This is a genomic window from Massilia litorea (genome assembly GCF_015101885.1).
Lineage (GTDB): Bacteria > Pseudomonadota > Gammaproteobacteria > Burkholderiales > Burkholderiaceae_D > Telluria > Telluria litorea.
On the sequence record NZ_CP062941.1, the window covers coordinates 286749 to 342938 of the forward strand.

A 56190-nucleotide genomic window follows, 5' to 3' on the forward strand; every position below is an offset into this window, starting at 1 on the left:
TCGCCTGCGAACTCGTGCTGCAAGGGGCCGATCCGAACCTGGCGGCGGACTTCGCCAGGGCCGGTCCGCACTGGGCCTCCACCGAGGCGATGGCCGACATCGACGACCACGCGTCGGTCGCCTACCTGGCAGGACCCAGCGGTTCGCGCGAAGCGGCCGAGGCGATGATGCGCGCCGGCGCCGCCCTGATCGATAGCGGCGGCCTTGGCGTGAAGGTCGACAGCACCGGGATCGCCCACGCCCCGGCCTACTGGATCGACATGTGCGAACAGCTCGACCAGCTGACGGCGCACCGGGCGCTGGTGGTCTACGTGGCCGGCGCCGAGGTCTATTCCTGCGGTATGCACAACTTCGGCTTGCCGGAAGCGATCACCAGCGGGGGCGACAAGACGCAGGCGGCCGACATGCTGCGCTTCTTCACCCGCTACCTGCTCGAACGTTCTCCACAACTGGCCGATGGCCACACCTTTTCGGTCAGCGAGGGCAAACCCGTGTACCGGGTCGAAAAGGTGGCGGCGGTCGATTACGGCGAAGGCTCGCTGTTCAATAACCCCTACGGCGCCTGGCGCCTGAGCCCGGTGGCCCCGGAAAAGAAGGGCAACTGGTGGGTCCGCAACCGGCAATAAGTCGACTGGCGGCCGTTCGCTAGCCCGGCAGCAGGGGCTCGAGATCGGCCGGCAGCGGCAAGGGGCCGTCGAACACGCTTTGCTGCTCCGCTGTCGGATGCGTCAGGAACAGCGCGACGAGGGCAATGAACAGCCAGGCGAGCGAGTTGCGCAGCGTGGACCGTTTCATGGGCTTTTCCTCCTGTTCGGTGCTGGTCGAACCCATACTGTAGACCAGCGCGCACGGACACACCCGGGCGCACGATTCGATCGCTCCAGGTCGTCGGCAGGCCTGGGGCCGCATTTCAGAACTGTCGCGTTTGCGCATATCGGCAGCGTTCTGCATTGTCCAATTCGATGGCAATTCGTTGCCGATTCGTCAGTACCTCCCTCTGGTAAAATACGCGCGACCCTTTTCGTCGTGCCGGCGGTTTTGTCCGGCATGTGCATGCACTACCCTCCACCATTCAATCCATGTTTAGTTTCTTTAAAAGAAAAAAAGCCGCCGACACACCGGCGCCGGTCGAGGTTGTGCCGGCGCCGGTTGTGCCCGCCCCTGCGCCCGCCCCGGCGCCTGCTACACCTGCCCTGGCACCTGCCCCGGTAACGCAAGCCGTCCCTGAAGCCGACCTCTTCATCGAAGAAACGGCCGAACGCCCGACCAGCGAAGCGGAAAAGAAACGGTCCTGGATGACGCGCCTGAAGGCGGGCCTGTCCAAGACCTCGAGCAATTTGTCGCTGCTGTTCGTCGGCGCGCGCATCGACGAAGACCTGTACGAGGAACTCGAGTCCGCGCTGCTGATGTCGGATGCCGGCATGGACGCGACCCAGTTTCTTCTCGATAGCCTGCGCCGCAAGGTGAAGGAGGACAAGCTGCTCGACGCCGCCGCCGTGAAGGCCGCGCTGAAAACGCTGATGATCGAGATGCTCGCGCCCCTGCAAAAGCCGCTGGAACTGGGCCGCCATGAGCCGCTCGTGATGATGATTTCCGGCGTCAATGGTGCGGGTAAAACCACCACCATCGGCAAACTCGCCAAGCACATGCAGCGCTCGGATCAGTCCGTGCTGCTGGCCGCCGGCGACACCTTCCGCGCCGCTGCGCGCGAGCAGTTGATGGTCTGGGGCCAGCGCAACAACGTCACCGTGATCTCGCAAGCCTCGGGCGATCCGGCCGCGGTCGCCTTCGACGCGGTGCAGTCTGGCAAGGCACGCGGCGTTGACGTCGTGATGGTCGATACAGCCGGCCGCCTGCCGACCCAGCTGCACCTGATGGAAGAACTGAAAAAGATCAAGCGCGTGATCGGCAAGGGCATGGATGGCGCCCCCCACGAAACCGTGCTCGTCATCGACGGCAATACCGGCCAGAACGCGCTGGCGCAGGTGAAGGCTTTTGATGACGCGCTGCAGCTGACCGGCCTCGTGATCACCAAGCTCGACGGCACGGCCAAGGGCGGCGTGCTGGCCGCGATCGCGCGCACGCGTCCGGTGCCGGTGTACTTCATCGGCGTCGGCGAGAAGCTGGACGACCTGCAGCCTTTCAATGCAGAAGAGTTCGTCGAAGCGCTGCTCGGATAAATGCAGATGATCGAATTCCACTCCGTTTCGAAGCAATATTCCGCCGATGCCACCGCCCTGCGCGAGGTATCCCTGAACATCGACAAGGGCGAACTGGTCTACCTGGCCGGCCCGTCCGGCGCCGGCAAGTCGACCCTGATGAAGATGATCGCCGCCATCGAGCGTCCGAGCAGCGGCCGCGTGATCGTGTTCGGCCAGGACATCGGCAAGCTGGGCAAACCCGGCATCCCCTTCCTGCGCCGTAAACTCGGCCTGATCTTCCAGCACCAGCGCCTGCTGAACGACCGCAACATCCTCGCCAATACGATGCTGCCGCTGCTGGTTACCGGCGCCCCCAAGGCCGGGGCCGAGCAACGGGCCCGGGCCGCGCTCGACAAGGTCGGCCTGCTCGACCGTGCGAAAGCCCATCCGCTGGAACTGTCCGGCGGCGAACAGCAGCGCGTGGCGATTGCCCGTGCGATCGTCAACCGGCCGCAGATCATCCTGGCCGACGAGCCGACGGCCAACCTCGACCGGGTGGCCGCCGACAAGGTGCTCGACGCCCTGCGCGCTTTTCATTCCGTCGGCGTGACCTGCCTGATTTCGACCCACGACGAGCAGGTGCTCGACGGCGCGGCGCGCGTGATTCGCCTGGAACATGGCCAACTCGTCCCGACTGACCGTGTTGGAGGTGCGGCATGAGCCCCTGGATCCGCCAGCACCAGTTCGCGCTCGGCGCGGCGCTGTCCACCCTGCGCAAGGCGCCCGGCAGCTTCCTGTTCAATGTGCTCGTCGTCGCGGTGGCGCTGGCGCTGCCCTTCGCCGGCATCACCCTGCTCGACAACGTGCGTCCGATGTCGGAGCAGTTATCGGTCGATCCGGAAGTAAGCCTGTTCGTGAAACCGGGCGCGACGCGCGAAGAGGCGCAGGCGCTCGCACCCCGGCTGCGCCAGATCCTGCAGGGCAGCAAGGCCAGGATCGTGTTCGTGCCGCGCGAACAGGCGCTCGACGATTTAAAAGACCGCAGCGGCCTGTCCGCCGCCCTCGACACCCTGGGCGAGAATCCGCTGCCCGACAGCTATGTGATGAAACTGGAAGGTTTCAATAGCACCGTCGAGGCCGCGCGCATCGACGGCATCGTCGAGCAGATGGGCGCGCTGCCGCAGGTCGATACCGTGCAAGTCGATTCGGCCTGGGTGAAACGCCTGGCCGCCCTGCTCGGCATCCTGCGCCTGGCGCTACTGTTGCTGGCGGTCACGCTGGGCGTGGTGGTGATTGCGGTCGTGTTCAACACAATCCGCCTGCAGGTCCTGACCCAGCGTGAGGAAATTGCCGTCTCGAAGCTGCTGGGCGCGACCGACAATTTCATCCATCGTCCTTTCTATTACACGGGCGCCCTGCTCGGGCTGTGCGCCGGCGCCGTGGCGCTGGTCGCGGTCGCGCTGGGCCTGCATCCGCTCAACAATGCCATCGCCGAGTTCGCGCGGCTGTATGCGTCGGAATTCCAGCTGGCGCCGCTCGGCGCGTTGGAAGTGGCGGGCTTGCTGGCCATCAGTGCCGGACTCGGCCTGGTCGGGGCCCTGCTGTCGGTGCAGCGCCACCTGGCGCGCATGCGCTGAGGCCGCGCAGGGAGACGAAGGCAGTATGGCCGGGCGATTCTGCCCGGGCCATATCGCCTGCCCATGTTGTGCCGCCCTGCAAATTTTCACGCCCCCATTTGTAGGTATTGACGCCGCCAGCGCGCCAGACATCTTCCCTTCTGAGCGCTGAACTTCTTCCTCGGTGCGCCAACTAACAGAAACCACGTGTCCCGGACCCGTAACCTGAGTCCTGACCGCTGCCGCATGTCCGATACGTTTGAGCTATCTCAACAATAATGCAAGCCTCTGTTCTACAGTAAATTGCTCTATTTTCGATTCCGCAAAGAAATACTTTGATGAAACTTAAACGCTCTTCCGATCCGGGGGCGTTGCTGGCACTCTCCCATGGGGAGTGCTAATATATGTTCTCAAGTGAAGGTAAACAAGATCTGAAACGCATCCGGCACAGGCTTGAAGATAAGCGTGCCATCAGTTTCCGGGATGTCCCGGGAACCTGATCGATGCAGCAAAGATTACTCTACGAGGAAAATGATGATGTCCGCACAATCCGCACTGGTTCCGACCAGCAGTCGTGCCTTGAACCTCGGTTTCACCGGCAATCTCGGCAATATCGACGCGTATATTTCCGCCGTCAACCGCCTGCCGATGCTGACCCACGAGGAAGAGGTTTCGCTGGCAAAGCGGCTGCGGGATGCGAATGATCTCGACGCCGCGCAAAAGCTGGTGCTGTCGCACCTGCGCCTGGTGGTGTCGATCGCGCGCGGCTACCTGGGCTATGGCCTGCCGCACGCGGACCTGATCCAGGAAGGCAATATCGGCCTGATGAAGGCCGTGAAGCGTTTCGACCCGAACCAGGGCGTGCGCCTGGTGTCGTACGCGATGCACTGGATCAAGGCCGAGATGCACGAATACATCCTGAAGAACTGGCGCCTAGTGAAGGTCGCCACGACCAAGGCCCAGCGCAAGCTGTTCTTCAACCTGCGCAGCAACAAGGTGGGCCTGGACGCGATGACCCCGACCCAGGTCGACGACCTGGCGAAGATGCTCGACGTCAAGCGTGAGGAAGTGATCGAGATGGAAACCCGCCTCTCGGGCCGCGACATCGCCCTGGAAGCGCCGACCGACGACGAAGACGACAAGTTCTCGCCGATCGCCTACCTGTCCTCGGACCAGCAGGAACCGACCAAGGTGCTGGAAGCCGAGCAGGTCACGCGCCTGCAGTCCGAAGGCCTGGAAACGGCGCTGGGCAAGCTCGACCCGCGTTCGCGCCGCATCGTCGAAGCGCGCTGGCTGGCGAACGACGACGGCTCGGGTGCGACCCTGCACACGCTGGCCGAAGAGTTCGGCGTGTCGGCCGAGCGGATTCGCCAGATCGAGTCGGCGGCTTTGAAGAAGATGAAAGGTGCGCTGGCGGCGTTTGTGTAAGCAGCCAGGCGTTGAAGGACACGGCGGCCCCGCGCGGGCCGCTTTTTTTTTTGGCAAATTTGTTGGTCAATGTAACGGGCCGCATGGTTTCAAACGGTGAACGCGTGGGCAATGCCCACCCTACGTTACGCCACAGTTGATTGAACTTGCTGCGGACGGTGGTGCACCGTAGGGTGGGCATTGCCCACGCGTTACGGCGTTCGATCAACTGCGCCCTAACTCAGCACATCCGCCCAGATCTGCCGCGCCCAGGCATCGGCATCGACACCTTCCTGCGCAGATGCATGCTCGGACAGCACGCCGGCCCCTTCCGCCTGCATGCTCTTCTTCGCCGCGTCGTACCGGTACAGGGTCGAGATGTGCATTGCCTGCCGGTCGTCGATATAGCTGTAGCAGGTATTGGCAAAGGCCGGTGCCGCGTCTGGCGCCTGGCCCAGCATCAGGTCGACAACGGCACGCGCACAGATCTTCGCCTGGGCGTTGGCCATATGGGCCGACTTGGGCAAGCCCGATTCGATCGCATCGCCAATGACGTGGACCCGGGGCAGTACCGTCGAGGCATAACTGAGAAAGTCGACCTCGCACCAGCGCCCCTCGCTGTTCGCCAGGCCGGCCTCCTGGGCAAGCTTGCCCGCGCGCTGGGGTGGAATGATGTTCAGTACGGTGGACTTGACCGTATCGAACGCGGTCCTGACGGTCTTCGTCGCCACATCCACTCCCTGCAGCTCGCTGCCCGGCAGGTAGTCGATCAGGCCGGGATACAGGTCACGCCATGCCCGCTCGAACAGGGCCCGTTTCGAGGTGATGACGGGATTGGCGTCGAGCACCACGACCTTGGACCGGGGTTTGTGCGTCTTGAGGTAAAAGGCGACCTGGCAGGCGCGCTCATAGGGCGCGGGCGGACAACGATAAGGCTGTGGCGGCACCACGATCGTGAAGACGCCGCCGTTCGGCATGGCGATCAGCTGGCGCTGCAGATTGCGCGTCTGCGGTCCCGCTTTCCAGGCATGGGGAATCTGCTCCTGGGCGCCGGCGAGCGCGGGAAAGGCGTCGTAGATGAAATCGATCCCGGGGGCGAGGATCAGCCGGTCATACGACAGTTTTTTATCTGCCATGACGATGCGCGACTTGTCCGGGTCGATCGCCGTGACGCCGCCGCGCATGAATTTGACGCCATGGTGCTGCTGCAGCGCATCGTAGGCGAAGGTGAGTTGCTCCAGCGTTCGTTGGCCGGCCAGCACGCGGTTGCTGACCGGGCAAGAGACGAACTGCGCGTTCTGGTCCACGAGGATGACCTCGATGCGTCCGCCGCTCAATAGCCTGACGTACTTGGCCGCAGTCGCGCCGCCATAGCCGGCGCCGACCACCACGACACGGCCTGGTGAAGCGCTCCTGCGCTTGCCGGATGCCTGCGCCATGGCTGTCCATGCCGACCCTGCCAATGCCCATTCGAGAAGCTGGCGTCTGCGCATCGCCTCACTCCCATTCCAGAACAGGATAGATCAGGTTGACATTACGCCGGTTGACGACGTCAAAAAGCTGCCAGCGTCCGCGCTCGGAGGCCGCCGCCGTCCCCATCGTCTCGGTCATGCCGGTGCCGTTTTTGATACTGGTACGTACGTCGCGCAGCAAAGTCGTCAGGTAGGCGCGCTGCCTGTCCAGGGCCTGGTACTTGTCGCGTGTGACGGGGCCGTGTCCCGGAATGGTCGCGACGGCCGGCAGCCTTTCCAGTGCATCCATCGCAGAGAGCCAGCCCTTGATGTCGCCATCGACGGCGGGCGTGCGCTCGATGAACAGCAGATCGCCCGTCCACAGGGTGCCGCTCGCGGCATCGAACACGGTCAGGTCGTTGTTGGTATGCGCACCCGGCCAGGCCCGGAGTTCGAGCTTGCGCCGGCCCAGGTCGAGGCTCAGGCGGTCCTGCACCGTCTCGTCCGGGGCGACGAGGGTGCTGTTGTCGGCCGCGCCGCCCAGCTGTTTTTTCAGGTTGCGCACGTACATATCGCCGCGCAGGGCCATCGCCTGGGGCAGCATGGCATGGCCGATGAATCGGGGTTGCGCACCAGGCTTGTCGTCGATGAAAGCGGCGTTGCCGAATACGTGGTCAGGGTGCACATGCGTGTTGATCACGTAGCGAATGGGCAGCCGGGTAATCGCGCGCAGCGCTTCCTTCAGGGCCATGCCGACCGCATACGAGCCGCCGGTATCGATGACCGCGACCGCGTCCAGGCCGACCACGAAGCCGATGTTGGCGATATCGCCGTCGTAACCGTCGTCGACGTCCTTGTGCTGCCCGATGTGCACGTACACGCCCGGCGCAACCTGCTCGAGACGCAGCGGCGCAGCGTCGGCATACGCAGTGTGCGCGGCTGCCAGCACGACCAGCGCGCGGACCAGGCGCCGCACCTAGCCTCCGACGTCCAGCGACTGGCGGAAGGTGGCGCCCCGATTGTCCTGCAGGACGACTTGCAAGGTGCCGGGCTTGTCGGCGAAGAAGCCAAACTGGATCGAAGGATTCTCGCTGATGCCGATATTGGTGTCGGCCATCAGCACCGGCTTGCCGTTGTACGTGACGTCGACCTTGTTGATGAAAAAGGCGGGCCGGAATCCATGCGTGACCAGGTCGCGCTGCAAACCGGTGTACATCGGGTGCCTGATCAGCAGCCTTGCCTGGTTGACCTCGCCTCCCTTGAAAGGCCCGTCCAGCGCCATCTTCATTTGCCCCGCCGCGGCGACCGCTGCCGCATCGCCGCTGGGCGCCGGACCGGCGCAACCGCCCGAGGCTTTCACGGTCACCGCATTCACATAGTAACGGCCATCGCTCGACTCCGCCACGACGTGCACCGGGGAATCGGATTCGAAGCGGATCCTGGTCGCGATTTCTGCTTTTCCACTCTGCGGAAGAAAGTGGAAAACCGCCGTCAGGGGCACCGGGTTTTCGTCGACCAGCACCGTGACCGACTTGATGTACTGCTGTGCCGTCATCGGATGATCGATGCTGAAGGCGAACGGGACCTGGTCGCCGCTGGCCGCGCGCGCCGGCGCAGTCAGACGGATGAAAGGCGCCGCTTCCAGTTTCTTCCCGGGGAAGAGAGACTGTTGCAGCGAGGCCCAGGCGGCATTCGCCTCTTGTGCCGGCGCTGGTAACGGAGACGCCGACCAGGCCAATATCGCCAGGCTGAAGACCCAGGAAGAGCAGCGGCTGCCCTGCAGACGGTTTTTCATCAAATCAACCTTTATCCATGAAGGATGCACGTTTCATTGCCGAACTTGGCGCCCTGTTCTTCCCTGGAGCGATGTAATGACTATAACGCAGGAAGGCCGTAAAGCCCATCGTGTTCCATGCGGCGCGCTGCGGCGTGTTATGAAGCAGTCCTGCGTCGGCTCCGCGGGCACGAGCGTTCGAGCCAAAGCCACTAATGTAAGCAATTGTTAAGTCTGTCAACAAGCTGGTCAGCTGCGTCGTTAATGGTCGGTAGGATGTGACCATGCACTACCAAACAACCAACCGAGGAGCTGCACCATGAAAAAAATTACCGCTACCCTGATCGCGAGCCTGTTTGCCACCGTTGCCGTCGCACAGACGCCAGCGACGCCTGCAACCTCGGCAACCCCAGCCGCGCAAGCGAGCACGGACACCACCACGCCGAAAGCAGCGTTCGTGGATAACAAGGATCTGAAGGCCAGCACGCAAACCAACGGCAAGCTGGTCAAGAAGGTCAGCAAGGCCGATGCCAAGGCGGCGGCAAAAGCCGACAAGGACGCCAAGGCGGCAGCGAAAGCCGAGGGCAAGGGCGCCGTCAAGGCGGACGCCGATACCCACGGCGCGCATGTTTCCGAAACCGCCAAGACCAAGTAATCGTTTTGGACACATGAAAAACACCCGCGAAGATCGCGGGTTTTTTTATGCCCCTTGCGATAGCGGCAGCGGGCGTATCCAGGACCCTAGGGCCGGCCGGTCACGCGCTGCACCATCGCGTAGAGCACGGACATCTGCAAGCCGCTCGTGAGCGCATAGTTCGGATCGTATTGGTTGGCGTAGCCCCACCAGTCAAAGCATGCCTTCGGATTCGTGGGGCCGGGCGCACTCGACGCAATGGTGTCGGGATACAGGACCACGAGTCGGTTCGTATCGGCCCACTCGTTAATGCCGGCCTCGGTGACCCAGCGGTTTCCGATAAGCGACTCCGCTTGCAGGCAGCCATGCATGGCAAGGACGAATCCGCAGGTTTTCCCTTGCGTGCAGGTTTTAGGGACAAAAATCTTCCCGGTCGAGCTCATCGAGACGTTCGGCGACGCCCCGAACTCGGTTTGGTCGAATGTCGACAAGGTCCCCGTCAGCTTTCCGTTATTACGTGGGCTCAAAGGACCGAGGAACATCGTCAGCCAGGTTTTCACCGAATCGTACACGGCGCCATTGACGGTGCAGTTCACCATGTAGGGGCTCCCGAGCGTGCCGCAGGGGAGCTCGCCGTTTGGAGATTCCCAGCCGTGAGCGGCGGGGAAGGCATTATCGAAGCGGACATTCGCACCGTAATGCTGGTATTCGGAATTGAGGTCGGCCATCTCGCGCGGGTTGACGACAGTGTCCTGCGTGCCGGACCAGAGGTAGACAGGCTGGCCTTTGAGATTGGAAGAGGGGTCGATGGTGCCGAGGCTCGACTGCGCATCCAGGTAGGCTATTGAGGCCGCAAGCGTGCTGTTGTACGATGCCTGATTGGTCGGGAGCGTCTGGCCGCCACAATTTGCCAACGCGCCCGCAGCGCCCTCGAGCCCCGCGCACCAGTACACGCCGCCCGCGTAGATGGCTGCGCCCTTGAAAGTCGACGAGTGGGCAACGTGCATCTGCACTGCCGCGAAACCGCCCGACGAAATCCCGGCGACGAAGATTTTCGCTGGGTCAATCTGGTAGCGCGGGAGTTTCACGACGGCAGTCGTGACCGCTGCGGGGTCCGCTGCGACGCTCGTGGACACGGCCAGTGTTGTCGGCCCCGAAGATGCTTGCGGCGCCGTGGCGTCGCCTCCGCATCCAGTCACGGCAAGCGCAAGAACAGCTTGCAAGGCCAGGCGTAACTTCAACGCATTTGCACTCATTGTCGCCTCCTCCACCAATCGGAAAACGGACCAGGCTTCCTCCGCCGCGACCTCGTCTTCACGCATGGGCAATATTGTCGTGTTTGCTCGATTATATCGAGCGTCCACGCAGGGGGCGCGCGTTAGGCCTGGCGCCAGCTCGCCCGGCACGAATAAAAAAGGCGCTGTTCGCGTTAAGCGTGGAATATGCCGATTGCCGCTCGCAGCAAAGCCTCCGGCGTCTTGACACGGGCGCCGTCGAGCGCCCAGCGCCAGCCGAGATAGTTGCCGAGGTAACGGCTGGCAACCCCGCGAAACGGCTGCAGCCAGCCGCGCAGGCGGCTGTGATAGGCATTCACATTCTGGACGTGGATCGCGCCGCGCACCCGGATTCCCGCCTGCAAGTTCACCGCTTCATGGGTGATACCGGCTTCGCGTGCGAAATGCCGGTAGGCCGAATGGGCGTCCGTCACCAGCAACACGTCCGGCTCCAGGCGCACTTTCAAATGTTCGTGCAATTGCGCCCGCGTAACAGGCCCCTTGCCCGGGACCCAGTCGAGCGTCTGGCCGGTCCGGTCGCGTGCGACCAGGATGCACATCTGCTCGTTCGAAATGCCGCGTTTTGTCGCCTTTCCGCCGCGCTTGCGTGGAGGCCGATCGAGCGAGCGGGACCCTTTGTGTGATTCGAGCACATACATCTCGTCGGCCTCGGCGATCCCGGCCAGGCGCTGGGGTCGGTCGTTTTGAGTGAGCGCGAGAAAACGGTGGCGCCAGCGAAAGCTGGTGGCGCGGGCAACGCCGAGCTGGGCGGCGCTGCGCCGGATGCTGTGCGAGTCGAGCATGCCGCCCAGGTAATCGAGCCAGCGCCCTTTGTGGCGCAGGCGCGCCAGCGGCGTGCCGGTGAGCGCATTGCAGGTGCGGCCGCAAGCGCGGCAACGAAAGCGCTGCAGCCCGTTGGCGCGGCCGTGCTTGTGGAAGCGATTCAAGCCGCAACCGGGACAGGCAAGTTGCGGCGCGCTCGCCTGCTCGATGACGTCCACCGTCCGATCGCGCTTGACCGTTGGCAGCAGCAGGCCGAGCAAACGTTCGCGCTGGCGCCGGGTCAGCGCGGCCAGGTTCTTCAGGAAGTGCTCGAACTTGCGTGCTTGCATGCGAACCTCCTCTCAGGTGAAGTCTCATTTGGACCTCAGCCGTTCAAGAAGATTCCACACTCAACGCGAACAGCGCCATAAAAAAAACGGCGGTCCCTGTGAAGACCGCCGCCAACCTACCGGTAACGCTACGCGGGCCTGCGCCCGCTTGCATCAATAAATCGCCGCGCCCGACGCATCCTTCAGCTGCGCCTTCCAGGCGCCCTGCACCAGCTTGACGACCGATGCCGGCATCGGCACGTAGTCCAGCTCGGCTGCGGCGGCGCTGCCGTTCTTGTAGGCGTAGTCGAAGAACTTGACGACCTCTTTACCCTTGGCCGCGTCCGCCTGTGCACGGTGCATCAGGATGTAGGACACGCCGGTGATCGGCCAGCTGCTCTTGCCGGCAGTGTCGGTCAGGACCACGGCGAAGCCCGGGGTCTTGGTCCACTCGGCGCTGGCGGCGGCGGCCTTGAAGTGCTCGTCGTCCGGCTGCAGGAACTGGCCGTCCTTGTTCTTGAGCTGGGTGTGCGACAGCTTGTTCTTCTTGGCGTAGGCCCACTCGACATAGCCGATCGCACCCTTGATGCGCTGCACGTTGGCGGCGACGCCTTCGTTGCCCTTGCCGCCGACGCCGGTGGCCCATTTCACGGCCGTGCCGGCGCCGATTTTCGACTGGAATTCCGGGTTCACCTTCGACAGGTAGTCGGTGAATAGGAAGGAGGTGCCCGAGCTGTCGGCGCGGTGGACGACGGTGATGTCGTCGGCAGGCAGCTTGACGCCCGGGTTCAGCGCGGCGATTTCCTGGGCATTCCACTTGGTGATCTTGCCCAGGTAGATGTCGGCCAGCACCGGACCGGTCAGTTTCAGCTGGCCCGGCGCCACGCCTTCCACATTCACCACGGCAACCACGCCGCCCATGATGGCCGGGAACTGCATCAGGCCCGCTTCGTCCAGTTCAGCCGCTTTCAATGGCATGTCCGAGGCGCCGAAATCGACGGTTTTTGCCTTGATCTGCTTGATGCCCGCGCCCGAGCCGACCGACTGGTAGTTCATGCCGGTGCCGGTGGCCGCCTTGTACATTTCCGCCCACTTTGCGTAGATCGGGTATGGGAAGGTCGCACCTGCGCCCGTCACGTCGGCGGCGAAGGAAGAGGACATCACCATCGCAGCAGCGCTACCTACGATCATCGTTTTGAACATGTGCTTGATTTTCATTTTGTCTTTGGCCCAGGGTGTGGCTCAGTTGGTTGAGTGACGAGCGCAGTCTAGTCCGCGAATATGACCGCTGTATGACGGGTCGAAATGCGCCGATACTGTGGCGTTTTTGCTATGCTGCACTTGTCGACACGACCATTGCTCCGATGCGCCACCTGTTCGCTCTTCCCGTCCTCTGCGCCGCGCTGCTTGGCTGCGCCACCCCGGCGCCGCCCGTGCTCGGCACTTTTACCCTCGAACCCGGCCAGGAGCTGGTGGTCGCGCCGGACACCACCCTGCATTTCGATGCCGTCGACGACAGCCGCTGCCCGCCGAACGTGCACTGCATCTGGGCCGGCAGGCTGAGCTACCGCTTCAGCATCCGGCGCGCCGGCGTGGCGCTCGACACCGTCGAGCTCTCGCCCGCGCAGCGCGAGGCGGCGCCGCCAGCCTTGCATGGGCGCCGCATCCTGCTCGACCCGGCAGCGATCCCGGCCCCACCCGCCCCGGCCATGCCGACTCCTCATCGCGCCACCATCACGCTTGTCCCCGCCTGATCCTTCAACCTTGCCGACCATTCCATGACCCGATCCGCGACCGCCCTCACCTGCACACTGACCCTTTCCATCATCCTCAACGCGCCGCTGGCGCTTGCCAAGACGCCGGTCGCCACCGGCAGCGGCGGCGCCGTCGCCACCATCAGCGAGAAGGCCTCGCAATCGGCGCTCGCCATCCTGAACAAAGGCGGCAACGCGATCGACGCGGCAGTCGCCGCCGCGGCGACGCTGGGCGTGACCGATCCGTTCAGCTGCGGCATCGGCGGCGGCGGCTTCATGGTGATCTATCTCGCCAAGGACAAGCGCGTGATCACGATCGACCACCGCGAAACGGCGCCCGCCTCCTTCACGCCAGCAGTGTTTTTGGAGGGCGGTAAAGAGATCGATTTCGAGAAGGCGGTCGCCAGCGGGGCATCGGTCGGCGTGCCGGGCACGGTGCGCGGCTGGCACGAAGCGCTCGAGCGCTACGGCAGCATGAAGTTCAAGCAGGTGCTGGCGCCGGCCATCGACGTCGCCACCAAAGGTTTTACGGTCAGCGACACTTTCTCGCACCTGACGCGTGAAAATGAGGGCAAATTCCGGCAGTTCGGCACCACGTCGGCGCTGTACCTGCGCGACGGGAAAGCCGTGACGGCCGGGACCACGCTGCGCAATCCCGACATGGCCAAGGCCTACCGCGAAATCGCCGCCAGAGGTCAGCGCGCCTTTTATGAGGGCCCGATGGCGCGCGCCATCGTCGACGCCGTCAACAGGCCGCCGGTGGCGAACGGCGCTCAGGTACGCGCCGGCCGCATGACGCTGGCCGATCTCGCCAACTACGAAGCGCGCATCCGCCAGCCGGTGCTCAGCACCTACCGCGGCTATGAACTCTACGGCATGCCGCTGCCGAGCAGCGGCGGCATCACTGTCGCCGAAGCGCTGAACATCCTCGAAGGCTACGACCTGAAATCGCTGCCGCGTGCGAACGCCGAGCACCTGTACCTGGAAGCGAGCCGCCTTGCCTTTGCCGACCGCAACGCCTATCTCGCCGATCCGGAATACGTCGATGCGCCAGTAAGCGGCCTGCTGTCGAAAGAGTTCGCCGCGCAGCGCCGCGCCCAGATCGACCTCAAGCGCGCCAGCGCGAATGTCAGTGCGGGCGATCCCTACGCCTTCCAGGACGACCAGAGCATTCCGCTGCGCCCGCAAACGCGGCCGCTACAGCGCGAGAGCGCCCACACCACCCACTTCACGGTCTCCGACAAGGAAGGCAACGTCGTCTCCTATACCTTCACCATCGAGTCCTGGGGCGGCAGCGGTATCGTGGTGCCGGGCTACGGCTTCCTGCTGAATAACGAGATGACCGATTTCGATTTTTCCGGTCCGCGCCCGAACGTGCCGGAAGCCGGTAAACGTCCGCGCAGCAGCATGGCGCCGACCATCGCCCTGAAGGACGGCAAGCCCGCCTTCACCATCGGCAGCCCGGGCGGCGCGACCATCATCACCACGGTGCTGCAGACGATCGTCAACTACGTCGACTTCGGCATGCCGATGGACGCGGCGGTCAATGCGCCGCGCCTGTCGGAACGGAATGGCGCAGCCACCTCGGTCGAACCGGGCTTCGGCGGCTCGGCCCAGGCGCAGGCACTGTCGGCCTTCGGTCACAAGTGGGAAGACCCCGCCGAGGAGATCGGCGCGGCGAATGCGATCGTGTTCAATCCGGACGGCACCGTGACGGCGGTCAGCGAAGGCCGGCGTCACGGGGTGGGCAGCGCACTCGTCCAGAAGAGCGCGCACTAGTCAGGCCAGGCGCCCGACCGGAAAAGCGATCGGGGCAGCGACGCTGCGTTTCCAGCGCCAGGGCACGACCACCAGCGCGATCAGGACACTGGCCAGTGCAGCGCCTGCCGTGATGGGCAGGCCCGAGACGGCATGGATCGCGGCGCCGGCGGCGAAGCTGATCGCCGCCGTCACGAGCAGCGCGAACGCCGGGCCGAGTCCGAGCAGGCCGGCATGCCGGGCATGCTGGCGCAGGTTGGTGCCGATCAGCGGCAGCGTCAGGCAGCACAGGCACAGTTGCAGGACGTAGAAGGAGGCCGGCGCGCCGGCGGCGAGCGTCAGCAATCCGACTGCCCCGGCCTGCAGGCACCATCCGAGTACGGCGCTGCGCAGCTGCACGCCGGCCAGCGTGCGGTTGAACGCGGCGGCGCCGGCGGGCATGGCGGGCGCCAGGCGCAGCAGGGTTTGTTCGCCGCGGGTCTCCATCAGGCGGATGTTGCGGCGTTCGTGGTCGAACAGGGGCACCAGCATCAGGCTCGCCGCGACTGCCCAGCCGCCATTGGCCACCATGAGGCGCAGCGCATCGCCGTCGTAGAACCGCAAGGCCAGCAGCGCACCTCCGAGGACCGGCGTGACCACGGCCAGCGCCAGCAGCTGGCCGCTCCAGTGCTCGCGCGCGCCCAGCAGGTGGCCGAGCAGCTTGCCGGCATCGCGGCCGGCACAGTCGCGGCGCAGCGCGGCCAGGTAGACCGCCGTGAAGACCCGGTTCGGCTTGCCTTCCCTGAATTGCCCTTTCGGCGTCAGCCGTTCGGTCTGCAGCTTCTGCCGTTCGCGCAGGGCGTAATGGCGCTCGCCGCCGTTCATGAACATGGTCCTGAGGGTGAAGGCGCCGTAGGCGAGCATCAGCAGGCTGGCCGCCGCCAGGCCGGCCCCATGCGCCAGCCGGTCCAGCGCGCTGGCCGGAATCACCCTCGATAGGGCAACCAGGGGGAACAGGCCGAACTGCGCAGCGACGCCCGCCCAGTGGCCGGTGCGTGCCAGGGCGAAGGTGGCAAGCCCGCCGCCGGCACCCAGCAGGACCAGGCTTGGGGCCAGTCCGGTGCCGACCGCCAGCAGCGCCGCCAGGAGCGTGGCGGCGGCCCAGGCGCCCGCCGTCAGCTGCATCAGCCGGCGGCGCAGGGCCGGCACCAGGCGCGCATTGGCCGGCGTGTTGAGTTTGATGGCGCCCGGCAGGAAGTAGCCCGCCCAGCCGGCGAGCAGGCCGGCCAGCGCGATACGCGCCGCCACGCCGATGCTCAGCATCGGGTCGTCCATTTTCAGCTGGACCAGGAAACCGATGGTGACGGCAGCCACCGCCGCGAAGGACAGCACGATCATCCAGGCGCTCGGCTGGCGCGAACTGAGCGCCATCCGTGCAAGCACGGCATGCGTGCGCAGTGCCGGGCTCATTGCGTCACCTCGATGAACAGGTCTTCCAGGCTGAGCGGCTCGGCGCGCACGCCCGGCGCGCCGACGACGCGGTGCGCGCCTTCGAGCAGTTCGTCGAGCTGGCCCTGGAGCGCGATCCTGCCGTCCTTGAGGAAGGCGACATCGAGCGCGACCCGTTCCAGGTCGGACAGGATATGCGTCGAGAACACGACCGTGGTGCCGCGCTCGATGACGCCGTCGATCAGCTCGCGCAGGAACTCGCGGCGGCCGACCGGGTCGAGCGCGGAGACCGGCTCGTCGAGGACCAGCAGTTCCGGATCGGGTCCGAGCGCGCGGATGATGGCCAGGCGCTGCTGCTCGCCGCCGGACAGCTTGCTGATCGCCCTGCCCAGCTTGGGCAGGTCGAAACCCCAGCGTTCGAGCAACGCATCGACCTTGGCATCGTTCCAGCGCGGATACAGGGCCTTGAAGTAGTCCAGCATCTGGCGCGGCGTGAGCCACTCGAACAGGTCCGATTTCTGCGGCACGTAACCAATCCGGGCACGGGTGGCGTCCGACAGCGCGTTCACATCCTCGCCGTAGATGGTGACCGCTCCCCCATCCGCTTCGCGCAGGCCAAGCAGGCATTCGAGCAGCGTCGACTTGCCGGCGCCGTTGCGCCCCAGCAGGCCGATCACCTGGCCCGGCATCACCTGCCAGTCGAGGCCATTCAGGACGGGAGTACTGCCGAACTGCTTGCGGACCGAGGACAGCCGGACGATCGGGGTGTTCATGCTTGTTCCTTCAGGATATGGGTGAACAGGGAGAGGACGGTGTCGGGATCGAGTTCGAGCTGGCGCGCCTCCATGGCCGCGCGTTCCAGGATTGGACGCAGCAGTTCGGCGCGCTCAAGGGCGCTGTGCCGGGTGCCGGCGCGGTCGGCGATGCTCATGCCCATGCCGCGCTTGCGCGTCAATAGCCCTTCCATCTCGAGCAGGCCGTAGGCCTTGGAGACGGTCATCGGATTGAGCGTCAGCGCCTGGGCGACCTCGCGCACCGAAGGCATGCCGTCGCCGGGGGCCATCTGGCCGGCGGCAATCAGGCGCCGCACCTGCTCGACGAGCTGGCGGTAGATCGGCTCGGAGGAGCCGGTGGTGATCGAGAACAGCTGGGCGGAGTGGGTGGTCATGGCGCTTAGTGTATTAGTTGATTAATACACTAAGCTCATTCTCGGATGATGTCAACAAGAAATATCAAACAAAGTCGGGGCCGGCACGCCCGTACATGCAGTTTTCTCACGACGATTCGGGCTATAGTGGGTCGTCCGTTCGTCCCAGGGGGTGTCATGAACTCGTCTCAAATCTCCGCTTTGCCTTCGGAAGGCGACCCCGATGTCGATCACTTGCGCTTTCATCGTCAGCACGAGCATTTGTTCAAGACCTTCGGCAGCGACGTGTTCGGGTTGAAAGCGGAAGCCTTCGCCCGTTTCTTCGGAACGCCTGTTTTCCTCGGTGCGCAAACCTTGATTGTTGCAGTCTGGATCGCCGCCAACGCACTCGGGTTCATGCATTTCGACCTGTACCCCTTCATCCTGCTCAATCTGGCGTTCAGCCTGCAGGCAGCCTACGCAGCCCCGCTTATCCTGCTCGCGCAAACGCGCCAGGCGGCGCGCGACAAGGCGCACTCCGACGCGGATGCCAAGCACCGCGAAGCCATCGCCGCCGCCTCGACCAGGCAATCCGAGCAGATGTTGGAATTGCTGCGCCGGAATACGGAACTGACGGAAATCACCAGGACGATGGCGGAACGCATCGAAAAGCTGACGGCGGAAATGCACCAGCATCTGCTGCGGGATAGCGAGCAACAACACTGAGGTGCGAAAAAAAACCGGGGACGTATCCCCGGTTTCCTCGACTACGACAAACGACCGATTACAGATGCGGCGTAATGGCCGGCATCAGGTCATCGAAGGTGCGGCCGCTGGCATTTTCGCCGATCGCATGCATCTTCCATTCGCCATTGTGACGGTAGAGCTTGGCCATCACCTGGGCCGTGTGGGCGCCCTGCACCGACAGGTCGTAGCGCGCCACTTCCTTGTTGCCGGATGCGTCGAGCAGGCGGCAGTAGGCGTTTTGCACCTGCGAGAAGTTCTGGCCCGTGAAGCTGTTCACGGTGAAGACCAGGGACTTCACGTTCGGCGGCACGCTGGACAGGTCGACGTTGATCTGCTCGTCGTCGCCGTCGCCCGCGCCGGTGCGGTTGTCGCCGGTGTGGACGATGCTGCCGTCCTTGCTTTTGAGCTGGCGGAACCAGACGGTGTCCACCGGACGGTTCGATTCGTCGAACATCACCACCGAGGCGTCGAGGTCGACGCTTTCGGTCTTCGCGCCGAAGCCGAGGAAGCCCTTGGTCTTGATGGCGTCCCAGCCGAGGCCCATCGTGACGCGGGTGAGTGCGCCGCCGCCCTCTTTCGAGAGCGAGATTTTCTGGCCTTTTTGCAGATTGACTGTCATTGCATTACTCCTTGTGAGCAGACTTATTTGGCGGGCGTTTGCATCCAGGCTTTAAAGGCGGCACGGTTACGCGAACACACGTAGACCTTGCCCTTGCCCGAAAAGCGCAGGACCATGCCCTCGCCGCTGGTTTGGCTGTTGATCAGGTTACCCAGGAAGCCACCGCTGGTGCCGGTCGTGATCGAGATCTCGTAGCGTAGCGTGCTGTCCCAGCACACGACGTGCGAATTGTCGATGATCGCGTCCTTTCCCGGCTCGACGTCCAGCATCGACATCGACCCGAAACCCGACACCACGACCTGCCCCTGGCCGCTCGTCTCGGTGACGAAGAAGCCACCGCTGTTGGCGAAGAGCGCATTGCCGATGCTCTGGGTGCGCACGTTCAGGCCGACGCCGGACGAAGCCGCGACAAAGGCGCCGTCGCTGATGATGTAATTGTTCGGGCCGACGTCGACGATCTGCATCGCACCCGGCAGCGTCGGCGAGAGCAGGCAGTCGCCGGCGCCGCGCGTGGCTTCGATGTGCTGCTGGAAGAAGGACTCGCCGTTGGCGAAGGTGCGCATCAGCGCGCTGCCGAGCCCGCCCCGCATCTTGCCTTTCAGGTCGAGGGTCGATTCCATCATCACCATCGCGTCGGACTCGCAATAGATGGTTTCGCCCTGACGCATCGACACATGCAGGAAGGGATCGACATCCCCGGTCACGGTAAAAGTTGGCATTTGGCTTCCTTTGAAATGCGGCCCTCCGTTCAGGGAGAGACCGCGAACCTGTTAATTAAACGTTGACGCCGTAGTTCTTGGCGAGTGGCCCCAGGCCGCCCTGGAAGCCCTGGCCAATGGCGCGGAATTTCCAGTCGGCGCCGTTACGATACACCTCGCCGAAGATCATCGCCGCTTCCGTCGAGCCGTCTTCCGACAGGTCGTAGCGGGCAATTTCGCTCTCGCCATTGGCGTTGATGCAGCGAATGAAGGCCTTGCCGACCATGCCGAAGTTCTGGCGGCGGGTGTCGGCGTCGTGGATGGTGACTGCCAGCACGATCTTGTCGACGTCGGCCGGAACCTTGGTCAGGTCGACCGAGACGCTCTCGTCGTCGCCCGCGCCTTCGCCGGTCTTGTTGTCGCCCGAGTGGACGACCGAGCCGTCGGCCGACTTCAGGTTGTTGTAGAAGATGAAGTCGGCGTCGGAACGTACCTTGCCCGACGAGTTCAGCAGGAAGACCGCGCCGTCGAGGTCGAAGGCCGCGCCGTCGGTGGCGCGGGTGTCCCAGCCAAGGCCGACCTTGAGGTTGGTCAGGCCTGGAGCTTCTTTCGACAGGTTGACGTTGCCGCCTTTTTGCAGACTGATTGCCATGATGTTGTATCTCCTGAGTGAGTACTACTTTATTGAACACCGGGGTTACCACGCGCAGCGAACTGGTGTCCTGCCATTCGCCGTGCGGTTCGTTGTGCGACAGCGCTGGTGGCGCTGCGCGGAATTCTGTGCTGCTGTTCTTGCTCTGTACCGCGTGGGCACAAGTGCCCACCCTACGGTGCTGCTCTTGCTCTGTACCGCGTGGGCATGCCCACGCGGTACGACATTTCCTTACCGCTTACGCCAGCTCTTTGACACCTTCATGCGCTTCCAGAGCAGCATGCTTCTTCTTGTACTGGATCGACGACCACAGCGAAGCCGCAATGAACGCCACACCCGTCAGGCCCGTCACGATCTCAGGCACGTGGAACTTCATACTTGCCAGCATGATCACGGCCAGGATACCGATCGCGTAGTGCGCGCCGTGCTCCAGGTACACGAACTCGTCCAGCGTGCCCTTCTTGACCAGGTAGACCGTCATCGAACGCACGAACATCGCGCCGATTGCCAGGCCCAGCATGATGATCACGACGTCGGTGGTGATCGCAAAGGCGCCGATCACGCCGTCGAAGGAGAACGATGCGTCCAGCACTTCCAGGTACAGGAAGCCGCCGATACCGCCCTTCTTGACCATGTCGCCGACGTCGCCGCCGCCTTCTTCTTCCTTCTCCAGCAGGCCGCTGATCATGTCGACACCGACATACACCAGGATGCCCCAGATACCGGCAACCAGAACCACCATCTTCTGGCCAGCTTCGACGAAGGTCATCGAGAACAGCAGCGAAGCGAGCGCGATCATCACGGCGATCGAGGAAATCTTGCCCAGCGAACCGAGCTTCTTCTCGAAGTGTCCGAGCCAGTGGGTTTCCTTGTCCGAGTCAAGCAGGAAGTTCAGGAAGACCAGCATCAGGAACATGCCGCCGAAAGCCGCCACTTCAGCGTGGTGGGCCGTCAGGTGCGACGAGAAGCCTTTCGGATCGGACAGTGCCAGGTTCCACACTTCGGTGATCCCCAGGTCGGCCGCAACGGCGACGATGACCAGCGGGAACACGAGGCGCATACCGAACACGGCGATGATCATGCCCAGGCCCAGGAACAGCTTCAGCCAGAACTCGTTCCAGCCTTTCAGGACCGAGGCGTTGACCACGGCGTTATCGAAGGAGAGCGACACCTCCATGATCGACAGGATGGTGGCCACGCCAATGGCCGTCAGCGCGCCGGACAGGCCCGCATGCTCGTAGCCCCACCAGCCCGCTAATCCCAGGCAGACGATAGCGACGAGGAATGATCCCCTGAAGTGCTTCATATTGATTTCCCTTCAATGTTGTTGTTGACGGGATGCAGTGTAAGGGCTGGCGACTTATTGAAAAAGCGAAGATAATCGAAGGAATACTTCGAGAAAACGGAAGAGATCGAGCTGAAGATGAAAAACGCGGGCACCAATTTTCGCCACCTGTACTATTTCTGGGTGGTCGCCAAGGAGGGCAGCATCACGCGCGCGGCCGAGCGTCTCGGCCTGGCCGTGCAGACCGTCAGCAGCCAGATCGCCCTGCTCGAGCAGTCCCTTGGGAAATCGCTGTTCACCCAGCAGGGCCGGCGCCTGGTGCTGAGCGACGCGGGCGAACTGGCGCGCACCTATGCCGACCAGATTTTTCTCCTCGGCGAGCAGATGCAGGATGCGCTCGACCAGTCGTCCACCCTGCGCACCCGTCTCTCGGTTGGCATTTCCGACTCGCTGCCGAAACTGACCGCCTACCGCCTGCTGGAAGCGACCACCCAGCTCGCCACCCCGGTGCGCCTGGTCTGCTACGAGGACCAGTACGAGGCGCTGCTGGCCGACCTGGCCCTCCATAAACTCGACGTGGTGCTGACCGACCGCGCGCTGCCGACCGGCAGCACCCTGCGCGTGTTCAGCCACCTGCTGTTCGAGAGCGAGATGACGGTGGTCGGCACGGCCGCGCTGGCGCAGATCCATTCGCCCGACTTCCCGAAGAACCTGAATGGCGCGCCCTTCCTGCTGCCGACAAGGAATAATGCCCTGCGCCTGAAGATCGACGAATGGTTCGAGCTGCAGGGCGTGCACCCCGACGTGGTGGGCGAGTTCGAGGACAACGCTTTACTGAATACCTTCGGCCGGCGCGGCCTGGGCCTGTTCTTCGCGCCGGCGGCGCTCGCCAGCGACCTGGCCGAACAGTTGCAGGCGGTGCTGGTGGGCCGGGTACCGCAGGTGCGCGAGCAGTTCTATGCGATCTCGAACGAGAGAAAGATCCAGCATCCGGCGGTCGAGGCGATCCTGGCTTCGATGCATCAGGACGGCTAGCGAACCGTTGAGCTCAGTGAACCTTGTACAATGGGCATCGGCTTTGCCTTTTATTAACTCACATCTTGTATGGAAAATATTCTATTTGTCGTTCTGGCCCTCTTCCTGGTTGTCCTGAACGGCTTCTTCGTGGCGGCGGAATTCGGCATCGTCACGTTACGTAAAACGCGCGTGCGCGCCATCGCCAAAACCTCGGGCCTGCGCGGCCGCATCCTGGCCAAGGTCCACGGCCAGCTCGACGAATACCTGTCCGCCTGCCAGCTCGGCATCACCCTCGCCTCCCTCGGCCTGGGCTGGGTCGGCGAACCGGCCTTTGCCAGCCTGCTCGAACCGGTGTTCGGCCTGGTCGGCGTGACCTCCCCCCAGATCATCCACGGCGTCTCCTTTGTCGTTGCCTTCAGCGTCATCTCCTTCCTCCACATCGTGGTCGGCGAACTCGCGCCGAAATCGCTCGCGATCCGGATTCCCGAAGTCGTCGCCATGTGGTGCGCGCTGCCTTTGTACGGTTTTTACTGGGCCATGTACCCGGCGATCTGGCTGCTGAACGCGAGCGCGAACGGCGTGCTGCGCGTGGCGGGCCTGGCCGGCACCGGCAGCCACGAAACCCATTATTCGACCGACGAACTGAAACTCATCCTGCGCACCAACACCAGCACCAGCACCGGCAAGGAGAAATTCACCCATGACGAGCGCCACATCCTGGCGCAGTCGCTGGAGTTTTCCGAAATGGCCGTGTCCGACCTGATGCGTCCGATCAACGAGGTGATCGCCCTGCACGAAGACCTGTCGATCGAGGAAAACCTCGACACGGTGCGCCGCAACCGCTTCTCGCGCTATCCCTACTTCGACGAGGAAGGCGAGGAAGTGCTGGGCGTGATCCACCTGAAAGACCTGTTCTTCGCCCAGCAGTCGGGGAAAGACATCAGCGACCTCTCGCAATTCCTGCGCCCCGTGGAGACGATTTCGGCGCGCACGCCGGCCCAGGACATCTTCCGCCGCTTCCGCACCGGCGCCCCGCACTTCGCCCTGATCGGCGAAAAGGGCAAGCGCCCGGTCGGCTTCATTACGCTCGACAACCTGCTCGGCGCGATGGTCGGCGAGATCCGCGACGAATTCCGGATGAACGAAAACGACTGGCTGCCGCAGTCGGACGGCACCTATATCGGCAAGGCCTCGCTGCCGATCTATTCGCTCGAACGCCTGCTCGGCATCGACATCGACAACGAAGAGATGGGCCTGGACGACGTCGAATCGGTCGGCGGCCTGCTGATGGCGAAGCTGGGCGACATTCCGAAACAGGGGCAGCGCATCGAGTTCCCGAAATTCGACGTGGTCGTGAAAAAGACGAACGGCCCGCGCATCCTGCTGGTGAAAGTAATCCCGCGCCTGGAGCGCGGCGAAGACGAAGACGAACTGAGCTAAGACGTACAAACGCGTTACAAAGCCGCTGCCCTGCGCACCGCTTTGCATGCGTATAATGTTTCGTTGGAAAAATCATCAGTTCACAGTGAGGCCCGTATGAACGTGCGTCTTCGTAACAACGTGACCATCGCGGGCAGCGGCCCCATCACCCTCGTGTTTGCGCATGGCTTCGGCTGCGACCAGGTCGTGTGGCGCTTCATGGCGCCCGCCTTCGCGGACCGCTACCGCGTGGTCACCTTCGACCTGACGGGCAGCGGCAACTCCGACCTGGCGGCCTACGACCGCGAGCGCCACGCGACCCTGCATGGCCATGCCGACGACCTGCTTGAAATTATCGACGACCTGAAAGGCCCGGTCGTGTATGTCGGCCATTCGGTCAGCGCCATGATCGGCATGCTGGCCGGGATCAAGGCGCCGGAGCGTTTCCTGGCCCAGGTCATGATCGCGCCTTCGCCCTGCTATATCGACGACGGCGACTACCGCGGCGGCTTTTCGCGCGGCGACATCGACGAGCTGCTCGATACGATGGAAGCGAACTATCTCGGCTGGTCGAGCGCGATGGCGCCGGTCATCATGGGCGCGCCCAACCTGCCGCACCTGGGCATCGAACTGACCAACAGCTTCTGCCGCAACGATCCCGACATCGCCCGCCATTTCGGCCGCGTCACCTTCCTGTCCGACCACCGCGCCGACCTCGCCGACGCGACCCTGCCGACGCTGATCCTGCAGTGCAGCGACGACCTGATCGCACCACGCGAAGTGGGCGCCTGGCTGCGCGAGCGGCTCGCCGGCAGCCGGCTCGAGCAGGTGCGCAACATTGGCCACTGCCCGCACATGAGCGCGCCGCAGGACTGCGTGCGCCTGACCCAGGCCTTCCTCGACCAACAGGGATTGTCGGCTTGAACGGATTGCCGGACGACGACACGCTCTACCAGCACGCCCCCTGCGGCCTGCTGCTGACCGACGGCGCCGGCCTGATCCTGCGCGCGAACGCGACGCTGTGCCGCTGGCTCGGCTATTCGGCGAGCGCGCTGGTGAACAAGGTGCACATCCAGGACCGCCTGCCGGTGGGCACCCGCCTGTTTCACCAGACCCACTGCCTGCCGCTGCTGCAGGTGCAGGGTTCGGTGGCCCAGTTGCAGGTCGAGCTGCGCGACAGCGCCGGGCAGCGTGTGCCCGTCCTGGTGAACATCGTGCGCCGGATCGTCGACGGCGCGGCCTTCGACGAATGGGCCTTGTTCGCCGTGAACGAGCGGCGTTCCTACGAGCGCGAACTGCTGGCCGCGCGTAAAAGTGCCGAGCAGGCGCTCGAGGCCCGGCTCGAGGCCGAAACCCAGCTGCGCGCCCTGAACCTGGCCCTGTCCGACGCCGACCGCCGCAAGGACGAATTCCTCGCCACCCTGTCGCACGAACTGAGAAATCCGCTGGCGCCGATGCGCAGCGCCCTGGAGGTGCTGAAGCTTGAGCACGGCGCCGGTGCGGAGCGGCGTCCCCTGCTCGACGTGTTCGACCGCCAGCTGCATCATTTGACGCACCTGGTCGACGACCTGATGGAAGTCTCGCGCATCACCCAGGGCCGCATGGAGCTGCGCCGCGAGCCCGTGCTGTTGGCCGATATCGTGCACGGTGCGGTCGAGGACGTGGCGGCCATGATGCGCGCCGCCGGGCATACCCTGAACGTGAGGGTCGACGCACCGGGTGCGGTGGTCGAGGCCGACCCGACGCGGCTGCTCCAGGTGGGGGTCAACCTGCTGACGAACGCCTGCAAGTACACGCCGGACGGCGGCACCATCGACCTCGAACTGCGCAGCGAAGGACAGGAAGCCGTGATCACGGTACGCGACAACGGTATCGGCATCCCCGCGCATGCGCTGGGCACCGTGTTCGACATGTTCTCGCAGCTGAAACCGGCGCTCGACCGCTCGAAGGGCGGCCTCGGCATCGGGCTCGCGCTGGTACGCGGCATCCTGACCCTGCACGGCGGCAGCATCGGCGTCGAGAGCGCAGGCGAAGGCCGCGGCAGCACCTTCACGGTGCGCCTGCCGCTGGCCTCGGTGCAGGCGACGCCGGCCACCATTGCCACCGCCTCCGATGCCGTCGCGCCAACCAGCGTGCTGGTGGTGGACGACAATGTCGACGCGGCCGAGACCCTGCAGATGTTCCTCGAACTGTCGGGCTGCCTGGCGCGCGTCGCGCACAGCGCCGCCGAGGCCCTGGAGGTGCTGGACCGGTTCCAGCCGCAGGTGGCCCTGTTCGATATCGGCCTGCCCGACATGAACGGCTACGAACTGGCGCGCCGCGTGCGCCAGCGCCCGGGCGGAGACAATCTGCTGCTGATCGCCGCCACCGGCTGGGGGCAGGAGGCGGACAAGCAGCTCGCGTTCGCGGCGGGATTTGACCATCACCTGACCAAGCCCATCGATTTCGACAAGCTGCGGGCATTGCTGGCCGCTGCCCTCTAGCGTGCGCTGTCATTTCGAGCAACTGAAAGTGCATAGAAACAACATATAAACCTGGAAAACCAGACAGGCCCGAATGATGGCCCTACAATAGTTTCTCAGCATTTTCAATTGGGAAGTGCACAAGCGGCCTCCCTGAGCCAAGCGGATCAGTGAGCCCGGCAATCGGACGGCAATTCCAGAATGATCACTCCACCCTTACCCGACAATGAGCACGCTCGTCTCGCCCTACTGCGCGCACTGCTCCTGCTCGATACGCCGCCCGAAGAGCGGATGGATAAAATTGTCGAGTTCGCATCGGCCGAATTCGACGTTCCGATTTGCCTGATCAGTCTTGTCGATTCCGACCGACAATGGTTCAAGGCGCGCATCGGCATCGCCGCCTGCGAAACGCCGCGCGACATTTCTTTCTGTGCGCATGCGATTCTGGGAAGCGGCCTGCTTCTGGTGCCGGATGCGCTACTCGATCGGCGTTTTTGCGACAACCCGCTGGTGACGGGTACGCCACGCATCCGGTTCTATGCCGGTGCGCCGCTGGTGTGCGAGAACGGGCTGGCGCTCGGCACCCTGTGCCTGATCGATACGCGTCCACGTACACTGGACCAGGTCGAGCAGGCAATCCTGGAGAGCCTGCGCGACCTGGCTTTGCTGGAGCTCACCGCAGCGCAGGGGAAGCAGGATGTTTAAGCCTCCCGAGCCGTTCAGGGTCCTGCTTGTCGAGCCTGCGAACCTGCTGCGCCAGAGCGTTTCGCTCACGATGCGCAGCCTCGGCACCGCCGAGGTAATCGAAGCTGCGAATTATGCGACGGCGACGCAAGCTTGCCAGCTGCGGCGCTTCGACGGCGCGATCATCACGGTTGCCTGGCCGCCGTCCAGGGAGGCCTGCAAAGGACTGGTCCTGATCCAGGAAATCCGCGCGGGGCAGTATGCTGTCGGACAATCCGTGCCAATCTCGGTCCTGGTCGAAGTATGCGACGCCGAGCTGCTGCACATGCTGAGAACCCAGATGGTCACGCGCATCCTGATCAAACCGTTCCGGGTGCGGGACGTGATCGATACGATCGACACGATGCGGACGAAAGCGCCTTCCCTGGTTGCGGGCTAGCGCCGGACAGAACGCCTTCCAGCGCCCTTGCAATCGAGCTACGGACGAGGAAGGGCGTATGTATAATTCCCCATCCCTTTTCGAGCGCCCTCGTGTCTTCTCCAATCCACCCTACCCACCTCTCGCACTTGCAGGATGTCTGCGATAACGCAACTGTTGCCATGTTCGTCATGGATGAGCGGCAGTGTTGTGTGTACATGAACCCAGCGGCCGAACTCCTGACCGGATACCGGCTAGAGGAGGTGCAAGGTGGGCCTTTGCATGATTTTGTGCACCATACCCGCCCGGATGGACAAGCTTATCCGCTCGCGGAGTGCCCCATCGACCGGGCGGCGCCGGCCAATCTCCAGGAACGGGGCGAAGAAACCTTCGTGCATCGTGACGGAACGTTCTATCCGGTCCAATTCACGGCCAGTCCGGTGCGCCGGGACGGCAAGGTCGTAGGCACCGTCATCGAAGTCCAGGACGCCCGGCCGCGCCGGCAGCAGGATCGCGAACGGGAAGCGCTGCATGCGATTGGCTCCTTGATTCTCCAGGAGCTCAGCCACGAGAAGATCGTCGATGCAGTGACGACCGCCGCTACCGAACTGATCGGCGCGCAGTTCGGCGCGTTCTTCTATAACGTGCGCGACGAGGGCGGTGAAAGCTACACCTTGTATACGATCGCAGGTGTGCCAAAAGAGCACTTCAGCCAGTTCCCGCTGCCGCGCGCGACCCACCTCTTCGGGCCCACTTTCCGGGGAGAGCGGACCATTCGCAGCGGCGACATTCGCTCGGACCCGCGTTACGGCAAAATGGCGCCCCACCATGGCATGCCGCCTGGCCACCTGCCTGTCTGTTCCTACCTGGCGGTACCGGTCTCCCTAGGCGACGGCGAGGTGATCGGCGGTCTGTTCTTTGGTCATGAACGACCCGACCAGTTTACGGAAAGCCATGAGCGTCTGGTCGAGACCTTGGCGGCACAGGCAGCGATCGGCCTGAACAAGGCATCCTTGTACCAGGAGGCCCTCTTTGCGCGGCGGCGGGCGGAAGTGGACGCACTGGAAAAGCAGAGGCTGTACGAGGAAGCCGCACGGGCCAACGAAGCGAAGGACCAGTTCCTCGCCACCGTGTCGCATGAATTACGGACCCCGCTCACGTCGATACTGGGCTGGGCGCAAATGCTCACTGCCGGCAAGCTGGACGAGTCGATGCGTCAACGCGCCATCACGACGATCGAACGCAATGCCCGTAGCCAGGCCCAGATCGTCGAAGACCTGCTCGACATCTCCCGCATCGTAAATGGCAAACTGCGGCTGAACGTCCAGTTGTTTTCGCCGCACGTGTCGATTGAAGCGGCGGTCGAAGCGCTGCGTCCTGCGGCCGCGGCGAAAAACATCGGTTTGCAGCTCATCCTCGATCCCGCGGCCGGTCCGATATCGGGCGATCCCGAACGGTTACAGCAAATCGCCTGGAATCTCCTGGCGAACGCAATCAAGTTCACGCCCAAGGGCGGCCGCGTCCAGCTCACATTGAGAAAGCAGGATTCCAATGTGCAGATCGTGATTACCGATAACGGGGCGGGTATTCCGGCGGAACATTTGCCGACCATATTCGACACGTTCACCCAGGTCGACCCGACGTCCACGCGCAAGCAAGGTGGACTTGGGCTGGGCCTCGCGATCGTCAAGAAGCTGGTCGAGCTGCATGGCGGCGATGTCCAGGTATCCAGTCCCGGGCTGGGCAAAGGGGCTGAATTCACGGTCACGCTACCTCTGGCGGCGATCAAGGAAGCCAGTGCGGCTGCGCACGCCGCCATGGAATCGCTTGCCCATTTCCCGATCATGGACAATACCGAAGAGTTTGGGCTGCAAGGCGCAACCATTCTGTTGGTGGAGGATGACGATGACGCACGCGACATGCTTGCCTCAGTCCTGTCGAGCGCGCACGCTATTGTCGAGACCGCTTCCAATGCCCGCGAGGCCTTGACCCTGTTCGAGGGAATCCGGCCGGATCTCGTCGTCAGCGATATCGGCATGCCTGAAATGGATGGGTATGAATTTATTGCGGAACTACGCAAGCGCGAGCGCGACACCCGACGCCGGAGCGTGCCGGCAGTCGCGCTCACCGCATACGCCAGGGTCCAGGACAGGATGCGCGCACTGACGGCCGGCTTCCAGATGCACGTTGCCAAACCTGTCGAACCAGCCGAACTCTTGACCGTACTTGCGAGCCTGCGTTCGTGGAAGCTTCCGCAATAGCGGACCCGCGCGCCGTTTTATCGGAAGCTGCCGCTCATGCCAGCTTGTCGATTGGCACATTCATTCGACTGATCGTCGCGAGCAGGGGACCTGCCGCCAAGCCGATTCATGCCCCCTGCTCGTCCTTCTGCTTGACGATCGGATCACGCGTCCCCGTCCATTCGCTCATCAGCGAATAACCGACGGCCAGCAGCACCGGCCCGATGAACATCCCCACGAAGCCGAAGGCGATCACCCCGCCCAGCACGCCCAATAAGGTCAAGAGGAACGGCAAACTGGTCCCGCGGCTGATCAGCATCGGCCGCACCACGTTGTCGACGCCGCTGATCAGGACCGTGCCCCAGATCACCATGAAGATGCCCCAGCCCGTCAGGCCCTGGCCGAACAGCCAGATCGACGCGCCGCCCCAGATCAGCGGCGGGCCGAAGGGCACGAGCGAGGTGACGAACACCAGCACCGACAGCAGCGGCACGGCAGGGACGCCGGCAATCGAAAAGCCGATCGCGGCCAACAGGGCCTGCGCCAGCGCGGTGCCGAGCAGGCCGTACATGACGCCGCGCGTGGTCTGGCTGATGATGTCGGACACCGATTGCGCGCCCTCGCCCATCACTTTCGCCATCATGCTCGCCGTCACCGCGATCAGCGCGTGGCCGTCGCGGTACAGGAAGAAGCTGACAAAGGCGGCCAGGCTCATCTGCAGAACGCCGGTGCCGAGCAGCAGGCCGCCCGCCATCAGGTAGTGACGGGCCGGCTCGACCATGCGCTGGGCCAGGGCCAGCATCTGGTCGCGGCTGGCCACCAGCTGGCGCAGGTAGACGTCGAGGGTATCGCCGATGAAGGGTAATTCGCGCACCCAGCCGGGCGGCACGAGGGCGCCGTGCTCGATGCTGTCGCGCAGCTGGCCGAAGGTGGTGGCGACGTCGTCGGCCAGGTTGTAGGCGACGATGGCGAGCGGGATGATGACGAGCAGGGTCAGCGAGAGCGTCATCGTCAGCGCTGCCAGCGTGCGCCGCCCGCGCATCGCGCGCAGCAGGCGCAGGTACAGGGGCCAGGAAGAGATGACGACGGCCGCCGCGAACAGGATCGCGGGCAGGAAAGGTTTGAGAACGAACAGGCAGCCCAGCGTCAGCAGGACAACGGTTGCGATACGGGTGTAGTTTCTGCCAATACGTTGTTCCATGAATCCTCGTTAAAGTATCGGGAGCCCGAGAAACCGTAGCGAGCGGAAGGAGGTTTGGCCGAGAAGCGCAGCTGTACGACTGTACAGCGAGCATCGCAGACCGAACCTACGACGCGCAGTAGGTTTATCGGGCTTCCCTCACGAGATCATAGCAGCTGTCGTAAGTCGTGGACGATTGGGGCGGGTCCCTGGCCATGGCGCAGGAACAAGCGCACGCGCCCTTCCTTGTCGAACACATAGCTGCCGGCCGTGTGGTCGACCGTATAGCTGCCCGGCTCCTTGCCCGGCACTTTCGACACGAAGACCTTGAATTCCTTGGCGGTGGCCGCCGTCTGCTCGGGCGTGCCGCGCAGGCCAATGAAACGCTTGTCGAAGGCGGGCACGTAGGAAGCGAGCAGCTCCTGGGTATCGCGTTCCGGGTCGAGGGTGACGAACAGCACCTGCACCTCGTCGGCGGCCGGACCCAGCTCCTTCATCACGGCGGCCATCTCGGCCATCGTGGTCGGGCAGACGTCCGGGCACTGGGTGTAGCCGAAGAACAGCACCACCAGCTTGCCCTTGAAGTCGGCCAGGGTGCGCGGCTTGCCGGTGTGGTCGGTCAGCGAAAAGCCTTTCGCGTAATCGAGGCCGGTGAGATCGGTGTTCTGGAAGGCCACCGGCTTGGATGTCAGCTTATCCAATGCGAGCTTGTCGCAACCGGCGGTGAGCAAGGCCAGCGCGATCATCCCGGCGGTGAGCAGTCGTTTCATGGTGTCGGAACCTGCGAATCAAAAGCGAAAATAATGGTCGACCAGCAGCGCCGCGAACAGCAGCGACAGGTAGAGGATCGAGTATGCAAAAGCCTTGCGCGCGGTCTGGTCGCTGTAGTGCTTGTGCACGCGCCAGCTGTGGCGCAGGAACAGCGCATTCAGGACGATCGCCGCCACCAGGTAGATCAGGCCGCTCATGCGCACCGCGAAGGGCAACAAGGTCGTCGCGCTGAGGGCCAGCGAATACAGCCAGACCTGCTGTCCGGTGTAGTCCATGCCGTGGGTGATCGGCAGCATCGGCAGGCCCGAGCGCGCGTAATCGTCGCGCCGGTACATGGCCAGCGCCCAGAAATGCGGCGGAGTCCAGACGAAAATGATCAATACCAGCAGCCAGGCCTGCATCGGCACCTCGTTGGCCACCGCCGCCCAGCCGAGGGCCGGCGGCATCGCGCCCGACAGGCCGCCGATGACGATGTTCTGCGGCGTCGCCGGTTTCAGGTAGATCGTGTAGACGACGGCATAGCCGACGAAAGTCACGAAGGTCAGCCACATGGTCAGCGGATTGACGAAGGCGTACAGCACCCACATGCCGAGGCCGCCGATGACGGCGGAGAAGACGAGCGTCTGGTTGCGCGTCAGTTCGCCGCGCGCGGTGGCGCGGCGGGCCGTTCTCGCCATGCGCGAATCGATCTCGGCTTCGATCAGGCAGTTGACGGCAAAGGCCGCACCGGCCAGCAGCCAGATGCCGATCGTGCCGGCGACCAGCACGCGCCAGCCGGGGAAGCCGTCGGTGGCCAGGAACATGCCGATGATGGCGCAGAAGACGGCAAGCTGGGTTACCCGGGGCTTGGTCAGCTGCCAGTACTGGGAGATGCGGCTGGTCGATTGGAGGGCGGTCTGGGTGGTCATCGATACGAGTTCGCAGGAAGGTCTGCATTCGCGGGGGTGCGCTGCGACACGTCGAGCAGGTGCTTGACCTTGTAGTTTAACATGGTCACCAGCAGGACGAGGAGAGCAGCCCCGGCGTTATGCAATACGGCAATGGCCAGCGGGAAGTCGAAGAAGACCGTCGCGATGCCCGTGAACAGCTGCGCCAGCAGTACCGCTGCGATGAGTTTCGCTGTTTTGCGCAGCGCCGGCTGGCGCGCGGCACGCCAGGCAGCCAGGCCCAGCACCAGCGCGACGATCATCGCGAAATTCCGGTGCACCCAGTGGATCGCCACCAGGGCCGAGAACTGCAGGTAGTGGCCGGCCGCCGTCTTGCCCAGTTCGCGCCACAGGGTAAAGCCGTGTTCGAAGTCCATCTCCGGTATGAATTTGCCATCGCACAGCGGGAATTCGTCGCAGGCCAGGGTCGCGTAGTTAGTGCTCACCCACCCGCCGAGCGCGATCTGCAGCACCACGACGATCGCGGCCAGCAGCGCGAGCGTGCGCAAGGCGCGCAGGCCGGCCAGGTCCCGGCTCGGGGCCGGCGGATGCAGCAGGTAGTCTTCGCGCCCGCCCAGCCAGACCAGCATCGCCAATAAGCCCATGCCCAGCAGCAGGTGGATGGTGACGATCACCGGCTGCAGTTTCAGGGTCACGGTCCAGGCCCCGAAGGCGCCCTGCACGCAGACGAACAGGAACAGCGCCACCGGCAGCGCCGGGGCAAAGGCCTGTTGATGGGTCTTGCGCCACTGGCGGACCGACTGGAACATCAGGGCCATGATCAATACGCCGATGCCCATCGCCAGGTAGCGGTGGATCATTTCGATCCAGGCTTTTACTTTGGTCACCGGCCCGGTCGGCATCAGCGCCTCGGCCGCGGCGATCTGCTCATGCGCGATGAAGGGATTCGCGGCGCCGTAGCAGCCAGGCCAGTCAGGGCAGCCGAGGCCCGAGTCGGTCAGCCGCGTAAAACCGCCGAACACGATCAGGTCGAAGGTCAAAAACGCCATCACCCAGACCAGCTTGCGGTATTTGTTGGCGTCGGCGGAGAGCCAGACCATGGTCAGGGGAATGCTGGCCACGAACAGGCCCATCAGGGCCAGTTGCAGGAGGGTGGACGGATGCATGCCTGCTTATCCGATCGCCGAGGCTTTGAGCAGTTTGGCCAGATCCTTGTTCACCTTGCGCGGGTCCGGGTCTTTCGGGAAGCGCATCATGAGGTTGCTGCGCGGGTCGATCAGGAAGATGTGATCTTCCAACTTCGTACCCGCTTCCACCGGCAGCCATTTCGCCAGCTGTTCGGGCGAGACGCGCAGCATGTGCATGTCGTCGTACATGCGGATCAGCATGGTGTCGACCGGCTCTTTATCGGTAATCAGCCAGACCCGTTCGACGCGGTCCATGTTCTTGCCCTGCATGGTGCGCAGCTGGCGCATCGCGAACAGCTGCTTGCTGCAGGCCTCGTCGCAGGCGCCGCCGCCGACTTTCAGCATGATCCATTTGCCGGCGTAGTTCTCGAGCGACTCCGGGCGGCCGTCGAGCGTCGTGCTGGCGAGCTTGGGCATCGGATGCGAACGCTGGTCGATGAAGGCGCCGTAATTCGTGCGCCCGCTCGGCTTGATGATGTAATAAGTCACATACGAGGCGATGATCGGCGCCGCGCAGACGAACAGCAGGACGAACAATTTGAGGCGCCCATCGCGGCGAGCCTTTTTTGACGCTTGTTCAGACAACGTGTTTTCTTCCACTTCGAAACCCTGTAATCACGAAAAATAAGGCAGCCATGGCCGCCAATGCATACCACTGGAAGGCGTAGCCGCGGTGTTTGTCGACGCCCGTGTCCGGGGCCGGCCACGCGCGCACCAGGCCTTCGCCCTGCCCTGTCTGCTGGACGAAGAAGGGCATCAGCGCCAGGCCGCTGGCCTTCGCCACGGTGTCGACGTCGACGTTCTGCACCCGCACGCCCGGCTTGATGTCAGCTGCGCCGCCGAGCTGCATGACGTGCCCCGCGCTCAGCGTGGCGATGCCCTCGATGGTCACGGTGCCGGCCGGCGTTTGAAAGCCCGGCAGCCTCGCATAGTCGCCCGCATCACGCGGCAACCACCCGCGCAGCACCAGTACATGTTTGTTCGAGCCCGCTATTTTAAACGGCATCGCCAGAACGAATCCGGCCCGCCCATTCAGCGGCCGGTTATCCAGGAACAGCGGCCAGCCCGGCACCCACTCGCCGGTAACCCGCACCCGCCGATACTCGATATCCGGGGACACATGCGTGCCGACTGCGCTCCCCGACATCGCCGCCTCCTTGCGTACCGTAGGGTGGGCACCGCCCACGCGTTCGTGCCCATCCACACCACCACCGCTACCGTAGACCACCGGCGCCTGCGCACCACGCTCGGCAAGCCGCGCCGCAATCCCCAGCTTCTCCTCCGCCCGCCTCGTCTGCCAGTTCCCCAGCACAATCCCCAGCACCACCAGCACCACCGTGGCAAGGAACGGAATGACCCTAAAACGAAATGCCAAACGCATTACAATTGACCTTTACTCCACACAGCGGCCCGACCATGAAAACCTTCATCGCCATCGCCTTCATCCTGATCATCGCCAGCCTCGGCTCGGCGCTGTTCTTCCTGATGAAGGACAAGGGCCGCAGCAACCGCACGGTGCAGGCGCTGGCGATGCGGGTCGGCCTGTCGATCACGCTGTTCCTGATCGTGCTCGCATCCTACAAGATGGGCTGGATCCACCCGACCGGCATCCGCTGAACCCTCAGATGCGACAAAGGACAGCCAGCTGGCTGTCCCTTGCTATTCCAACCTGAGTACTGATTACAACCAGTAGACCACGACGTACAGGCCCAGCCATACGACGTCGACGAAGTGCCAGTACCAGGCCGCGCCTTCGAAACCGAAGTGGTGATCGGCCGTGAAATGCCCCTTCAGCACACGGTAGAGCACCACCGACAGCATGATCGCGCCCATGGTCACGTGGAAGCCGTGGAAGCCGGTCAGCATGAAGAAGGTGGAGCCATAGATGCCCGAGGTCAGCTTCAGGTTCAGCTCATGGTAGGCGTGGATGTATTCGTAGGCCTGGAAGCCCATGAAGATCGCGCCCAGCAGGATCGTGAAGAACAGGAACACGGCCGTATTGCGGCGATGCCCCTCGCGCAGCGCGTGGTGGGCGATGGTCAGCGTCACGCCCGAGGTCAGCAGCAAGGCGGTGTTGATCGTCGGGATCGGGAACGGCCCCATCGTGCTGAAGGCTTCGACCGTGCCGGCCGGGCCGGTATTGCCCCACTGGGCGGCGAAGTCGGGCCACAGCACCTTGTGGTCGAGATCGGCCAGCCAGGGCATCGAGATCGCGCGGGCATAGAACAGCGCGCCGAAGAAGGCGGCAAAGAACATGACCTCAGAGAAGATGAACCAGCTCATCGACCAGCGGAAGGAAGAATCGATGCGCTGGCTGTACTGGCCGGTTTCCGACTCCTGGATGGCGTCGCCGAACCAGAAATACAGCACCACCAGCATCGATACGATGCCGGCCAGGCAGACGCCAGGTCCCCAGGAGGCGCCGTTGACCCAGCCGGACGCGCCGAGCATGGTCACCAGCATCGAGAAGCCGCCGGCCATCGGCCACATGGAGGGGCCCGGCACGAAATAATGCGGCGCGGTCTTTGACACACTCATCTTCATCTCCTGGAACGTTGTTCTAATGCGTTGAATTGAAATGCTTAAAACTATTATTGTGCAACCGCTAGCTTCACCAACAACAACAGCACGCCGATAAATATCGCGACACCCAGCAACGCCGCCACGATCACGTGAACCGGATTCAGGTTCACCGCGTCATCCTCGTAATCGCGCCGCTTGCGCACTCCGAAGAAGGACCAGAACACGGCCTTCATCGAGGCCGCGAACGAAGCCTTGCGGCGCGGCTGTTCGTTCTGTTCCATCTATTTCGCCGCCACCGCGCCGGACACCTCGAAGAAGGTGTACGACAGCGTGATCGTTTTGACTTCCTTCGGCAGCTTCGGGTCGATGAAGAATACCACCGGCATCTGGCGCGCTTCGTTCGGCTGCATGAGCTGCTCGCGGAAGCAGAAGCACTCGACCTTCTTGAAATGCGGCGTCGCCGACTGTGGCGCGTAACTCGGGATCGCCTGCGCTTTCACGGCGCGCGCCTGGGTATTCACCACTTCGTAGACCACGGTCGCCAATTCGCCCGGATGCACCTCGATGCTGCGCGTGGTCGGACGGAAGCGCCACGGCCCCTGCGAGTTGCCATCGAGTTCCACCGTGATCGTGCGCGTGGTGTCGACCTGGGTGTTCGCCGGGCGCTCGACCGTACCGTCCTTCTGGGTCAGCACATTGATGCCGAGTACCTCGCAGACCTGGCGGTAGACCGGCACCAGCGCATAGCCGAAGCCGAACATCGCCACCGCCACCACCACCAGCTTGCCGAAGGTGGAGCGGTTCAGGCGCAGGCGTTCGATAGGCGTGTAGCTCACGTCACATCCACAGGCGCTTGAGGATGACGGCCGCGAAGAAGAACGCGGCAACCAGAGCCAGCACCAAAGCTGTTCGAACGTTCCTCGCCTTGGCGTTCGGCTTCGTCGGCTGATTCATCACTTCACCAGCGGCGGGTTCTCGAAGGTGTGGAACGGCGCCGGGCTCGGCACGGTCCACTCCAGGCCTTCCGCGCCTTCCCATGGTTTGGCTTCCGCTTTCGGACCGCCCTTGATCGTCGGCAGCACCACGAACAGCAGGAAGTAGACCTGCGACAGGCCGAAGCCGAAGGCGCCGACCGAGACGATCATGTTGAAGTCGGTGAACTGCACCGCGTAGTCGGCATAGCGGCGCGGCATGCCGGCCAGGCCCAGGAAGTGCATCGGGAAGAAGGTGATGTTAAACGTGATCAGCGACAGCCAGAAGTGCGCCTTGCCGCGGCCTTCCGGATACATGTGGCCGGTCCACTTCGGCGCCCAGTAGTAGAAGCCGGCGAACAGCGCGAACAGCGAGCCGGCCACCAGCACGTAGTGGAAGTGGGCCACCACGTAATAGGTGTCCTGCACCTGGATGTCGATCGGCGTCACGGCCAGGATCAGGCCGGTGAAGCCGCCCATCGTGAACACGAACAGGAAGCCGACCGCGAACAGCATCGGCGTCTCGAAGGTCATCGAGCCCTTCCACATGGTGGCGACCCAGTTGAACACCTTCACGCCGGTCGGCACCGCGATCAGCATGGTGGCGTACATGAAGAACAGCTGCGAGGTCACCGGCATGCCGGTGGTGAACATGTGGTGGGCCCAGACGATAAAGGACAGCACGGCGATCGAGGCGGTCGCGTAGACCATCGAGGCATAGCCGAACAAGGGTTTACGTGCAAAGGCCGGGATGATCTGCGAGACGATGCCGAAGGCCGGCAGGATCATGATGTAGACCTCGGGGTGGCCGAAGAACCAGAAGATGTGCTGGTACATGACCGGATCGCCGCCGCCGGCGGCATTGAAGAATGAGGTGCCGAAGTGGCGGTCGGTCAGGGTCATGGTGATGGCGCCTGCCAGCACCGGCATCACGGCGATCAGCAGGAAGGCGGTGATCAGCCAGGTCCAGCAGAACATCGGCATCTTCATCAGGGTCATGCCGGGCGCGCGCATGTTCAGGATGGTGACGATGATGTTAATCGAACCCATGATCGACGAAGCACCCATGATGTGCAGGGCGAAGATCGCCATGTCCATGCCCGGGCCCATCTGGGTCGACAGCGGCGCATACAGGGTCCAGCCGGCGGCGGTGGCGCCGCCCGGCACGAAGAAGGACGCGGCCAGCAGGAACGCGGCCGGCGGCAGCAGCCAGAACGAGAAGTTGTTCATGCGCGCGAAGGCCATGTCGGACGCTCCCACCTGCAGCGGGATCATCCAGTTGGCGAAGCCGACGAAGGCCGGCATGATCGCGCCGAACACCATCACGATGCCGTGCATGGTGGTCAGCTGGTTGAAGAACTCGGGACGGAAGAACTGCAGGCCGGGCTGGAACAGCTCGGTGCGGATCATCAGCGCCAGCACGCCGCCCGAGAGCAGCATGGTGAAGGCGAACCACAGGTACAGGGTGCCGATGTCCTTGTGGTTAGTGGCGAACAGCCAGCGGCGGGCGCCGGTCGGCATGTCGTGATGCGCGTGGTCGTGGCCGTGATGGTCGTCGTGCGCGTGATCGAGAGTGCTGGTAGTCATGTCAGTATCCTGGAAACGATCTTGCTTGCTACGTTACTTGCTGCGTGCAGCCAGCACTTCGGCCGGTTGGACGATGTTTTCGGCGGCCTTGTTCGACCAGGAATTGCGGGTATAGGTAATCACCGCCGCAATGTCCGAATCCGACAGCTGCTTCCAGGCCGGCATGGCCGCCGCATAGGCCGGCGTATCCTGGCCATGCAGCAGCACGTCGACCTGGTGCGCCCTGGGGCCGTTCACGACCGGCGAACCGTCGAGCGGCGCGAAGGTGTTCGGGATGCCCTTGCCGTTGGCCTGGTGGCAAGCCACGCAGTTGGCGGCGTAGACGGCTTCACCCTTGGTTTTCAGTTCGTCGATGGTCCAGACCTTGGTCGGATCGTCGGCCAGCGCGGCCATTTTCTTTTTCTCGCCCGCGACCCAGGCAGTGTAATCCTCGGCGGAGACGACGCGCACCACGATCGGCATGAAGGCGTGGTCCTTGCCGCACAGCTCGACGCAGTTGCCGCGGTAGACGCCGACCTTGTCGGCCTTGAACCAGGCGTCGCGCACGAAACCGGGAATCGCATCCTGCTTGATGGCAAACGCCGGAATCGTCCAGGCGTGGATCACGTCGTTGGCGGTCAGGACCATGCGGACCTTCTTGCCGACCGGGACCACCACTTCCCTGTCGACTTCGAGCAGGTAGTTTTCGCCGCGTGCTTCGGTCGGCGCCACGCCCGGCTCGCCGATCTGGCTGCGCGGGGTCGACAGGTTCGACAGGAAGCTGATGCCCTCGCCTTCGCCCTTCAGGTAGTCGTAGCCCCATTTCCACTGCATGCCGGTGGCCTTGATGGTCAAATCGGCATTCGAGGTGTCCTTCAGGGCGACGACCGTCTTGGTGGCAGGCAGGGCCATGCCGATGACGATCAGGAAGGGAACGATGGTCCAGGCGATTTCGACGGCGGTCGATTCGTGGAAGGTGGCCGGTTTGTGGCCGAGGGATTTGCGGTGCTTGAACACCGAGTAGAACATGACGCCGAAGACGCCGAGGAAGATGATGAGGCAGACCAGCATCATCCAGTTGTGCAAGCTGTAGATGTCAGCGCCGATCCCAGTCACCGGAGTTTGCATGTTCAACTGGTGTTCCACCGGCCGCCCCGTGATTTCCGGGGCCGCCAGTGCCGGGATACTGGTCCATACTGCGAGACCGAGCACCAAGGCGTGAAGTCGCTTTGCATATGTCATGAATTGTCCCCAACCACCCAAAATAAGAATATTTTTAAACGGTCAGCAATTCCATGAACGAACCGCCGCCGCTCCGAAACCAAGTGCAAGCTGGTTCCCGGCGGCACGGCTTGTGGACGCGCAACTGGTTGAAACCATGCTCGTCCATCAGCAACTGCAACAACACTGACGGGCGCCAAACTTGCTGATGCTGCTTTTCAATTTTCTAATTCTTCCACCATTTCACCCTGTTTTTCAATGTTTACAGGGCAGAGGACGAAAAAATAGTCATTGATTATACTCAAATCGCTAATTTTTATTCAAGGAAAATCCTTGCCATCGCTGTGATATTTCATGCATTAGAGCATCGAGCGTTGCCGTATCGGCCTTGCCGCTGCGAGTTAGCCGTGTTAGCGATTTATACCAGTACCCGGGTTTCTCCGGCACGAACGCGTGAGCACCTGTGCCCACGCGTGCATCGCCACCGTAGCCCGGATCTTCCAACCGGGCCGCGACAGGATATCCACGGCCGACATCACGGCTTGCGCGGCCGGAATTGCACGATCGCCTCCCCCGCCGCCGTCGTCTTCGGCACGGGCCGGAACGCGTGGCCATAAATCACCTCGAAACTCAAGCCAATCTTGCCGTCCGCCCCACGCTGCGCTTCCAGTGCATCCACCATGCGCTGCCAGGCCGCGCGCCCGACCAGCCCGCGCCGGCGCGTCGCCAGCGGGTTGCCGCCGATCGCCCGCACATCCGCCAGCAGCGCCTCGACCGTGCCATAGGTGACGGTGATGCGCTCGGCATCCATCACCGGCGTCGAGAAGCCGGCTTCCACCAGTTGATCGCCGAAATCGTGCATGTCGACGAAGGGCAAGGTATGCGGCGATTCGTCGAGCTCGGCAAAGGCGGCGCGCAGTTCCTTGAAGGTGTCGGGACCGAAATTCGAGAACATCAATAAACCATCGACGCGCAGCACGCGGCGCCACTCGGCGAACACGCGGTCGGGCTGCGGATGCCAGTGCAGCGCCAGGTTCGACCACACCAGGTCGAGCGAGTTCGGACCGAATGGCAGGATTCCAAAGTCGCCGCAAAGAAGATCGACGCCGGCCTTGGCCGGCATCAGGCGGCTGAGCATCTGGTTCAGCGAGCGCAGCGCCGGCGCCGGCGCTTTAGCCTCGGCCAGCATGGCGCTCGAGGCATCCATGCCGATGATCTGGGCCGCCGGATAGGTTTTTTGCAGGGTGCCGAGATCGGGCCCGGTGCCGCAGCCGGCGTCGAGCACGCGCTGCGGCACGATCTTTACCAGGCTCAGCCGCTCGTGCATGCGCGCGGCGATCTCGCGGCGCAGGAAGTCGGCAGCGGCCACGCGCTGCGGTTCCGCGAACAGTGCACGCACACGCGACTGGTCAATCGGTGCGCTCATTTTCGATGGGGACGAGGGAGAAGCCATGGTTCTGTTGCGTTCAAATGAGATAATGGCGGAAGTGTACAGGTTTGCGGAGAGCCGAGCCGATGGGTGAGCGCATCGAACCGTTGTTGCTGCGCTGGCCGCGCGCCCTGGCCGGCCGGCTGCTGCCCATGCTGTTGCCAAGTTCGTGCGCCCTGTGCGGCGAGCAGGCGCCGGGTGCCGTCTGCGCGTCCTGCACGCTGAGTTACGCGGCGCCTGGCGGACCGCGCTGTCCCTGCTGCGCCAACCCGCTTGGCCCAACAGAACTGCCCGGGCAAGCCTGCGGCGCCTGCCTTGCCGACGAACCGGCTCATGATGCCACGGTCGTCGCCGTCGATTACGCGGCGCCGCTCGACGGCCTGGTGCTCGGCCTGAAATTCGGCGCCCGGCTGCCGCTGGCGCCCTGGTGCGCGGGCCTGCTGCGGGACGCGGTGCTGGCGCGGCCCGGCTTGCCCCTGCCCGATCTGCTGTGCCCGGTCCCGCTGGGGCCGCGCCGCTTGCGGGAGCGCGGCTTCAACCAGGCGCTCGAGATCGCCCGGCCGCTGGCGAGTGCGCTCGGTGTCGGGCTGCAGCCGCGCCTGGCAACGCGTGCCGTCGAGACGGCCGCGCAGTCGGGCGTGAGGCCGCGCGAACGGGCGGCCAACATCCGCGGCGCCTTCGAGATCGCGCCGGACATGGCAGAGAGAATACAGGGCCGCCACGTCGGCGTCGTCGACGACGTCATGACGAGCGGCCACACATTGAACGAACTGGCCGCCACCCTGAAGGCGGCCGGCGCGCTGCGGGTGACGAACCTGGTGTTCGCCCGCACGCCACCCCATTGATCGAGGAGAAGCGCTTGTTTCACGTAGTCCTGTTTGAACCGGAAATCCCGCCCAACACGGGCAACGTCATCCGCCTGTGCGCCAACACCGGCGTCCAGTTGCACCTGATCGAACCGCTCGGTTTCCCCCTCGACGACGCCAAGATGCGCCGCGCCGGGCTCGATTACCACGACTACGCGACGATGAAGGTGCACAAGAACTGGGAAGCCTTCCTGGCGGACACCCAGCCCGACCCGAGCCGCATGTTCGCGCTGACGACCCACGGTTCCTCCCCCTTCGCCGACGCCGCATTCAAACCGGGCGACGTGTTCGTCTTCGGACCCGAATCGCGCGGCCTCGCACCTGCCTTCCGCGAAAGCTTTCCGGCATCCCAACGCATCCGCCTGCCGATGATGCCGGACAACCGCAGCCTGAACCTGTCGAACACGGTGGCGGTCGTGGTCTACGAGGCCTGGCGCCAGAACGGTTACGCCGGCGGCGTCTGAACGCAGTACTTGACCCTGCGCGCGGCGGACAGGCACACTGCTCGGCACGCACACTGCCGAGGAGCCGCATTGACCAACCGCCGAACCGTGTTACAGGCCGCCGCCGCGCTGGCCGCCCTCGCCGCCTGCGCACGCGCCGGTGCCCAGTCGGCGCTTGCCGCGGCGCCGCTGGCGATCGGCGACACCTTCATGCTGCCCTCCAGCGTGCTCGGTGAGAACCGCCGCATCAATGTTTATAACGCGCCGGCCGCAAACGGCGCGCCCCTGCCCGTCCTGTACATGCCTGACGGCGGCCTGGAAGAGGATTTCCTGCATATCGCGGGATTGCTGCAGATCTCGGTCGCGAGCGGCACCATGCGCCCGTTCATGCTCGTCGGTATCGAAAACACGCAGCGCCGCCGCGACCTGACGGGCCCCAGCGACGATCCGGAAGACCGCAAGATCGCGCCCGTGATCGGGCGCTCGGAAGCGTTTCGCGCTTTCATCCGCACCGAGCTGATGCCGGCGATTAGCGGGCGTTACCGGACCACGGGCGAAACGGCCATCGTCGGCGAATCGCTGGCCGGCCTGTTCGTGATGGAAACGTATTTTGTCGCCCCGGAGATGTTCGACACCTATATCGCCGTCGATCCGAGCCTGTGGTGGAATCGCGAAGGCTTGCTGGCGAAGGGGGCGGCGCAGCTGCGCACGCGGCGTCATGGGAATAAAACGCTGTTCGTCGCCGCCAGCGGCGAACCGGGTATGCCGGCGCTCGCTGGCCGGCTCAAGCAAGTGTTCGACACGGCCGCAGCACCCGGTCTGCGCTTCGAACTGGCGGCCTTCCCCGAAGAAAACCACCGTACGGTCTACCATCCGGCTGCGCTGCGCGCATTCCGGACGGCTTTCCGCAAGCCCGCCGAACAGCGCGGGCCAGGATAGATCAGACCATCGGCGGATCGGTCTCGCGCGCGAAGGAGCGGTGGCTGGCCAGCGCCTGCTTGAAGGCATCCAGGCCGGCATCGACCAGCAGCGCCGGATCGTCCGAACCATCCGGCAGCGTCGCCGGAATCATGGCCTTGGCCAGCAAAGCGGCGCCGCTGCCCAGCACCATGATCGGCTTGCAATGGCGGTACTGCTCGCGCAGGAAGTCGATCGCGTGGGCGTTGCGCGCCAGCAGCTCGGCCGATTTGTCGCCATCGGGCACGATCACGGCGTCGTACATCACCGACGGGCCGGCTTCGAGCGAGATCTCGACATCCAGCGGGTCGCCGGCGCTGGCCTTGACCTTGCCCAGCATGTTGCCCACCAGGCGAGGCACGGCGCCATCCTTCAGCAAGTCCGCATACAGCTTGCGCACCTGTTTGCCGTCCACGCCATTGGCCACCAGGATCGCCACGCGGCGGGTGCGGATGCCGGTTTCGCCCGGACGGCTCAGCAGCGACAGCGCCGGCGATGGATCGTAGACCGGGACCGGATCCGGGCTGGCCATCGGCAGCGGCGCCGGCACGTCCATCCCCAGGCCTTCGGCCACCTTGGCCACCAGGCCGTCGTCGACATTCGCCAGCAAAGCCAGCATGCGCTCGCGCACGGCCGGGGTTTGCACCCGGGTCAGCTCGAAGCGGAAGGCGTTGGCGATGTGGGTCTGCTCGGCCGCGCTCTGGCTCTGGTAGAACAGGCGCGCCTGGCCGTAGTGCTCGGCGAACAGGGCGGGATTGCCGCGCACCTTGTCTTCGGTCGTGAAGCGTTCCGGGAAGCTGGTGAAGCCGGCCTTGCCGGCCTGGAATGGACAGCCACCGCCCAGCGAGTTCGGCTCGTAGTTCACACGGCCGCGGTTGATGGCCTGGCGGTGCATGCCGTCGCGCTGGTTGTTCTGGATCTGGACGATCGGCGAATTGATCGGAATTTCATGGAAATTCGCGCCGCCCAGGCGGCTGATCTGGGTGTCCAGGTAGGAGTGGTTGCGGCCTTGCAGCAGCGGGTCATTGGAAAAATCGATGCCCGGCACGATGTGCGCGGTGCAGAAGGCCACCTGCTCGGTCTCGGCAAAGAAGTTGTCCGGGTTACGGTCGAGCACCATGCGGCCGACCGGCGTGATCGGAACGAGCTCTTCCGGCACCAGCTTGGTGGCATCGAGGATGTCGAAGGGGAAGGATGCGGCCTGCTCTTCGGTGAAGATTTGCAGGCCCAGTTCCCATTCCGGGAAATTGCCGCCCTCGATCGCTTCCCACAGGTCGCGCCGGTGGAAGTCGGAATCGGCGCCGGAAATACGCACCGCCTCGTCCCAGACCAGCGAGTGCGTGCCCTGTAACGGGGTCCAGTGGAATTTCACGAAGCGCGACTCGCCCTGCGCGTTGATCAGGCGGAAGGTGTGCACACCGAAGCCCTGCATCGTGCGGTAGCTGCGCGGGATGGCGCGGTCGGACATCACCCACATCAGCATGTGCGCGATTTCCGGAGACAGCGAGGCGAAGTCCCAGAAGGTGTCGTGGGCCGTGGCGGCCTGCGGCATCGCATGGTGCGGTTCCGGCTTGGCGGCGTGCACCAGGTCCGGGAATTTCATCGCATCCTGGATGAAGAAGACCGGGATGTTGTTGCCCACCAGGTCCCAGTTGCCCTGCTCCGTATAAAACTTGACCGCGAAGCCGCGCACGTCGCGCGCCGTGTCGGTCGAGCCGCGTTCGCCGGCGACGGTCGAGAAGCGCACGAAGACCGGGGTGCGCTTGCCCTTGGCGGCGAACGGGACCGCGCGGGTCAGTTCGCTGAAGTCGCCGTAGGACTCGAAATAGCCGTGCGCGGCCGAGCCGCGCGCATGCACCACGCGCTCGGGAATGCGTTCATGGTCGAAATGGGTGATCTTTTCGCGCAGAATAAAATCTTCCATCGCGGTCGGTCCGCGCAGGCCGATCTTGAGCGAATGCTGGTTGTCCGCCACCGGCACGCCCTGGTTGGTGGTCAGGTGGCGGTCGCTCGGATCCACACGCACGCGGTCAAGCGGCGCCACGGTCGGATTCTGGCCGACCGGCGGCTGGCCGTTGCCGACCTTCTCCGACATCATGATTTCGCTGCTCGTGCTGCCGGTCGCGGCCGGCGTCGACGGCTGGTGATGGTCGCCCTCGGGTGGGGTGCCCGACGCATCGCCGTACTCGGCCGGCTTGTTCGGATTGAAGGGCATGGCGGCGGCCAGGTCCTTTTCGGCGCTGGTTTTCTCGAGCAGGCGCTCGGGAACCGGATCGCTGCTGCCCAGGCTCGATGGCGGCGTGCTGGTCGATGGCCCGGCGACGGTGCTCAGTACGGAACCGGCGCCATCGGTGGCGCCGGATTTGTTATTGCGTGTGGTCATGCGGTCCTCGCTGGTTGATCAGTTGTCTTCGATTCAACGAACAACATAACCGACCAGCAGTGAGCGCTATGTTAGTGAACTAACGCAATTGATCAGGCAACAAGTATTCCCTCGACAAAGGCGCATTGCATTTCCCAGCCAGAAATAACAATTATCCCGCGTCAGTAAGCGCTTCTTGCGCGCCCCGCCACATCACCCGATTGCGTCCGCCCTGCTTGGCCCGATACAACTGCACATCCGCCGCCTCGAACAGCGCTGCCGAGCTTTCCGCCTGGGCCGGGTCGAGGCTGGCGCCGCCGATGCTGACCGTGATGCAGGACGCCGCCGCGGAACCGGCATGGGCGATCATCAGCTCGGCCACTGCCTGGCGCAAGGCCTGCGCGATCTGCAGCGCCTGAACGGCATCGGTTTCCGGCATCAGGAGCACCAGCTCTTCGCCGCCGTAGCGCGCCGCCAGGTCGGCCGGGCGCCGCATGTGGGTGCCGGCCACGCGCGCAACCGCACGCAGGGCGCGGTCGCCGGCCGGGTGGCCATATAAATCGTTGAACTGTTTAAAGGAGTCGATGTCGAGCAGGGCCAGCGACAGCGGCCGGCCGCTGCGGCGGGCGCGCTGCCATTCGAGGTCGTAGACGTCGTCGAAGCGGCGCCGGTTGGCCAGCTCGGTCAGGCCGTCGACGTGGGCCAGGTGTTCGAGCAGGCGCCGCTGGCGCACCAATTGAAGGTGCAGCGCCACCCGCGCCAGCACCACCGTCGCATTGAAGGGCTTGGCGATGTAGTCGGAGGCGCCCATCTTGAGGCCGGCCGCTTCGTCTTCCGGACGGTCGAGGCCCGAAATGAAGATGACCGAGACGTGTTCGGTCTGGGGCGTGGCGCGCAGGCGGCGCAGGACTTCGAAGCCGCTCATGTCCGGCATCATCACGTCGAGCAGGACCAGGTCGGGCACGTGGCGCGTCGCGCGCTCGACGGCCTGGGCGCCGTTCTTCGCGAGCAGCACCGTGTACTCGGGCTGGAGCAGCTCGCACAGCACGTCACGGTTGACCGGGTCGTCGTCGGCGACCAGGACTTTCTGCGGTTCGGCTGGCGTCATGCGCATTCCTCCAGGTTCGGGCGCAGCAGCCCTTCCAGTTCGGCGAGCGGCGCCAGGGCGGCCTCGTATTCGAGCTCGCTCACGGCGTGCGCGATTGCGGCCAGGGGCGCAGCAAAGGCGGCGGCGGGGAGCCGCGCCTGCAGTTCGGCCAGGGTGTCGCGGGCGCGGGCGTCGTCCGCCGCCAGCTGGGCCGCGAGGCGCGCCACCAGCGTCGGCAAGCCGTCGGGCGGGCGCGCGGGCTGGTCGCGCGGACCGGCCAGCGGCGCCATCCCGGCCAGGATGGTGTCGAGGGTCGCGATCAGGGCCGGCACCATGCCGGCCGCGCGTTGCGCGTCATCGGCGCGCAGCGCTTCCTCGAGGCGCCGGGCCTGCGCCGCCAGCTCGTAGGCGCCGACATAGGCCGCGCTCGACTTCAGGTTGTGCGCCAGCGCTGCCAGCGGGGCCTCGTCGCCGCTGGCCAGGGCCTCGGCCAGCTGGCGCGGCGCGGCGCGGTATTCCTGCACGAAGCTGCGCACGCGCTTGATCAGGCGCGCATGCTGGTGGCTGACGCCGGCCAGCGCCGTGTCCCAGTCGACGCCGGGCACGGCCGGCAGCAGGACGGTGTCGTTGCCCGGCAGCGTCTCAACCTGCGCGGCCGGCGCTGCGCGCCCATCCAGGCGCGCCGGATCGATCCAGGCCAGCAGGGTGCGGAACAACAGGTCCGGATCGATCGGCTTGGCGAGATGGTCGTTCATGCCGGCCGCGAGGCTGCGTTCGCGGTCGCCCGCCATTGCGTGCGCGGTCATGGCGACGATCGGCAGCGCGCGCAGGCGCTCGATGGCGCGGATGCGGCGCGTGGCGGTGAGGCCGTCGACCTCGCGCATCTGGATATCCATCAGCACCAGGTCGTAGTCGTGCAGCTGCACCATCTCGACCGCCTCGCCGCCGTGGACGGCGACGTCGACGTGGACCGGGGCGGCGGCCAGGAAGTCGAGCGCCACTTCGCGGTTGTTGGCGTTGTCCTCGACCAGCAGGATGCGCGCACCGCGCAGCCGCGCCAGGCCGCGCGGGTCCGCTTCCATCCGCTCGGGCGCACCGCCCGGGGCCAGGTCCGGACGCAGCACCCGCAGCAGGCTGTGGTACAGCAGCGCCGGGCCCACCGGCTTGTTCAGGAAGCCCTGCAGCTGCAGCTGTCCCGCCTGCAGCTGTACCGTTTCGCGGGCGCAGGCGCTGACCATCAGGATCGAGGGCGCGGCGCCGATATCCCCGGCCGCGCGGATACGGCGGATCGTCTCGACGCCGTCCCAGCCCGGCATCAGGTAATCCATCAGCACGACCTGGTAGGGTTTGCCGCGTGCTGCCGCGTCCTTCCATCGTGCCAGCGCCTCTTTTCCGCACGAGGCCGCGTCGGCGGCGATGCCGAAGCCCTCCAACATTTCGACCAGCGCAGCGCGCGCCGTCTCGCTGTCGTCGACCACCAGCAGGCGCATCTGCTGGAGCGCGGCTCCGGGAGCGGAAAGCACGCCGGGCGCGCTCCCCGCCTGCCCGAGCGGCACCGTGAAACTGAAGCTGCTGCCGACGTTCGGGGTGCTGGTGACGGCGATCGCGCCGCCCATCAATTCGACCAGCTGCTTCGAAATCGAGAGGCCGAGACCCGTGCCGCCGTACTTGCGCGTGATCGAATCGTCGCCCTGGCGGAAGGACTGGAACAGGCGCGCCAGCTGGTCCGCGTCCATGCCGATGCCGGTGTCGGTGACGCAGAAACGCAGGGTCAATGCGCCGGTACTGCGCGCTGCCACCTCGACGCCGACGACGATCTCGCCCTCCCCGGTGAACTTGACGGCATTGCTGGTGAGGTTGATCAGGATCTGGCCCAGGCGCAGCGGATCGCCGACCAGGCGCGCCGGCACGCCGCGTCCGACGCGGAACACGAGTTCGACGCGGCGCGCATCGAGCTTGATGGCGGTGAGGTTGGACAGGTGCTCGAGCAGGTCGTTGAGGTCGAACTCGACCTGCTCGATCTTCAGCTGGCCGGCCTCGATCTTCGAGAAATCGAGGATGTCGTTGACGATGCCGAGCAGGTGTTCGCCCGCGCCCAGGATCTTGCCCAGGTAGTTGCGCAGGCGCGGTGCCGGATCGGCCATCAGGGCCAGCCGGCTCATGCCGATGATCGCATTCATCGGGGTGCGGATCTCGTGGCTCATGTTGGCCAGGAAGTCCGATTTCAGGCGGGTCGCCGCTTCCGCGCGCAGCATGGCATTGCGGATCGCACCCGTGCGCAGGCCAAGCACGCGCATGAAGATGACCATGTCGACCGCATTCGTGAACTGCAGCGAGTGCATGGTCCAGAAGCCGGCGTCCACCGCGCCGTTGATCATCTGGCTCAGCACGAGCGAGCCGGTGAAGCTCAGTGCCCAGCCGAGCAGGAAATACAGGCCGACCGGGTCGCCGCGGCGCGCGCGATTCAGTGCGCCCGGCAGGCCCAGCAGCATCGGCATGATGCCGAGCGTGCTGACGATGATCACCAGCTGCCCGACGCTGATCAGGTCAGCAGCGAATGCCAGCGCGGCGCAAGCGGTGAGCGCGGCGCCGGTTTTCATCAGGCGGCTGAAGATGCGGTCCTTGCCGGGACGCGCGAGCGCCTGCTCGACGAACAGGTAGGCGCCGCAGGAGGACATCAGGGCGAACAGGCCGCCGGCATGGATGTTCATCCAGGCGTTGGCGCCCCAGAAGTACTGGCTGCCGATGCCGAAGAACTCGGCCGAGAACAGGGTCGTGCCGGCGATCATCAGCGCGTACTTGCCAAACAGCGGCTCGCGCAGGTTCAGCGCCTGGGCCAGGCTGTAAAGCAGCAAGCACAGGCTCAGGCCCAGCAGCAGGCCTTGCAGCATCTGCTCGTTGACGGCATCGGCATGAAATACCGCGGGCTGCGAGAAGCGCAGCGGCAGCACCATCGCACCGGTATTCTCGATGCGCAGGTAGATGTCGTGGCGCTGGCCGTGCAGCAGGTCGAGCAGCACGGCCGGCGTGCGCACCCGGCGCCCGCCCGCTTGCGGCGGCTGCAGGTTGCCGGCCACGCCATGCTGGCGCAGGACACCCTCGCTCACCACGAAGAACTCGACCTTGTTCAGGACCGCGTAATCGATCTCCGCGATCCAGGCCGCGCGGCTGCCGGCCGGCACCCTGACCGGGATGTGCAGCCAGACCGGGTCGTTCTGCACCCCGAGCGTCGCATGGCTCGACACGGGCGCGGTAAAGCGCTGCGGTTCGGCCAGCACGGCCTCGATCCCGAGCTTGCCGCCGGGGTCGGTGAACATCGTCAGCGCGGGCCAGGCCTCGACGCTGCCGCTGCGGTCGTCGAGCACCAGCGGTGACGCCGCCCGGGCGCGCGGCAGGAAAGCAAGCGACAGCACCAGGAGCAGCAGCAGCGCGAGGGCTGCGCGCAGCCGGGGCGACACGGACCACATCATGCGGCTTCCTCCTGTGGGCTTGGGGCGGCATCGGGGCGGAAGCGGCGCTCGATGCTGTTCATCCAGCGGGGCGCCTGCGGGTCGACGTCCCAGTCGTTCACGGCGCCCGCGACCTGGCGCAGCAGCGCTTCGGGCAGTTTCAGGGGCCGCGTCTGGTCCATCAGGAAGCGCACCGTCAGGCGGTAGCCGAGGATGCGCGTGGCCAGGCGCGCGATCGAAAAGCCGGGCCGGACCACCCGCGCCAGGGTATCGACGGCGCGCGTCACGCCCATGCCGAGCGCGAACAGGGCGCGCGAAACCAGGGACACGCGCCCGTCCAGTCCCAGGTCCGCCGCCGTCTCGCGTCCGCACAGGTAGCGCGTCAGCAGCACCGGGAAGGGTTTTAACGAACGCAGTGGAATCTCGGCCTGCATCGCCCCCATCAGGGCGTTCGCCAGCGCCGGGCGCGGGTCGGTGCTGCGCGCATGGAACGCGGCGCCGGCCTTGCGCGTGGCCGGCGCATGGCGGGCTGCAGCCAGCGCGCGTCCGTCGCCCTGCAGGCGCGCGAACAGGGCCTCGGCTTCCTTCATCGTTTGCACCAGCAGGCTTTGCTCGATGCCGAGCAGGTGGCCGACCACGTTCCAGGCGTGCAGGTAGGCGCCCTCCTCCTCTTTTGTCAGGCCCAGGCCGAGGCGGCGCAGGCTGCGCAGGAAGACATAGTGAAACGTGAGCAGCGTATAGGCCAGCTCTTGCTGGTTGCAGGGCAGGCCGTTGGCGTTCACGTCCCAGCCGCGCGCGAACAGGGTTTGATACAGGCCCTTGCCTTCGGGCAGCAAGGCGGGTACCGCGGCGCCGTGTTCGAGCGCCTCGCCCGGGTTGCCGCGCACGATCAGGTGGCGGATCGTGGCGTGGATCAGGCGCACCTTGAGCACCTGCGCCACCCCGCCGCCGTCGGCATCGAGCAGGCCGCCGCGCAGCATCACCGGGAAGATCATCGCCGCCGTCGACCGCACCCGGTAGTCGGTGTGCCGCTCGAGCTGGCCGGCCGTGTGCAGCACGCTGGCCAGGTCAACCGGCACATAACACTCGGGCAGGCTGGCGCAAAACAGCAGCGTGCACGAGAGCATGCTCATGTCGACGAAGACCGATTCCGCGCAGCCGACCTTGCCGGCGTCGACCCAGGCGGGCAGCCGGCGTGCCTGCCGTACGTAGTCTTCGAGCGCTGCGGCGATCGGCGCCGGGGTCTGCGCAGCAGCGGTCCAGCCATCGAGCGCGCCGTTGGTCTCCCAGCCTGCCAGCTCGCGGTTGACGACCGCGATCGCGTCCCAGCGCGACAGGGCCGGCGTGCCCTCGCCCCATGGCCCGAGGATGCGCGCGATGGTGTCGTCGGCCAGCGGATCGGCGCGCAGGCGCGGGTCGGCGGCGACCGGTTCAGACATGGTCCCCATCACGCCTCCCCCGCCAGGCGCACGCCCGGCTGGCGCCAGCGGCTCCAGCCGCACAGGGCGGCCAGCAGCGGAATGCCCATTGCGAACACGGCGATGGCGCGCGTTTCGACCGGTACGCCGAGCAGCGCCTGGAACAGCAGGCTGCCGCCGTAGATCGCCAGCGGCACGGCGATGTCGCGCGGCGCCACCGGCACCCTGGCGACCGGCGGCTGCCGCCGCAGGGTCAGGCGGAACAGGAAGACGATGACGAAGGAGACGAACATCCAGCCGGCGAAGCCCTGCAGGGTTTCGCCGAACCAGCCGCCGTCGGTCTCCGTCATGATCCAGGCCTTCAGCTTGAACACCATGTAGGGATCGGCGCCGAGGTCATAGGCGGTGACGACCATCGCCGCCAGCAGCGACTGCGCCAGCGTCTGCCCGAGCGCGGTGGCGCCGTCGCTCGGCGTCTGCCAGACGATCAGGTTGGCGATCACGTAGCCGATATAGCTCAGGGCGAACCACATCAGCGCGATCACGAAAGGGACCTTGCCGATGCGCGGCCCGAGCACCTCGGTATAGGTATAGGAACCGAAGAACCAGCCATAGGTCGAGCCGAGCTGCTCGGCCGTCCAGCCGAGGACGACCGCGATCAGCACGAAGCGCAGCGCCGCGCGCGCGCCCAGCACGTGGACGGCGCTGCTGGCGCAGCAGGCGAACATCAGCACCGAACTGGCCACCAGCAGGCCGCTGGTGTCGCCCAGCGCGCGCACGAGCAGGCTTGCCGCCACCAGGGCCAGCAGGACGAGGGTGATGCGCGGGAGCGTCATGGATGGACTTCCGTTCAGAACCGGTAATCGACGCGCAAGGCGACTGCGCGCGGCTCGCTCGGCACGGTCATGCCGAAGCTGTCGATCGTGACCGGCTCGACCTTGTTCTGCAGGTTCTTCACGCGCAGCAGCACGCTCCAGGGCGAACCCGCCGGCTCGTAGCCCAGGCGCATATCGGTCTCGGTGCGGCCCGGAATCCGGTAGCGCAGCAGCTGGCTCGGCACGCCGATCGTGGATTCACTGCTGCTGCGCGAGAAGACGCCGGCTTTCATTACGCCGTCGCGCAGCTGGAAGCCATGTTCGTAGCCGAGCGTGAACACGGCGCGCGGCGCGCGGTCGAGTTTGTAACCGGCCCAGGAGTGAACGCCGTCCGGGCTGTAGGCGAGATAGTGGGCGTCGGTGAACGCGAGCGTATAACTCAGGCGCCCTGCCGCCACCGGTTTCAGCACGCCCTCCACTTCCACGCCCTTGACGCTGGCGGCGCCCGCGTTGGCGGTGACGAAGCGCGGCACGCCCTGCACCATGGCCACGCCCGACAGCTGCAGGTTGTCGTAGGCGTAGCGGTAGGCGCTGAGGTTCAGGCCGGCGCGGTTGGCCCAGAAGCGGGTCTTGATACCCAGCTCGTAAGCCTTCAGCGTTTCGGGACGGTAGACCAGCGTAGGATCCGGCGCCGCTCCGTCATTGAAGCCACCCGACTTGTAGCCGGTCGAGACCGTGGCATAGGCCATGGTCGATGGCGCCAGGTCGAACTCGGCGCCGAGGCGCCAGGTGGTCTTGCCGGTGGCAAGGGCGGCCGCATTCGGCAGGGCGATATCGGTGGCCGGGTTGAACACCTGTTCCTGCTGCAGGTTGGTCGAACCGTAGCGCGACTTGCGGTCTTCGGTACGGCGGGCGCCGGCGGTCAGGCGCAAGCCGTCCAACGCGCGCCATGTGACCTGGCCGAAGAGCGCGCGGCTGCTTGAGGTGACCGGATTCGACGGGAACACGTAGTACGGAGGCAGCCCGATGAGTTCGAGGTCGCGGAAGGTGGCCAGCTGCGCCATCTCTTCGCGAAACCAGTAGATGCCGGCCTGCCCCGATACGGGGCCGTTGCCGTTCGTCGCCACGCGCAGCTCGTGCGAATCCTGCTCGAAGCTGCCGTCGAAGTCCTGGCGCACGCCCAGCGCGAAGCCGGGCACGATACGGTAGTAATAGTTGACCAGGAAATCGTGGTCGAACCTGCGGTGCGCGCCCAGGTAGTGCAAGGTGGCCGGGCCCAGGTCCCAGGAGAATTCGGCGCCCAGACCGGTGCTGGCGCGGCGGCTGTGGCCCTGCTCCGGCACCGTGTTCGGCGGCACGAAGGCATTCGTCAGGCGCGCGACCGTGCCGGCGTCGTACGGTACCGGGTTGCCGGTCTCGATACCCTGGTAAAAATTCGTGTCGGGGACGATGACGTCGTTGTTGTCGCGCTGGACGCTGCGGTCCAGGCGCAGCAGCAGCGAAGCCGAGGAGCCGAGCGCGAACTTCGCCGACAGGCGGCCTGTCGTGGCGTCGCGGTCCTGGCCGAGCGTGTGCGGCGTGCCCTGCCCGTTGCGCAGCAGGCTGTCGCGGCGGTTTGTCGACACGGCGGCGCGCAGCGCGATGGCGTCGCTCACCGGTACGTTCAGCACCGCGTCGGCCTTGCGGCTGCCGTGGTTGCCCATTTCGACGCCCGCGGCGCCTTCGAAGCGCGCGGTCGGCGCGCGCGAGATGACGTTGACGACGCCAGCCGTGGTGTTGCGGCCGTACAGGGTGCCCTGCGGGCCGCGCAGCACTTCGATGCGGTCGACGTCGAGGAAGTCGAGGTTCTGGCCGTGCGGACGGGCGATGTAGATGCCGTCCATCATGAAGGCGGCCGACGGCTCTCCCTTCTCGGTGGCGTCGGCGTTCGACACGCCGCGGATGGTGATCCGCAGGCCGTCGGCGGCGCCGTTGATGGCCACGCCGGGCAGGCGCGCGCCGATGTCGGACGGGCGATCGAGTCCGGCCGCGGCGAGCGCGGCGCCGTCGACGACCGACATGGCGACCGGTGTTTTCGATTCAAGGCCGCTGGTGCGCTGCGCGGTGACGATCACTTCCTGGATTCCGCCTTCGGCCGTATGCATGACTGCGGCGGCCGGCGCCTCCTGTGCTGCCGCGGCAGCGCCGCAGACGATACCCGCGATGGCGAGCGCCAGCGGCGTGAGGTTCGAACGAACCTGACGATTGGACATGCATTCCCCTAGTCTCTTGATTAAACGCTGACGCCGCCTGAGACGGCGTCCGCCCAATGTGTGTCTGATTTATGTCAACACATCTTATGGCTGGGCTTGGACTAGGGCAGTCTATCAGTTAGTGCAACTAGGAAACAGTGCCTTTGAGCGATACCGTGGATGGCCAACAACTGTTCAGGATTTTGTGTTCCGTATCCACTTTTAAATAGTTGCCGTAGGGAATTAAATGCTTACAATGGGCGTCCTTTCCCTCACCAGGCATCACCATGAAGACAATCGATTCCGCCGGCTTTCGCACCATTGCCCTGCGTTCCGCCTCCGCCCTGCTGCTGAGCTTGTGCGCACTCGCCGGCGCCTCGGCACAGGAAGCGCAGCCCGCCCCTGCCGCTTCGAACGAAGCGGCCACGCCCGCTCCGGCACGCGTACGCCTGTTCGGCCAGAACGGCCTGATGGTCCATTTTTACCAGAACAGCAGCTGCATGGGCGGCAAGGGACCGAAGACGACTGTCTCCGGCGGCGTCGGCGACGCGTTCGGTTCGATGTTTGGCCGCGCCAAGAACACCTCGATCGGCATGCCCGAGACCCCGACCACCGCCAACCTGGGCAAACGCGACGGCTATTTCTCGAAAGCCTATTTCCGCGAATATGAAATTCCCGGCAACCAGCCGATGGCGCTGCGGATGGCGTATCAAAGTGCGGCCGGCGCGCCGGGTTCGAAATACTGCCGTAGCTTCGGCGGCACCTTTACGCCGGAAGCCGGCAAGCAGTACGAAGTGACCCTCGAGGTCTCGCCGTACCAGTGCCTGGCTGTGGTCCATGAAATCGAGCAGGGGGCACAAGGGCCGGCGACTTTGCGCGACGTCGCGGTCACTGCGACGAAAGATTGCGATTAAGGAAGGAAGTACACGGCCGGCTGCCTCAGCCGGCCCGTACCTTCGTGAGCAGCTTGGTCGTCGAGCGGTCATGCTCGAAATCGATGGCGACCGCCTGGCCGCCATAGGCGAGCACCGCCTGCCCCTCGGGAATCGCGCTCATCTCGTAATCGCCGCCTTTCGCGTAGATCTCGGGCCGCGCTTCCAGCACGGTTTCGAGCGCCGTGTCCTCGTCGAAT

55 protein-coding genes (2 of these 55 running past the window's edge) are annotated in these 56190 nt (G+C 64.8%); 21 read left to right on the forward strand and 34 right to left on the reverse strand.

Annotated features, from left to right (window positions below; genetic code table 11):
• On the forward strand, positions 1–626 hold the 3' portion of the coding sequence (locus tag LPB04_RS01175) for a DUF4261 domain-containing protein (RefSeq protein WP_193686999.1). Its footprint begins 136 nt before the window's first position; only the last 626 of its 762 coding nucleotides appear in the window; its start codon lies off the left edge, out of view; it ends in the stop codon at positions 624–626.
• Between the two features lie 19 nt (positions 627–645).
• Here LPB04_RS01175 and LPB04_RS01180 read toward each other — a convergent pair whose 3' ends face one another.
• Positions 646–795: a hypothetical protein gene (locus LPB04_RS01180; protein ID WP_193687000.1), complete on the reverse strand. Its 150-nt coding sequence runs from the start codon at positions 793–795 to the stop codon at positions 646–648.
• A gap of 284 nt (positions 796–1079) precedes the next feature.
• Here LPB04_RS01180 and ftsY point away from each other — a divergent pair, with 284 nt between their 5' ends.
• From ftsY to rpoH, 4 genes are all read left to right on the forward strand, one after another.
• Complete coding sequence (ftsY, locus tag LPB04_RS01185) at positions 1080–2180, forward strand: signal recognition particle-docking protein FtsY (RefSeq protein ID WP_193687001.1); 1101 nt, start codon at positions 1080–1082, stop codon at positions 2178–2180.
• Positions 2181–2186: 6 nt separating this feature from the next.
• Positions 2187–2861, forward strand: a complete 675-nt coding sequence (locus LPB04_RS01190) for a cell division ATP-binding protein FtsE (RefSeq protein WP_193687002.1) — start codon at positions 2187–2189, stop codon at positions 2859–2861.
• Complete coding sequence (ftsX, locus tag LPB04_RS01195; RefSeq protein WP_193687003.1) at positions 2858–3778, forward strand: permease-like cell division protein FtsX; 921 nt, start codon at positions 2858–2860, stop codon at positions 3776–3778. Before LPB04_RS01190 ends, ftsX begins: the two co-directional genes overlap by 4 nt.
• A 513-nt stretch (positions 3779–4291) precedes the next feature.
• Positions 4292–5185, forward strand: a complete 894-nt coding sequence (gene rpoH, locus LPB04_RS01200) for an RNA polymerase sigma factor RpoH (protein WP_193688815.1) — start codon at positions 4292–4294, stop codon at positions 5183–5185.
• Positions 5186–5400: 215 nt separating this feature from the next.
• Here rpoH and LPB04_RS01205 read toward each other — a convergent pair whose 3' ends face one another.
• Genes LPB04_RS01205 through LPB04_RS01215 form a run of 3 tightly spaced genes read right to left on the reverse strand, consistent with a single transcriptional unit; the run spans position 5401 to position 8410 of the window.
• Positions 5401–6657: an NAD(P)/FAD-dependent oxidoreductase gene (locus LPB04_RS01205; RefSeq protein WP_193687004.1), complete on the reverse strand. Its 1257-nt coding sequence runs from the start codon at positions 6655–6657 to the stop codon at positions 5401–5403.
• A 4-nt stretch (positions 6658–6661) separates the two neighbouring features.
• Positions 6662–7591 (reverse strand): quinoprotein relay system zinc metallohydrolase 2, encoded by a 930-nt coding sequence (locus LPB04_RS01210; protein ID WP_193687005.1) that lies wholly within the window; start codon positions 7589–7591, stop codon positions 6662–6664.
• Positions 7592–8410 (reverse strand): quinoprotein dehydrogenase-associated SoxYZ-like carrier, encoded by an 819-nt coding sequence (locus LPB04_RS01215; RefSeq protein WP_193687006.1) that lies wholly within the window; start codon positions 8408–8410, stop codon positions 7592–7594.
• Between the two features lie 298 nt (positions 8411–8708).
• Between LPB04_RS01215 and LPB04_RS01220 the strand changes: the two genes are divergently transcribed.
• Positions 8709–9044 (forward strand): hypothetical protein, encoded by a 336-nt coding sequence (locus LPB04_RS01220; RefSeq protein WP_193687007.1) that lies wholly within the window; start codon positions 8709–8711, stop codon positions 9042–9044.
• Between the two features lie 86 nt (positions 9045–9130).
• Here LPB04_RS01220 and LPB04_RS01225 read toward each other — a convergent pair whose 3' ends face one another.
• From LPB04_RS01225 to pstS, 3 genes are all read right to left on the reverse strand, one after another.
• Complete coding sequence (locus LPB04_RS01225; protein WP_227496575.1) at positions 9131–10345, reverse strand: extracellular catalytic domain type 2 short-chain-length polyhydroxyalkanoate depolymerase; 1215 nt, start codon at positions 10343–10345, stop codon at positions 9131–9133.
• 107 nt (positions 10346–10452) lie between these two features.
• Positions 10453–11409: an IS1595 family transposase gene (locus LPB04_RS01230; RefSeq protein ID WP_193687008.1), complete on the reverse strand. Its 957-nt coding sequence runs from the start codon at positions 11407–11409 to the stop codon at positions 10453–10455.
• 153 nt (positions 11410–11562) lie between these two features.
• Positions 11563–12606, reverse strand: coding sequence for a phosphate ABC transporter substrate-binding protein PstS (pstS, locus tag LPB04_RS01235; protein ID WP_193687009.1), 1044 nt, complete (start codon positions 12604–12606; stop codon positions 11563–11565).
• Between the two features lie 146 nt (positions 12607–12752).
• Between pstS and LPB04_RS01240 the strand changes: the two genes are divergently transcribed.
• The gene (locus LPB04_RS01240) at positions 12753–13142 is read left to right on the forward strand and encodes a hypothetical protein (RefSeq protein WP_193687010.1); all 390 of its coding nucleotides are present in this window, start codon (positions 12753–12755) and stop codon (positions 13140–13142) included.
• A gap of 24 nt (positions 13143–13166) precedes the next feature.
• On the forward strand, positions 13167–14921 hold the full coding sequence (ggt, locus tag LPB04_RS01245; protein ID WP_193687011.1) for a gamma-glutamyltransferase: 1755 nt from the start codon (positions 13167–13169) through the stop codon (positions 14919–14921).
• Here ggt and LPB04_RS01250 read toward each other — a convergent pair whose 3' ends face one another.
• Genes LPB04_RS01250 through LPB04_RS01260 form a run of 3 tightly spaced genes read right to left on the reverse strand, consistent with a single transcriptional unit; the run spans position 14922 to position 17496 of the window.
• The gene (locus LPB04_RS01250) at positions 14922–16349 is read right to left on the reverse strand and encodes a hypothetical protein (RefSeq protein WP_193687012.1); all 1428 of its coding nucleotides are present in this window, start codon (positions 16347–16349) and stop codon (positions 14922–14924) included.
• Entirely contained in the window at positions 16346–17101 is a 756-nt protein-coding gene (locus LPB04_RS01255) for an ABC transporter ATP-binding protein (RefSeq protein WP_193687013.1), read from the reverse strand. The genes LPB04_RS01250 and LPB04_RS01255 overlap by 4 nt, the downstream gene beginning before the upstream one ends.
• On the reverse strand, positions 17098–17496 hold the full coding sequence (locus LPB04_RS01260) for a GntR family transcriptional regulator (RefSeq protein WP_193687014.1): 399 nt from the start codon (positions 17494–17496) through the stop codon (positions 17098–17100). The genes LPB04_RS01255 and LPB04_RS01260 overlap by 4 nt, the downstream gene beginning before the upstream one ends.
• A 156-nt stretch (positions 17497–17652) precedes the next feature.
• Between LPB04_RS01260 and LPB04_RS01265 the strand changes: the two genes are divergently transcribed.
• Positions 17653–18180 carry a DUF1003 domain-containing protein gene (locus LPB04_RS01265; RefSeq protein WP_193687015.1) on the forward strand — a complete coding sequence of 176 codons (528 nt, stop codon included), beginning with the start codon at positions 17653–17655 and terminating at the stop codon, positions 18178–18180.
• 58 nt (positions 18181–18238) lie between these two features.
• Here LPB04_RS01265 and LPB04_RS01270 read toward each other — a convergent pair whose 3' ends face one another.
• The 4 genes from LPB04_RS01270 to LPB04_RS01285 all read right to left on the reverse strand — a co-directional run bounded on the left by LPB04_RS01270 (position 18239) and on the right by LPB04_RS01285 (position 21476).
• Positions 18239–18820, reverse strand: a complete 582-nt coding sequence (locus LPB04_RS01270) for a TerD family protein (protein ID WP_193687016.1) — start codon at positions 18818–18820, stop codon at positions 18239–18241.
• A gap of 23 nt (positions 18821–18843) precedes the next feature.
• On the reverse strand, positions 18844–19539 hold the full coding sequence (locus LPB04_RS01275) for a TIGR00266 family protein (RefSeq protein ID WP_193687017.1): 696 nt from the start codon (positions 19537–19539) through the stop codon (positions 18844–18846).
• Between the two features lie 55 nt (positions 19540–19594).
• Entirely contained in the window at positions 19595–20170 is a 576-nt protein-coding gene (locus tag LPB04_RS01280) for a TerD family protein (RefSeq protein WP_193687018.1), read from the reverse strand.
• Between the two features lie 238 nt (positions 20171–20408).
• The gene (locus LPB04_RS01285) at positions 20409–21476 is read right to left on the reverse strand and encodes a DUF475 domain-containing protein (protein ID WP_193687019.1); all 1068 of its coding nucleotides are present in this window, start codon (positions 21474–21476) and stop codon (positions 20409–20411) included.
• Between the two features lie 117 nt (positions 21477–21593).
• Between LPB04_RS01285 and nhaR the strand changes: the two genes are divergently transcribed.
• From nhaR to LPB04_RS01320, 7 genes are all read left to right on the forward strand, one after another.
• Complete coding sequence (nhaR, locus tag LPB04_RS01290; RefSeq protein WP_193687020.1) at positions 21594–22490, forward strand: transcriptional activator NhaR; 897 nt, start codon at positions 21594–21596, stop codon at positions 22488–22490.
• Between the two features lie 69 nt (positions 22491–22559).
• A complete protein-coding gene (locus tag LPB04_RS01295) occupies positions 22560–23912 on the forward strand; it encodes a hemolysin family protein (protein WP_193687021.1) in 1353 nt (450 codons plus the stop codon).
• A gap of 96 nt (positions 23913–24008) precedes the next feature.
• Positions 24009–24815, forward strand: coding sequence for an alpha/beta fold hydrolase (locus LPB04_RS01300; protein WP_193687022.1), 807 nt, complete (start codon positions 24009–24011; stop codon positions 24813–24815).
• Positions 24812–26374: a hybrid sensor histidine kinase/response regulator gene (locus LPB04_RS01305; RefSeq protein ID WP_193687023.1), complete on the forward strand. Its 1563-nt coding sequence runs from the start codon at positions 24812–24814 to the stop codon at positions 26372–26374. The genes LPB04_RS01300 and LPB04_RS01305 overlap by 4 nt, the downstream gene beginning before the upstream one ends.
• 180 nt (positions 26375–26554) lie before the next feature.
• Positions 26555–27058 carry a GAF domain-containing protein gene (locus LPB04_RS01310; protein WP_193687024.1) on the forward strand — a complete coding sequence of 168 codons (504 nt, stop codon included), beginning with the start codon at positions 26555–26557 and terminating at the stop codon, positions 27056–27058.
• Positions 27051–27476, forward strand: a complete 426-nt coding sequence (locus LPB04_RS01315; RefSeq protein WP_193687025.1) for an ANTAR domain-containing protein — start codon at positions 27051–27053, stop codon at positions 27474–27476. Before LPB04_RS01310 ends, LPB04_RS01315 begins: the two co-directional genes overlap by 8 nt.
• 92 nt (positions 27477–27568) lie before the next feature.
• The gene (locus tag LPB04_RS01320; protein ID WP_227496576.1) at positions 27569–29716 is read left to right on the forward strand and encodes an ATP-binding protein; all 2148 of its coding nucleotides are present in this window, start codon (positions 27569–27571) and stop codon (positions 29714–29716) included.
• A gap of 106 nt (positions 29717–29822) precedes the next feature.
• On the opposite strand, the gene LPB04_RS01325 is transcribed toward LPB04_RS01320, so the two are convergent.
• The 6 genes from LPB04_RS01325 to LPB04_RS01350 form a co-directional block, all read right to left on the reverse strand.
• Positions 29823–30896: an AI-2E family transporter gene (locus LPB04_RS01325; RefSeq protein ID WP_193687027.1), complete on the reverse strand. Its 1074-nt coding sequence runs from the start codon at positions 30894–30896 to the stop codon at positions 29823–29825.
• A gap of 146 nt (positions 30897–31042) precedes the next feature.
• Positions 31043–31645 carry an SCO family protein gene (locus LPB04_RS01330; RefSeq protein ID WP_193687028.1) on the reverse strand — a complete coding sequence of 201 codons (603 nt, stop codon included), beginning with the start codon at positions 31643–31645 and terminating at the stop codon, positions 31043–31045.
• 18 nt (positions 31646–31663) lie between these two features.
• The gene (cyoE, locus tag LPB04_RS01335) at positions 31664–32554 is read right to left on the reverse strand and encodes a heme o synthase (RefSeq protein WP_193687029.1); all 891 of its coding nucleotides are present in this window, start codon (positions 32552–32554) and stop codon (positions 31664–31666) included.
• A complete protein-coding gene (locus tag LPB04_RS01340; RefSeq protein WP_193687030.1) occupies positions 32551–33699 on the reverse strand; it encodes a COX15/CtaA family protein in 1149 nt (382 codons plus the stop codon). Before LPB04_RS01340 ends, cyoE begins: the two co-directional genes overlap by 4 nt.
• 6 nt (positions 33700–33705) lie before the next feature.
• Positions 33706–34257, reverse strand: coding sequence for an SCO family protein (locus LPB04_RS01345; RefSeq protein ID WP_227496577.1), 552 nt, complete (start codon positions 34255–34257; stop codon positions 33706–33708).
• 40 nt (positions 34258–34297) lie between these two features.
• Positions 34298–35101 carry an SURF1 family protein gene (locus LPB04_RS01350; protein WP_193687032.1) on the reverse strand — a complete coding sequence of 268 codons (804 nt, stop codon included), beginning with the start codon at positions 35099–35101 and terminating at the stop codon, positions 34298–34300.
• A gap of 35 nt (positions 35102–35136) precedes the next feature.
• Between LPB04_RS01350 and LPB04_RS01355 the strand changes: the two genes are divergently transcribed.
• Positions 35137–35337, forward strand: a complete 201-nt coding sequence (locus tag LPB04_RS01355; RefSeq protein WP_193687033.1) for a twin transmembrane helix small protein — start codon at positions 35137–35139, stop codon at positions 35335–35337.
• A 63-nt stretch (positions 35338–35400) separates the two neighbouring features.
• On the opposite strand, the gene LPB04_RS01360 is transcribed toward LPB04_RS01355, so the two are convergent.
• The 7 genes from LPB04_RS01360 to LPB04_RS01385 form a co-directional block, all read right to left on the reverse strand.
• On the reverse strand, positions 35401–36258 hold the full coding sequence (locus LPB04_RS01360) for a cytochrome c oxidase subunit 3 (protein WP_193687034.1): 858 nt from the start codon (positions 36256–36258) through the stop codon (positions 35401–35403).
• A gap of 53 nt (positions 36259–36311) precedes the next feature.
• Positions 36312–36524 (reverse strand): DUF2970 domain-containing protein, encoded by a 213-nt coding sequence (locus tag LPB04_RS01365; protein WP_193687035.1) that lies wholly within the window; start codon positions 36522–36524, stop codon positions 36312–36314.
• Positions 36525–37079, reverse strand: coding sequence for a cytochrome c oxidase assembly protein (locus LPB04_RS01370; RefSeq protein WP_227496578.1), 555 nt, complete (start codon positions 37077–37079; stop codon positions 36525–36527).
• A 1-nt stretch (position 37080) separates the two neighbouring features.
• Positions 37081–37197, reverse strand: a complete 117-nt coding sequence (locus tag LPB04_RS23950; RefSeq protein WP_227496579.1) for a cytochrome oxidase small assembly protein — start codon at positions 37195–37197, stop codon at positions 37081–37083.
• Positions 37197–38801, reverse strand: a complete 1605-nt coding sequence (ctaD, locus tag LPB04_RS01375) for a cytochrome c oxidase subunit I (protein WP_193687036.1) — start codon at positions 38799–38801, stop codon at positions 37197–37199. Before ctaD ends, LPB04_RS23950 begins: the two co-directional genes overlap by 1 nt.
• 33 nt (positions 38802–38834) lie before the next feature.
• Positions 38835–40022: a cytochrome c oxidase subunit II gene (coxB, locus tag LPB04_RS01380; RefSeq protein ID WP_193687037.1), complete on the reverse strand. Its 1188-nt coding sequence runs from the start codon at positions 40020–40022 to the stop codon at positions 38835–38837.
• A gap of 514 nt (positions 40023–40536) precedes the next feature.
• Positions 40537–41427, reverse strand: coding sequence for a methyltransferase domain-containing protein (locus LPB04_RS01385; protein WP_193687038.1), 891 nt, complete (start codon positions 41425–41427; stop codon positions 40537–40539).
• Positions 41428–41516: 89 nt separating this feature from the next.
• Here LPB04_RS01385 and LPB04_RS01390 point away from each other — a divergent pair, with 89 nt between their 5' ends.
• The 3 genes from LPB04_RS01390 to LPB04_RS01400 all read left to right on the forward strand — a co-directional run bounded on the left by LPB04_RS01390 (position 41517) and on the right by LPB04_RS01400 (position 43678).
• On the forward strand, positions 41517–42275 hold the full coding sequence (locus LPB04_RS01390) for a ComF family protein (RefSeq protein WP_193687039.1): 759 nt from the start codon (positions 41517–41519) through the stop codon (positions 42273–42275).
• Between the two features lie 14 nt (positions 42276–42289).
• Positions 42290–42760, forward strand: a complete 471-nt coding sequence (trmL, locus tag LPB04_RS01395) for a tRNA (uridine(34)/cytosine(34)/5-carboxymethylaminomethyluridine(34)-2'-O)-methyltransferase TrmL (RefSeq protein ID WP_193687040.1) — start codon at positions 42290–42292, stop codon at positions 42758–42760.
• A gap of 69 nt (positions 42761–42829) precedes the next feature.
• The gene (locus tag LPB04_RS01400; protein WP_227496580.1) at positions 42830–43678 is read left to right on the forward strand and encodes an alpha/beta hydrolase; all 849 of its coding nucleotides are present in this window, start codon (positions 42830–42832) and stop codon (positions 43676–43678) included.
• Position 43679: 1 nt separating this feature from the next.
• On the opposite strand, the gene LPB04_RS01405 is transcribed toward LPB04_RS01400, so the two are convergent.
• From LPB04_RS01405 to LPB04_RS01430, 6 genes are all read right to left on the reverse strand, one after another.
• Positions 43680–46079 carry a catalase gene (locus LPB04_RS01405; protein ID WP_193687041.1) on the reverse strand — a complete coding sequence of 800 codons (2400 nt, stop codon included), beginning with the start codon at positions 46077–46079 and terminating at the stop codon, positions 43680–43682.
• Between the two features lie 151 nt (positions 46080–46230).
• Positions 46231–47166, reverse strand: coding sequence for a diguanylate cyclase (locus LPB04_RS01410; RefSeq protein WP_193687042.1), 936 nt, complete (start codon positions 47164–47166; stop codon positions 46231–46233).
• Positions 47163–50615: a hybrid sensor histidine kinase/response regulator gene (locus tag LPB04_RS01415; RefSeq protein ID WP_227496581.1), complete on the reverse strand. Its 3453-nt coding sequence runs from the start codon at positions 50613–50615 to the stop codon at positions 47163–47165. Before LPB04_RS01415 ends, LPB04_RS01410 begins: the two co-directional genes overlap by 4 nt.
• Entirely contained in the window at positions 50612–52042 is a 1431-nt protein-coding gene (locus tag LPB04_RS01420) for an oxygenase MpaB family protein (RefSeq protein WP_227496582.1), read from the reverse strand. Before LPB04_RS01420 ends, LPB04_RS01415 begins: the two co-directional genes overlap by 4 nt.
• Positions 52042–52848, reverse strand: a complete 807-nt coding sequence (locus LPB04_RS01425; protein ID WP_193687043.1) for a carotenoid biosynthesis protein — start codon at positions 52846–52848, stop codon at positions 52042–52044. Before LPB04_RS01425 ends, LPB04_RS01420 begins: the two co-directional genes overlap by 1 nt.
• A gap of 14 nt (positions 52849–52862) precedes the next feature.
• Positions 52863–55079, reverse strand: a complete 2217-nt coding sequence (locus LPB04_RS01430) for a TonB-dependent receptor (RefSeq protein WP_227496583.1) — start codon at positions 55077–55079, stop codon at positions 52863–52865.
• 266 nt (positions 55080–55345) lie between these two features.
• On the opposite strand from LPB04_RS01430, the gene LPB04_RS01435 reads away from it, so the two are divergent.
• A complete protein-coding gene (locus tag LPB04_RS01435) occupies positions 55346–55972 on the forward strand; it encodes a hypothetical protein (protein WP_193687044.1) in 627 nt (208 codons plus the stop codon).
• A 25-nt stretch (positions 55973–55997) separates the two neighbouring features.
• Here the strand turns inward: LPB04_RS01435 and LPB04_RS01440 are convergent, their stop codons facing one another.
• A protein-coding gene (locus LPB04_RS01440) for an adenylyltransferase/cytidyltransferase family protein (protein WP_193687045.1) crosses the window boundary here: on the reverse strand, positions 55998–56190 show its 3' portion. 284 nt of this gene lie beyond the right edge of the window; only the last 193 of its 477 coding nucleotides appear in the window; its start codon lies beyond the right edge, outside the window; its stop codon occupies positions 55998–56000.

Bases quoted from the DNA above. Each gene is read 5' to 3' on its own strand.
- LPB04_RS01230 (WP_193687008.1), bottom strand. From the start codon at position 11,409: ATGCAAGCACGCAAGTTCGAGCACTTCCTGAAGAACCTGGCCGCGCTG.
- ggt (WP_193687011.1), top strand. From the start codon at position 13,167: ATGACCCGATCCGCGACCGCCCTCACCTGCACACTGACCCTTTCCATC.
- LPB04_RS01295 (WP_193687021.1), top strand. From the start codon at position 22,560: ATGGAAAATATTCTATTTGTCGTTCTGGCCCTCTTCCTGGTTGTCCTG.
- LPB04_RS01260 (WP_193687014.1), bottom strand. From the start codon at position 17,496: ATGACCACCCACTCCGCCCAGCTGTTCTCGATCACCACCGGCTCCTCC.
- LPB04_RS01220 (WP_193687007.1), top strand. From the start codon at position 8,709: ATGAAAAAAATTACCGCTACCCTGATCGCGAGCCTGTTTGCCACCGTT.
- LPB04_RS01355 (WP_193687033.1), top strand. From the start codon at position 35,137: ATGAAAACCTTCATCGCCATCGCCTTCATCCTGATCATCGCCAGCCTC.
- LPB04_RS01270 (WP_193687016.1), bottom strand. From the start codon at position 18,820: ATGACAGTCAATCTGCAAAAAGGCCAGAAAATCTCGCTCTCGAAAGAG.
- LPB04_RS01280 (WP_193687018.1), bottom strand. From the start codon at position 20,170: ATGGCAATCAGTCTGCAAAAAGGCGGCAACGTCAACCTGTCGAAAGAA.
- coxB (WP_193687037.1), bottom strand. From the start codon at position 40,022: ATGACATATGCAAAGCGACTTCACGCCTTGGTGCTCGGTCTCGCAGTA.
- LPB04_RS01435 (WP_193687044.1), top strand. From the start codon at position 55,346: ATGAAGACAATCGATTCCGCCGGCTTTCGCACCATTGCCCTGCGTTCC.
- LPB04_RS01330 (WP_193687028.1), bottom strand. From the start codon at position 31,645: ATGAAACGACTGCTCACCGCCGGGATGATCGCGCTGGCCTTGCTCACC.
- LPB04_RS01240 (WP_193687010.1), top strand. From the start codon at position 12,753: ATGCGCCACCTGTTCGCTCTTCCCGTCCTCTGCGCCGCGCTGCTTGGC.
- LPB04_RS01275 (WP_193687017.1), bottom strand. From the start codon at position 19,539: ATGCCAACTTTTACCGTGACCGGGGATGTCGATCCCTTCCTGCATGTG.
- ftsX (WP_193687003.1), top strand. From the start codon at position 2,858: ATGAGCCCCTGGATCCGCCAGCACCAGTTCGCGCTCGGCGCGGCGCTG.
- LPB04_RS01225 (WP_227496575.1), bottom strand. From the start codon at position 10,345: ATGCGTGAAGACGAGGTCGCGGCGGAGGAAGCCTGGTCCGTTTTCCGA.
- LPB04_RS01265 (WP_193687015.1), top strand. From the start codon at position 17,653: ATGAACTCGTCTCAAATCTCCGCTTTGCCTTCGGAAGGCGACCCCGAT.
- ftsY (WP_193687001.1), top strand. From the start codon at position 1,080: ATGTTTAGTTTCTTTAAAAGAAAAAAAGCCGCCGACACACCGGCGCCG.
- LPB04_RS01415 (WP_227496581.1), bottom strand. From the start codon at position 50,615: ATGATGTGGTCCGTGTCGCCCCGGCTGCGCGCAGCCCTCGCGCTGCTG.
- rpoH (WP_193688815.1), top strand. From the start codon at position 4,292: ATGATGTCCGCACAATCCGCACTGGTTCCGACCAGCAGTCGTGCCTTG.
- LPB04_RS01360 (WP_193687034.1), bottom strand. From the start codon at position 36,258: ATGAGTGTGTCAAAGACCGCGCCGCATTATTTCGTGCCGGGCCCCTCC.
- LPB04_RS01405 (WP_193687041.1), bottom strand. From the start codon at position 46,079: ATGACCACACGCAATAACAAATCCGGCGCCACCGATGGCGCCGGTTCC.
- LPB04_RS01340 (WP_193687030.1), bottom strand. From the start codon at position 33,699: ATGCATCCGTCCACCCTCCTGCAACTGGCCCTGATGGGCCTGTTCGTG.
- LPB04_RS01350 (WP_193687032.1), bottom strand. From the start codon at position 35,101: ATGCGTTTGGCATTTCGTTTTAGGGTCATTCCGTTCCTTGCCACGGTG.
- LPB04_RS01300 (WP_193687022.1), top strand. From the start codon at position 24,009: ATGAACGTGCGTCTTCGTAACAACGTGACCATCGCGGGCAGCGGCCCC.
- LPB04_RS01425 (WP_193687043.1), bottom strand. From the start codon at position 52,848: ATGACGCTCCCGCGCATCACCCTCGTCCTGCTGGCCCTGGTGGCGGCA.
- LPB04_RS01215 (WP_193687006.1), bottom strand. From the start codon at position 8,410: ATGAAAAACCGTCTGCAGGGCAGCCGCTGCTCTTCCTGGGTCTTCAGC.
- LPB04_RS01410 (WP_193687042.1), bottom strand. From the start codon at position 47,166: ATGACGCCAGCCGAACCGCAGAAAGTCCTGGTCGCCGACGACGACCCG.
- LPB04_RS01385 (WP_193687038.1), bottom strand. From the start codon at position 41,427: ATGAGCGCACCGATTGACCAGTCGCGTGTGCGTGCACTGTTCGCGGAA.
- LPB04_RS01315 (WP_193687025.1), top strand. From the start codon at position 27,051: ATGTTTAAGCCTCCCGAGCCGTTCAGGGTCCTGCTTGTCGAGCCTGCG.
- LPB04_RS01310 (WP_193687024.1), top strand. From the start codon at position 26,555: ATGATCACTCCACCCTTACCCGACAATGAGCACGCTCGTCTCGCCCTA.
- LPB04_RS01285 (WP_193687019.1), bottom strand. From the start codon at position 21,476: ATGAAGCACTTCAGGGGATCATTCCTCGTCGCTATCGTCTGCCTGGGA.
- LPB04_RS01250 (WP_193687012.1), bottom strand. From the start codon at position 16,349: ATGAGCCCGGCACTGCGCACGCATGCCGTGCTTGCACGGATGGCGCTC.
- LPB04_RS01180 (WP_193687000.1), bottom strand. From the start codon at position 795: ATGAAACGGTCCACGCTGCGCAACTCGCTCGCCTGGCTGTTCATTGCC.
- LPB04_RS01255 (WP_193687013.1), bottom strand. From the start codon at position 17,101: ATGAACACCCCGATCGTCCGGCTGTCCTCGGTCCGCAAGCAGTTCGGC.
- pstS (WP_193687009.1), bottom strand. From the start codon at position 12,606: ATGAAAATCAAGCACATGTTCAAAACGATGATCGTAGGTAGCGCTGCT.
- LPB04_RS01420 (WP_227496582.1), bottom strand. From the start codon at position 52,042: ATGGGGACCATGTCTGAACCGGTCGCCGCCGACCCGCGCCTGCGCGCC.
- LPB04_RS01430 (WP_227496583.1), bottom strand. From the start codon at position 55,079: ATGTCCAATCGTCAGGTTCGTTCGAACCTCACGCCGCTGGCGCTCGCC.
- LPB04_RS01390 (WP_193687039.1), top strand. From the start codon at position 41,517: ATGGGTGAGCGCATCGAACCGTTGTTGCTGCGCTGGCCGCGCGCCCTG.
- cyoE (WP_193687029.1), bottom strand. From the start codon at position 32,554: ATGACCACCCAGACCGCCCTCCAATCGACCAGCCGCATCTCCCAGTAC.
- ctaD (WP_193687036.1), bottom strand. From the start codon at position 38,801: ATGACTACCAGCACTCTCGATCACGCGCACGACGACCATCACGGCCAC.
- LPB04_RS23950 (WP_227496579.1), bottom strand. From the start codon at position 37,197: ATGAATCAGCCGACGAAGCCGAACGCCAAGGCGAGGAACGTTCGAACA.
- nhaR (WP_193687020.1), top strand. From the start codon at position 21,594: ATGAAAAACGCGGGCACCAATTTTCGCCACCTGTACTATTTCTGGGTG.
- LPB04_RS01205 (WP_193687004.1), bottom strand. From the start codon at position 6,657: ATGCGCAGACGCCAGCTTCTCGAATGGGCATTGGCAGGGTCGGCATGG.
- LPB04_RS01325 (WP_193687027.1), bottom strand. From the start codon at position 30,896: ATGGAACAACGTATTGGCAGAAACTACACCCGTATCGCAACCGTTGTC.
- LPB04_RS01190 (WP_193687002.1), top strand. From the start codon at position 2,187: ATGATCGAATTCCACTCCGTTTCGAAGCAATATTCCGCCGATGCCACC.
- LPB04_RS01365 (WP_193687035.1), bottom strand. From the start codon at position 36,524: ATGGAACAGAACGAACAGCCGCGCCGCAAGGCTTCGTTCGCGGCCTCG.